Consider the following 57,671-nt stretch of genomic DNA (forward strand, 5'->3'; position numbering starts at 1 on the left):
AACTCAATAAGCGCACAGGAGAGGCAACTCTCCTGTCTGTGAGGTGATTATGGATATCATCAGAAAATGGTTAGACAGAACCATTGAATGTTTTTGCTGTGGGATCACCACCATTATGGTGGTGGTGGCCTGCTGGCAAGTAATTAGTCGATATGTGTTTAATTCGCCAAGCACGTTTTCCGAAGAATTTCTTCGCTTTTCTTTGGTATGGCTTTCCGTTATCGGATTAGCCTATGTGGCTGGACGTAAAGAACATATCGCCTTAACGCTATTTTTGGATAAGTGTCCCAAGCAGCTCAAAACCTACTGGAACATTTTAATTCAAATCGTCTTTATCTTTTTTGCTGGCTACATATTGATTGTTGGCGGTTGGCGAGTCTCGCACAACGCCATGATGCAAATTTCGCCAGTTCTACAAATCTCAATGGGCAAAGTTTACTACGCTCTGCCATTGTCCGGCGTCATTACTATTGTTTATTCACTCATGAACATCGTTGATATGATCAAAGAAATTCGCCAACAGCGGGCAACCCAAGATCATCAGCCTCATGTTGCGGGAGGTCGTTATGATTGATCCTATTTTGGCGTCCAGCCTATTGGTTGGGTTATTTGTAGTGTTGCTGGTGTTAGGGACACCAATTGGGCTGTGCATCGTGATCTCTTCAGGTGCCACCATTATGTTGGTTTTACCACCTGATATTGCCATGTTTACCACTGCGCAAAAGATGTTCTCCAGTTTAGATAGCTTCGCCTTACTGGCCGTACCGTTTTTTATTCTCTCAGGAGTGATAATGAACAACGGTGGTATCGCCACTCGGTTAGTCAATTTTGCCAAACTCTTTACCGGACGAATTCCCGGTTCGCTCTCATACACCAATATCGCCGGTAACATGATGTTTGGCGCCGTCTCTGGCTCTGCCATTGCCGCCTCCACTTCCATTGGTGGGGTGATGATTCCGATGAGTGCCAAAGAGGGCTACAACCGAAATTTCGCCTCAGCGGTGAACATCGCGTCAGCCCCCACCGGTATGTTAATACCACCGACAACAGCGTTTATTTTGTATGCCTTAGCCAGCGGTGGTACATCCATTGCAGCCCTATTTGCAGGTGGTTTTGTCGCCGGCAGCTTATGGGGGATAGGCTGCATGTTGGTCACCTATGTGGTGGCAAAACGTAACAACTACACCCACTTCTTTGCGGTGCAAAAAGGCATGGCTTGGAAGGTCACACGGGATGCCATTCCAAGCTTATTGTTGGTGATTATCATTGTAGGCGGGATTGTTCAGGGTATTTTTACCGCCATAGAAGCCTCTGCCGTCGCGGTGGTCTATACCGCTTACCTGACCTTGGTTCTGTACAAAACCCTAAAATGGAAAGACGTACCCAATATTTTGATCCAAACCGTGGTGATGACCGGCGTGATCATGTTCTTGCTCGCCACTTCATCCGCGATGTCATTTGCGATGTCAATGACGGGGATTCCAACGGCGCTCAGTAACATGATATTGGGGATTTCCAGCAACCCTGCCGTCATTATGTTGATCATTACCATGTTTTTATTGGTTGTTGGTGCCTTTATGGATATTGGCCCAGCCATCTTAATCTTTACGCCTATTTTGCTCCCAATCGTCGAAAAGCTGGGAGTTGACCCTGTCCATTTCGGTATTTTGCTGGTCTACAACCTTGCGATTGGCACCATCACACCACCGGTAGGAAGCGGCTTATACGTCGGTGCAAGTGTGGGTAAAGTGAAAGTAGAAAACCTGATTAAACCATTAGCGCCATTCTATGCATCAATTATAGTCGTACTGCTATTTATTACTTATGTACCTGAATTAACTTTATTTTTACCAAGACTTCTTGGTGTTATGTAATTTACTTGTGAGGATATTATGACCATATTCCCTGTAAAACAGAGTCCATTACTCCGCCGTGTAGAGCGGACACATGCTCGCCAAGAGGTAGTGGATAAAATTGAATCCTTGATCAATAACTTGATTAATATTCAAGACAAAACTGGAGAGTTTCTACTTCATCTCGATGACGGTCGAACCATCGATACCAAAGGCTGGGCTGGATGGGAATGGACCCATGGCATTGGTTTGTATGGGATTTATCGCTATTACCAACTCACCAATGATATCGGCGCTCTTAATATTATTGATGAGTGGTTTGAAGACCGTTTTTCTGAAGAACAAGCCACCAAAAACGTGAACACTGTCTGTCCATTTCTCACCTTGGCTTATCGCTACGAGGACACAAACGATCGAACTCTGCGTCCTTATCTTGAAGCATGGGCAGACTATGTCATGTACCAAATGCCAAGAACCCAAAGTGGCGGCATTCAACACATTGTTTATAACAGTGAAAACCACCAACAGCTTTGGGATGACACCTTAATGATGAGCGTTCTGCCGCTTACCAAAATAGGCCAAATATTCGATAAACCGGAATATGTTGAAGAAGCCAAATATCAGTTTTTAACCCATATCGAATACTTAATGGATCGTGAAACTGGGGTGTGGTTTCATGGTTGGACATTCGAAGGTAACCATAATTTTGCCAATGCACGTTGGGCGCGAGGTAACAGTTGGGTCACTATCGCCATTCCTGATTTTCTTGAACTGCTTAACTTGCCAGAACACGATGCCTATCGCCGCCACTTATTGCACATATTAAATCGTCAAGTGGAAGCATTAGCAGAATACCAACAAGACAGCGGATTGTGGTGCACTTTATTAGATGATTCAGATTCCTATGTTGAAGCTTCGGCTACTGCTGGTTTTGCCTACGGTATTTTAAAGGCAGTACGGTTGCGCTATATCGATGAAAAATACGCCGCCATGGCTTATAAAGCTGTTGATGCATTAATCAGTGATTTTATTAATCCATCAGGAGAGTTGATTAATGTGTCCTTTGGCACAGCGATGGGCAAAGACTTAACTTATTATCGTCAAATCCCTTTAACTTCGATGCCTTATGGTCAAGCCATGGCTATATTGTGTTTGTCTGAATATTTGCGCACCTATATTTAATTTAGGTCGCTAATGAAACGTAGAGTAATCGTAAGGAAATAGGAAAGATAACTTAATGACTGAGCGACAGCCATTTTGAACTTGAGGGGCTACTAGGTCTGATCATATCAAATTGCACATAAACCTTTGGTTTTCAATTTGATATACCCTACATATATCAGCCCTTTTTACAAACCTCGAAAACAGCTTGGCCCCTAAGGGATAATTTACTTATCCCTTTTTTTTATGCCTTAATTATTTGACCACAGCGCATAAAATTTTCTCATTTTCAATACTAAATAAATCACTTCCCCACATTGCTCTCAGTAGTTAATAAATAAACTTAAACAAGATCACAATGAAAGGATCGACTTCGTTAATTAATGATGATTCTCGATCGCAATCACTATATTTACACCCCAAATTTAATAGATTTTAAAATACAAATTCAACAGGTTTAAAATAATGTTTCATTTGAGTAGTGAGGAATTTTTTTTAAGTTCCGATGCCACCGTTTGTACCGAAGTTAGGAGTCCTCAGCCCAATTACCCTGAGCACTCCCATGACTTTCATGAACTGATCATCGTCAGCAAAGGGGCGGGACAGCATGTGCTTAATGATCATGTGACAAACCTTGCGCAAAACTACATTTGTTACATTTCACCTAAAGATCGTCACCTGTTCGATCAAGTGGAAGATCTGTATCTCACCAATATCCTCTATCGAAAAAACTTGCTGAGTTACTCTCCACTACTAAAGCAGTTGCTACCTCATGGACCAAACGACTCCCCTAGCTGGTATATTTCGACCGAAACCATGCGCCGAGTACAACCTTTACTCAAACAACTTGATAACGAGTGTCGAAGACCAACCATCGATGCCAAAGTGATGACTGAAGTGTTGTTTCAACAACTTGTTGTTGAACTTGCTCGAGGCCGACTAACAGCTCGCTCTAATAACGAAACCGACAACAAAATCTTAAATGTGATTGATTGGATTCAAAATAATTATGCGCAAGACATGAGCGTAGGCGAGATTGCTGAACAATTTCACCTCTCATCTCGCACCCTGAGCAGGCATATCAAACAAGTGACCAATCTCTCTTTCAATAATTATGTACATCGTGTACGAATCAATCATGCAATGAACTTACTGAGCTACTCTGACAAGTCAGTCACAGACATCGCCTTTGAAGTAGGTTACAAAGACAGTAACTACTTTAGTACCAAGTTTAAGCGCTTCACTAAGCAAACCCCTTCTGATTTTCGTTAACCGCCAAAGAGTCTGTCCGAGCGCAAGCGCTCTTTTCTTCGATCTAAAGATCTAACTCACAAAATAAATGAACCAATGTTTTATTTTTATTGTGTATTTTTTTTATTAGCGTAATAATCGCGCTTAGAGAGAATTAAGGAGAACTGCCATGAAAGCAAATCGCGTTGCCATTATTGGTGAATGCATGGTTGAACTGCAGAAATCTGGCGATACCGTTAAACAAAGTTTTGGTGGTGATACCCTCAATACCGCAGTGTATCTATCACGTTTAACGACCCAGCACGGGATAGAAACTGCCTACATCACCGGCCTAGGTAAAGACCCGTTCAGTCGTGAGATGCTTAAAGCATGGCAAGACGAAAACATTAACACCGACTTAGTTCAGATTTCAGACACCAAACTGCCGGGTATATACGCCATAGAAACCGCTGCTGATGGCGAACGCAGTTTTTACTATTGGCGTAACGACGCCGCTGCCAAGTTCTGGCTACACGATATTGAAATTCTGCCACTTGCCAACGAGCTATCTCAATTTCAATGGATTTATCTAAGCGGCATTAGCTTAGCTATTTTGCCTGAAGAGTGTCGTGAAAAACTGTTCGATGCCTTGCTGCTTTGCCATCAAGATGGTGTCAAAATTGCGTTCGATAATAACTACCGCCCAAAACTGTGGGATAGTGCCGATATCGCTCGTGACACTTACTTGAAATTTATGTCTCTGACCGACATGGCCTTTTTGACCTTCGACGATGAAGTCATGCTTTACGGGGACACACACGTTAACCAAGCCATCGAACGCGCTGAACGTTGCGGCATAAAAGAAATCGTCGTCAAACGTGGCGCAGAGCCTTCCCTTATTGTCGATGCAGGCCAACGTGAAGAAGTAGCAGCAACAAAAGTAGCGAAAGTGGTCGACACCACAGCCGCTGGCGATTCATTTAGTGCTGGCTATTTAGCAAAACGTTTAACTGGCGGTACTCCACAGGACTCAGCTCAACTTGGCCATAAAGTTGCCGGTACCGTGATACAACATCGGGGCGCAATCATTCCGCTCGATGCTATGCCTCATCTTTAAAGGATATTGAATTATGAAATGTTTTAATGAACAACTAAGCAATATTAAAGTTGTGCCTGTTATAGCGATTAAAGACGCAAGCAAAGCCGTTAAGTTAGCGCAAGTACTGAGCGAAAATGGTCTACCATGTGCAGAAGTCACTTTCCGTACCGATGCTGCTGTTGAAGCCATCAAACACATACGTGAAGCTTATCCAAACATGCTGATTGGTGCGGGTACTGTTCTAACTCCACAACAAGTCGACCAAGCGATTGATGCTGGTGTTGACTTCATCGTTAGCCCAGGCTTTAACCCAACAACGGTGAAATATTGCCAACAGCGCGACATCACTATTATCCCTGGTATAAACAGCCCAAGCCTTGTGGAACAAGCGATGGAAATGGGACTAAAAACGTTGAAGTTTTTCCCAGCAGAACCATCTGGCGGCGTAAGCATGCTAAAAGCAATGAGCGCTGTTTACCCAGTAAAATTTATGCCAACCGGTGGCGTAAATCCTAACAACGTAAAAGATTATTTAGCATTACCTGCTGTTATCGCCTGTGGCGGTACTTGGATGGTGCCTAATGACCTAATTGACAACGAGAAGTGGGACGAACTTGCTGCTCTTGTTAAACAAGTCGCCGAGGTGATCGCGTAGGGCGAACACTTTGACGAAAGTCGAAACGAAGATCTTTTGTTCTTATTAAACACTTCATCATGAGTGTTCTTAGCCCGTATAATCCGCGATATACGGGCTTTTTTTTATAAGGACAGGCACCATAAACTTCCATTCTGCGGACTCTGTCTTACAGGGGCTGACGCTTTGTGTCTTACAAGGACTGTGTCTTACAAGGACAGACGCTTCAATTCTCAAACCGTATAGCACTTTCTTACAAGGACAGGCACTTCAATTTGCACGCCGACACTCCCTTGCGTGGCACTTACAGGGACAGGCACGTTAATTTAAACAATTAAGAAATTATTTACAGTCTGATACAATGCCTTCCATATACCACTAAAGTAGAATATGAGCCGTGAGAGTATCAAAAGTAGTCAGCATTTCCATCGCCATATCGATGCTACTGATGTCATTGTCAACTAATGCAGCCCAAGCAGAAAAAGTAACAGCAAACTTTCAGCGAGTTCTGATGACCCCTCTGGTTGCAGCGTTTGTCAAAGCCGATTGCAATTTTCAGTCGTTGGATAAGAATTCTAATCCGGTGATCACTAAAAAATGCGTCAAAGATGTTATTGCTATTCGAGATAAGCTGGTTACCCCAAAGGCGAAGTGATACATGTTTTTTCGCTAAACATCATTATAAGGACAGGCAAGCCAAGATTAGGCCGTAGCACTGACCTCATATTGTTTTCCTAAATGGATACGACTCTACTGTAAGGACAGACACGCCAATTTCTTGAACTGTCTCGCACCACTGCCTCACCCTACTCGCCATCTCTGTTTAATATTTGCACACTCAAAATCAACGTATATTGATGAGTATGCAGACCATGACTATCGCTAGACGCCAACAAGTCGACCTTGCTATCACGCCCTATTATCACTGTGTTTCCCGCTGCGTACGCCGCTCTTTTCTCTGTGGACGTGACCCATTAACGAGCCGTTCCTATGAGCATCGCCGCACTTGGCTTGAAAAACGAATCCACAAACTCGCGACTATCTACTGCATCGATATTTGTGCTTACGCAGTGATGAGCAATCACTATCATCTCGTTGTTCATATCAACAAAGACAAAGCACTCGCGCTATCAGATAAAGAGGTCATCGAACGTTGGTCGCAAGAGCATAAGATCGACCCATTTATCGCTCAATTTGAAAACCTACAACAGCCGAATCACCTTGCTTTAGAGCAGTATCATAAACTCATAGAGAAATGGCGTGAGCGTCTATATTCCCTTAGTTGGATGATGAAAGAACTCAATATGAGTATTGCTTTTTTAGCCAATAAAGAAGACGAATGTACGGGTCACTTTTGGGAGGGCCGATATAAATCTCAAGCACTACTTGATGAGAAAGCACTATTGGCAGCAATGACTTACGTTGATTTAAATCCCGTGCGAGCAAGAATTGTCGAAACCCCAGAAGATGCAGACCATACATCATTAAAACTGCGTATTAACGCTTTAAAACAGAATCAAGCAACACCTGAAGTTCTCTACCCTTTTGTTGGTGTGCAAAAAAACGTTCAAGGCTTACCCTTTCGCTTAAAAGACTATTTAGAATGGGTTGATTGGATGGGGAAACAGACTGCTTTTCAATCCGCTGAACAAGAGTCCCCCAGAATTCTGGAGAGATTAGGCATCGACGATAGTCATTTTGTCTCTACCTGTACTCAGATAGAAAAACGGGGCTGCCTCTGGATTGGCACGCAAAGTACCTTACATACCGCAAAGGTAAGTTTAAATAAGCAGCGAATCCAAGGTGTTATCGTTTAAAGCTAACGATAAGGCATCATTGAATGCAATGCATCTTCTACTAATTGATCAGATAGATTATTGCCATTTCCAGCAAGGTTAATATCAAACTCTGCAAGCCCAATACTTATTGAAACAGGCTGGTCACCAAATTCGATATGATCTTTGATTTGATGATGAACTCTATCGGCGACCATTTTCGATGATTGCTGAGAGCAATTGTACAATAGCAATGCAAATTTATCTTTATCAAAATGTGATAATACATCACTGTCACGCGTGACTTTCTTTAGCAGCTCAGCACTCTTTCTAACGAGGTGTTCCATTTCGGCATGATCCATCTCATCACAATGGTCAAGGCTTATCATCGCAATGCAGACTGGCATTTTTTGGCGAATCGAAATACGTAGCAAAGCATCAGATACCTGAACAAACAGATGTCGGTTGTATAAGTCGGTCAATGGGTCATAAATATCAGAGAGCGCAGAGTGAGTACTGTTAACCAATACTGATTCATTAATAGACATACCTAAATTACTCCCATGCATATTACCGACTAAAGCATAGTAGAAAAACGAAAAAGCTTTCGCTTAAGTTCTTGTCGTCTATAAATTACAGTGATGTTTCAGGCTATTTCTTAAATATCGTGCGGTATATCGATAACTGAACAAAATAAAAAGCAGCTCACCGAAGCGAGCTGCTTTGCTTTTTTACCAATCATAATGCGGCTTAAGAATGCCTGTCCTTCTAAGAAAAGCACTTAAACTACAAATAACAATGCCTGTCCTTGTAACTCTGGCGACTTACCGGGTTGTTGTAGTGTCTGTCCCGATAAGGTTAGCCAGCGGTTTGAGTTGTGGTTGAGTTTGGATATCTTGTAAGACCGTATGAGCAACCACATTGGCGCCTCGCAGTTGGAAATGCGTGGTGTCAGGTTTGGTCAAACTTCCAGAGCGTCCCGCATAATAAGGGTATTTATCTGGGTTAATTGCAAGCCACAGCGCCTTCCAATCGCCAGATTGATCGGCAAAATCGATCATCTGTTTCTGAATATCAATCAAAGGCACGCCATGTTTCTCAGCGGTTTGTTTGACCGTATCGGTATAACTACCGACAAAAGCAAAACCATTGCGCGAGTTTTGTTTGGTCATGTGTTGAACAGGATTCAGCGGTAATCCCTTTTTATTTGCCCGAGGCAGCGAGGTCAAAAATACCGGATGCATTTGATGCTCTTTAGCAAACGCAAGGTATTTCTCCAAGTTCACTTGTAACGACATCTCAGGGTGCCCTGCTGGATATTGAGGTTCTCCTTTCGCATTATTAGGATAGGTACACAAGTTTGCTACGTCGATTGGGCCTCGGCCAGCTTTTGAACCATCGCATTTTTCATCATTATGGCTGAACTGAATAAACAGATAATCACCCGGTTTCACGCTAGGTTCCAAAAAGCTTAGCCAACGGCCATTAATGTAATCGCGAGAACTTCTGCCAGACCGAGCAGCATTCACAACCATCACATTTGGGTTGTTGTTGAGTAACGCGTTAAACGCCTGTCCCCATCCAGTGCGAGGGAACACGTCGGGTTCATAGTATGAGGCGGTTGAATCACCAACGATAAAAATACGTGTTTTTGCATTAGCCAAACGTTGCTCGGTAGTGGTTAACTGATCACGATTTAAATAGTAAATAGGATTTTTATCCAAGCTAATGAGTGGCTTAAATGCCAGATCAGTTAGAGTGGTTCCTTTAGCAAGACCTGTTTTCGTATCGTAACCGCGATTATGCAGAACTTGTTCAGATAAGGCAGCCATCACTGGATGATATTGGGCGGAATAACTCACAGGGTCTAAAGTTTCATCGCCTTTAATCCCATAATGGCTCACTAAACTCCGAAAAGCTTGATCGAAATGTTGGTTTGCCGTTACCCATTCTTGATGAGATAAAGCTGGAAGCTGTTTAGCCACCGTCAGTTCTTGTGGACCAAGCAAGCCTTCGTTCTGCGCTAACACCGACACAATAAGGTCAGAAAATGGGTTTACGTTCCCCAAGGTAACGCCATCGTTATTCACATCAGCCACTACCGCAGCCGCACAAATAGAACGTTTAGATGAGCTCGTTAGACAAGATTGACCACTGTGGTCATCCACACTCACCAATAAAGGAGCGGTCATTCCCGCGATATTAGCTTGGTATAACCCATTGCTATCCGTTTCTGTTTGCACCACCTTACCCAAGCTGTCTTTAATGGTGACTTGAGCAGGAAATGCCATTGTGTTGTGCAACACTTCGCCTTTCAGTACACTCTTCGCGGCTAACGAAATCACCGGTTTCCAACCACTTAGCACCGCTTGATCGGTGTATCCAGCGGCCTGCTCTTGGGTTAATCGCGGACGTTCAGCGCTGATTTTAGCCCCTTGTCCTTGGCTACCAAATTCCCAAAAACGTGAATCTTTCGGATAGAACCAAACTGTTTGTTTGTCTTTATCATGCCCACTCATTTTGTCCCAACCGTAAATATGGTCGTCCATCGTACAATTGATGAACGTTGAGTTGCCAATCGCATTTGGATCAGCATAACGACCATCGGCAAAAGTGGTGGTTGGGTGCCATGGTCGTCCTAATCCATAGCTGTTCGCAGGAACCCCTTTTTCTTTCTTCAAATTGCAATTTTTAAACACCAAACCGTATGGATTTTTGATGTTAGTTGCTGGTGCAGTAATGTAGCCCATTGGCTCGCCAGGCGCGGCATCGGCACGGTTACGAGCAACAATATCGCTGTTTTTGATTAATGCAGTTCCCAAACCAAAAATGAAGTCGATATTGCCGGAAATACGAGATTCATCAAAGAAGCTACGTCCAGCCCGCACATACAAGGTATCTTGGTAACTCACTAGATTAACATCTTTAAACTCGGCCCGATCGCCATGGTTAGAAACCAGTAAAGCAACCGCTTGAGGACTTTTTATCTTACTTGGATCAGAGTCTTTTTTTGCTTGGTTAGCAGGATAATCAAAGCTGTTCTTGATGGTCAAAGACCGTGCTTGGAAACCATCCGCATCCACGCTCACCGTACGGCTACCAAAAGTACCAAATTTCTTTCCATTGGGTTTCAATGTCCCATTGGCCGTTGCCGCTTGGATAATGGTGTGGTCTCTATCTTGGCCAATCAAATAGACGTTGGGACGCGTGATATCCAATTTTTCTTGATACACACCATTGCGAATATAGATGACATAAGGAGAATCGCCGGTTGGTGCATGATCAATCGCATTTTGGATTGAGGCATAATCACCAGAACCATCTGCTGCGACAACCACATCGTATAAAGGCACTGCGAATGCAGAGGAAAAACAGAGCATGGCAGCTGCGCCAATCCCTAAAGTTACCCGATTTAATTTCATTCTAGATGTCCTTGTAAAGAGTGCGTTTTAACTAGGCCAACTCTGGCCGCGCTTCATCGTATTCAACGAAAATAAGCAACCTGACTTTGCAATTGATGCGCTTCTTGCAGTAATGACTGAGCACTTTGCACCGTTTGCTGACTGGTTTTCTGATTTTTTAAGTTGAGATCGTTAATATCACTGGCGTTAGCAGCGACTAATTGAGAGACATTGGCTTGCTCTTCCACCGTTGTCGCAATAGCTTGAGTTTGGTCGGTAATGGTGTTGACCTGAGAGGCGATCGCTGCAAGCGTTTCGCCAGCCTGTTGGGACTGACGATAAACATCATCCGCTTGTTGTTGACTTTGCTGAGTGAGTTTGACCGTCTTTTGAGTCGACTGCCGCAACGTCGTAATAATGTCTTCAACACTTTTCACTGATGTTTGGGTGCGGTGTGCCAAAGTACGAACTTCATCGGCGACGACAGCAAATCCTCGGCCTTGCTCTCCCGCCCGAGCCGCCTCTATTGCGGCGTTTAGTGCTAATAAATTCGTTTGTTCAGCAATTTCGTTAATCATGGTGGTGACCTGTTGAATTTGTTCACTGTTGCTATCCACCACGGTAATTGACTGATGAGTTTGCTCCAATTGATGATGCAAATGCTCCATAGCAATAGAAACAGAACCGACCAATTGACTGCCTGAGCCGATATCTTGGTTCGCCTGCACAACACTGGCTACAATGGTATCCACCTGTTGGGCTACGGAATCAGCCGAGGTCGCCATTTCTTCGATCGCCGTTACCACATGCTCGACCTGTTGTTGTTGCTCTTGAGATTGCTGTAAGTTGCGTTGGGCATCAGTGGCCACATCGGTTGATTGGTTTTCAACAGTGACGCTCGATTGGCGAATTTGTCCAACCAGGTCAGCAAGACGTCCTGCCATTTGGCTAACACTGTTTAAAAGCTGGGTCATTTCATTGTTACCCGCGTCCGCATCTTGTGGGATAGACAGGCAGACCTCTCCTTGTTCTAACCGATGCATATATTGGGTTACTGCACGAAGTGGACCGAGCAAACGTTGAATTAGCCAAGTCATAACAGCGTAAGTTGCGATCCCAACAGTTACCGCTACACCAATAATCAACAGTAGCAAGTCACGACTCTGCTCCGTGACTTCATTAACCCAAGTGCCACCCACCAATAGCCAATTCCACCCTTTTACTGCGGTGTAAATTACCAATCGTTGTTGAACATCTTGTCCTTGTGGCGCATCAATCGTGAGTAAGCCGCGGGAAGCATTAGTTAAGGATGCAAACGGTTGATTACCGTGACCATCCACAAAGTTAAAGAAGGTCGAAGAATCACCTAATGAGCCTAATAGCAAATTACCTAGGGTATCTTGATGGCGATCCACCACTAAGGTGTCACCGGTTTTCCCCCAATGAATTTCTTTTAATGAAGAGAGTATTTGTTGCGTTGCCTTTTCGACAGAGAGCGCGACAGAGAGCACTGCAGCGGGCTGTTTTGCGCGGTCAAATAAAGGCTGGTAGTACACTAAAAAGGCTTGCCCTGCGCGATTTTCCTGATCGACAAAAGGCTTACCTGCCATGAGATTCGAATAACCTGAGAAATCACGGCTAAGGATCGGTTGGTCTACATCGGTACTGCCGTTTTGCGCGGATGAACCCGCAATGGCTACCCATTGCTTATCAGATAGAGAATAGAGCTGCCCAATCGCGCCAGTATCGGCAGTAAAAGTATCGAAAATATCGTGGTTGTTCACCAGAGGCAGCCCATATTGTTCAATATTGCGAATTGAATGCCCTGCATAATCAACCGACTCAGTGCTAACTTCTAAACCACCTAAGTAGCCGTTTTGCAGAGTAGAGTTAAGTACTTTGGTTGTGGAAACGTACGCGTCATATTGGCCCGCCACCGTCGTAGCTATGGCGTCCAATTTGGACTGTTGTTCTTGATAGGTTTGGGTTAACAACGCTTGCTGAGCATTGTGGAAGACTAAAGAAGCGATCACCGCAAAAGCGATCGTCAAACAGCACAACATACCCAGCTTCAGTTGCAAACCGACACTACGTTTACGGAAGAAATGTTTCATATGTTTGACCTCAGTGAAATGGCCGAATTCACCATGGATATGTCATCGGTAATGAAAGAAACTTGACGGAATCGGACTCCAATTGCTCAGGAGTCCGAACCGTTCAGTTTTGGATAACTAACTCAGTTTATTGAAAAACAAAGGCACGGATGTCGGCCACGGCTTCAGCGCCAGGGTTAGCTGATTTAGGATTTACACGAGCTGCTTTTTTCAAAGATTCAACCCATGGACCTTTTACAGCATTACCTTGCGCATCCACAGTCACACCATTTTTAATAAAGCGGTTGTTACTCAAACTAGACCCATTCACCACATCACTGTACTTACTGGTGACAAAGAAGCGATATGATTGGTCGTTATCAAACGTACCTTGCTTCACGTTGCCAGCGTATGGGCTCTTACGGAACAAGAAGTTAAAGCGTTTGTTATCGATAGACACGTTGTTTTCTAGCACTAAAGCACCAGGGTTAAAGTTATCGGTAAAACCATCCATATTGTTGTGGAACGATAGGCTGTTTTTCACAACATGAGGAACGGGTAAACCTTCACCACCCAATTTGAAACCATTACCACGAGTTCCACCTTTGGCTTTCACTTTCATGGTTTCGCCGTTCATATAAGCAACAGAGTTAAGAATGGTTACCGCACCATTTGGACCATCTTCAACTTTATTGAATAAATCGAATCCGTCGTCCACATTGTGGTGTGAAATACAACGAACCAAAGTATTGCCATCACCAACACGCATTTTCACAGCAAAGCCATCAGCATTGATCTGCGCTTTATCGATGTTGTTGTAACTTTCGCTGTCACTAACCGTGTTGTAACTTGCCCATAAAGCGCGACCGACTTTCTTACTCGATGATATTTGGAAACCAGTATCTGGAGAATTGTGAGTCTTCATATGGTCAAAGTTATTGTGGCTACCACTGACGATCGTGCGTGCACCATCCACTTCTATATGCGAGACATTCCAATAATTCGCATCATGCAGATACGTGCCAGTTAAGCGCACATGTTTACCAGCCGCTTTTAGCGTTTTCATCTTATCAGCGGTACCACTAGCCGAAACCGGAATGGTTAATTCAGGGTAGTCACCATCGGCGAGCAAAATCGTACCACCTGGTGGCAAAAGATTGACCGCTTGTTGCAAAGTGAGAGCCCCATTGGTGCCTTTAGGATTCACTTTGATCGTCAGAGGATCCGCTTGTTGCACCTTAGCCACAGAATAGTGATAGCTCATCGTCTTCAAGTCAGGGCCTTCAATTGGCGTGAAGGAAACATCAAATTTTGTCTGAGCTTGCTTTAGGCTAGTGTTGTAATCAAACATTTCACCAGCAGTCACCAGCTTGTCTTTCACTAACCATTGGCCATCTTGTTGCACGCCAAATTTACCGGTGTAGTTTGCGCGAGCTTGTAAAGTATAATCTGCAATGGGTGACTGATCAGGAGAAGCTTGTTGAAGGACAGGCGCCACCAATTTAGCGTGGTAACGTGGAGCATCCACCGTATTGGCTTTACTTAAATCCAATTTCACATTGGTGACGGTGATTTTTGCGTTACGCGAAGCAAAGAAACCTACATATTGATGTTTAGGATCTTGCATCTGTACGATGTTGGCATTGGCCCCCTTCACAGGAATCGTTTTGGTTTGGATGCCATCACTGTAACTCACTTCATAGCCGGTATCGGTGCGAGTTAAGGTCATGTGGTAACTTTTACCTTCTCCAAAAGGAATGCCTTTCACATATTCATGATGGCTCATCCGGTTACCCGCCGTACCCCAAGGGTGGTAGATCCCTTCACGATAATCACCATCGATATTGACTAAGCCATTTTTGACTTTCTTTTTGTTCGCACGAATTAGGTTCATCACCATGTTCGATGAAGCAGGAAACTCTTCAAGTCCCTCCGGTTGAGGATTCATACGCGCCTTACCCAGCACATCACGCACCATGAGGCCAGCGCCTTCTTGACGGTTTGGTGTAGACCCAGTTTCAGGCCCGAGTTGATCCATGGTGATATCCGCAGACAGAGTAAAGTTCACATCTGTTGGCAATTCGGTGTAGTAAAAAGTACCACCATCATGAGAGTTGGCTAACTTACCACCGCGACTCTCGATGGTAAAACGAGACGCCACAGGACCGGGCTGAACCAATTTACCATCGACAGTAACCTGGTTTGTACCTACCTTTTCAGGAAGAATAGTCGAACCGAAGTTAAGATCAGTTGATTGACCAAAGGTAATTGCTTGCCAAGTTAATGAATCACTGTGAGAAATCACTTGATCGGCTTGAGATGCGCACCCACCCAACGCCAGAATGGAAGCGATAGATAACGCGATAGGAGTTCTTTTCATATTTCAAATTCCTTGAACAAAAAAAGGCTTATTTCGACGGCAGTCTCAAAATAAGCCTTCAGTGGACGAAACTAGACATCTTTTATTTAGTAACTGTATTTCACACCGATACGTACACGAGGACGCCATTTGTCATTTTGAGCACTTCCGTCGTAAACATAATCACCTGATTTGTATGGTACAAAACCAATTTCTGTGAATGGATGCCAACCGCCTTCAAAACCAGTATATTCACCTTTAAAGTTCACTTCAGAGAACCAGTTTTGGTGATCTTTCCAACGTGGACCAGATGAATCAGGGTTGAAGGTATAATCAACGCTTCCGCCCAATTTCCAGTTTTCTAGGCCGCCATAACTTGCTTCAAATGTCCAACGGTTGTAGTGCGAGTTATTCGCATTCACTTTGTTCTCGTAGTGATAACGATGACGGAATGAGACAGACCAATCTGGGTTTACTTTGTAACCCAAGGTCAAGTTAAATTGATGCCCCACTTTGTCGGAACCTGATTCCCATTTGTATTGAGGTTTTAAGCTCCAAGCATCATTTAACTTATATAGATAACTCACATTAGCTTGTTGGCCGTTGCCCTTTTGCTCACCCAACGCATCTTCGTTGTCACTTTTCCATTTCGCTTCAACTTCAAACCCGACACCATTTTTGAAACGGTGGCTAACGGCAACACGATCTGCTTGTTTGGCAGATTGGCCATCGTAGCGAGGAGTGGTTTCATGACGGATGTTAATGGTGGTTGCATGGGCAGCAACACTTGTCATAGCCAGTAGGATAGCTGAGGTTAAGATTTTAGCTTTCATATTGAAACACCGTTTTGTTTTATTAGATTCACGAGACACAAGCTAACTCTAACCAAAAAGAGAAGAAAGTTGCCAAACAACAATTTGTGATCTAAGAAACGATGTTTCATTTATATTTTTATTTTTGTGTGATCTAAATAAAACAACAAACCAAATATAAATAAAAAGAAAATAAAATACTTAATTAAGTTTTTCATAAATGAAATACGGTATATCATATAATTCATATCGCAAAATAAATCACCCCTTCAAACACATAAATTAAATATAATAAAAACAGCTAGTTATGTTTTAAAAATCATAAAGTTTTAACTTGATCACTTAACTTTTAGAGAAAGTTTGACGTAAGTCAATGTAAACAAAACTTCTTTAAACGCCTAAATTTTCGCGTTTCAAAAATAATGAAAACCCAAAAAGAAACGATGTTTCATATTTTTATTTAAAATATTTTAAAAATGAGTTTTCAGATCACAATTATTGTAAATTGAAGTGGAAATAAACTTTTATCGTACGTTTAATGGTCAGCAGAAACCAGAGAGAGGCGAGGACTAGTGTATTCAACTCTCTGGTACTTAACCTTAACTATGAGGACGAGAAAATGTATGAAAGTCGTAAGCTTGGACTGGCATACCTATCACCCTATATTCTCGGGTTGATAGTGTTTACTGCCTTTCCATTTGTTTCGTCATTTTTGATGAGCTTCACCGATTACGATTTGATGACCGCACCGAAATTTGTGGGACTCGAAAACTATCGGTACATGCTCACTGAAGATGACCTATTCTGGAAGTCAATGGGCGTTACGTTCGCGTACGTTTTCTTGACCATCCCAGTTAAGCTGGCTTTTGCGTTATTTATTGCGTTCATTCTGAACTTCAAATTAAAAGGAATTGGCTTCTTCCGTACCGCCTACTACATTCCTTCTATTTTGGGGAGCAGTATTGCAATCGCAGTGTTATGGCGTGCCTTGTTTGCCATCGACGGCGTACTAAACGGGTTGCTAGGGTTTATTGGTATTGACCCTATCAACTGGTTAGGTGAGCCCTCTTTTGCCCTATTTTCCATCACTTTATTGCGTGCTTGGCAGTTTGGTTCTGCGATGGTGATCTTCTTGGCTGCGTTGCAAAACGTTCCTCAATCTCAATATGAGGCAGCCATGATTGACGGTGCAAGCAAATGGCAGATGTTCATGAAAGTGACTGTACCTCTGATTACACCGGTGATTTTCTTCAACTTCATCATGCAAACCACTCAAGCGTTCCAAGAATTTACCGCGCCTTACGTTGTCACTGGCGGCGGCCCAATGAAATCGACCTACTTGATCTCGCTGTACATTTACGAAACCGCCTTCAAGTTCTTCGACATGGGTTACGGTAGTGCATTGGCTTGGGCATTGTTCATCGTCGTTGCAATCTTCACCGCTATCACCTTCCGTTCATCTAAGTACTGGGTGTTCTATTCAGGTGATAAAGGAGGTAAATAACATGGCTTCTACATTAACTGTCAATAATACGGCCTCGAATAAAGAGAGCCGCTTAGAGAACGACCGCACCATTCGTCGTGAAAAGATCAATGCCTTTATTCGCTATACTGTGTTGATCATCGTGGGTGTCACCATGCTCTACCCACTGTTTTGGATGTTCTCTGCATCCATGAAACCGAACCACGAGATTTTCTCTTCCTTAAGTCTAATTCCCCATGAATGGAGCTTAGAAGGGTTTATCAATGGTTGGAAAACCGGTACTGAGTTTACTTTTGGTCACTACATCATTAACACCTTTGCTTATGTGTTACCGAAAGTTCTGTTTACCGTTATATCGTCAACTATTGTGGCATTTGCGTTCGCGCGTTTCGAGATTCCTTGGAAAGGTTTCTGGTTTGCCACATTGATCGCAACCATCTTGTTACCTCAGTCAGTATTGTTGATTCCTCAATACTTGATGTTCCGCGAGATGAATTTACTTGATAGTTACCTACCACTGTATTTGCCATTGGCATTTGCAACACAAGGCTTCTTTGTGTTCATGCTGGTTCAGTTCTTACGTGGTGTACCAACGGATATGGAAGAAGCAGCAATGATCGATGGCTGTAACTCATTCCAAGTACTTTGGTATGTTGTGGTTCCTGTTATTCGCCCAGCCATCATTTCTGTTGCTCTGTTCCAATTTATGTGGTCAGTCAACGACTTCCTTGGTCCATTGATTTACGTCTCAAGTGTAGAGAAATACCCAATCGCTCTCGCACTGAAAATGTCTATCGACGTCACCGAAGGTGCAAAATGGAATGAGATTTTGGCAATGGCGTCCATCTCTATTATTCCGTCCATCGTGGTCTTCTTCATGTCACAAAAATACTTTGTTGAAGGCGTTAGTAACAGCGGTATTAAAGGTTAATTTCTCGGAGTAACAACAATGGCTGAAGTAAAATTTAAACATCTGGAAAAAGTGTACTCAAACGGTTTCCATGCGGTACACGGGATTGATTTGACGATTAACGATGGCGAATTCCTGGTTATCGTAGGCCCATCTGGCTGCGCTAAATCAACTACTTTACGTATGTTAGCTGGCTTAGAGAGCATTACCGGTGGTGAAGTAACCATTGGTGGCAAAGTGGTGAACAACCTAGCGCCTAAAGATCGTGGTATTGCCATGGTTTTCCAAAACTATGCGCTATATCCCCACATGACAGTAGAAGAAAACTTAGCATTTGGTTTGAAGCTACAAAAATTGCCTAAAAATGAGATCCACCAGCGCGTACATGAAGCAGCAAGAATCTTGGAGATTGAAGATCTGCTCGATCGCTTGCCTCGTCAACTTTCTGGTGGTCAAGCGCAACGCGTCGCGGTTGGACGTGCCATCGTGAAAAAACCCGATGTGTTCCTGTTCGATGAACCGTTATCTAACTTGGACGCAAAATTGCGCGCTTCAATGCGAGTCCGTATCTCTGATTTGCACAAGCACCTTAAATCAGAAAACCGTCCAGCAACTGCCGTTTACGTGACCCACGACCAAACAGAAGCGATGACCATGGGCGACCGAATCTGTGTGATGAAGCTTGGCGAAATTATGCAGGTGGATACACCAGAAAACCTCTACAACGCCCCAGTCAATATGTTTGTTGCTGGTTTTATCGGTGCTCCAGAAATGAACCTAGTGGACGTATCGCTTAAAGAGCACGAAGGGAAATTAGTGGTCAATATGGATGGCCAACACTTGGTCATTCCGGAAGAAAAAGCAGCATTAATTCGTTCACATCAAGCGAACAAAACCGTGCTCGGCATTCGTCCAGACAATATCACTCTTGCTCTGACTGATGAAGCTCTGGCTCATGAACAGATCATAGTGGGCGATGTGATTCGCATGGAAAACATGGGCCACGAAGTATTCGTCTACTTCCGTATCGGGAATGACGAATTTACATCGCGTGTACCAATTGATGATGTAAAAGCCAAACTCGATATGAAATTACAAAAAGGGGTGAAATTCATTTTTGATATGAACAAAGCCCATGTCTTTGATAAAGAAACAGAAATGAACATCTCTCTGAAAAAATAAAACGCGCTTGGAGACGCTATTATGATGAAACGTACCTTACTTGCTACCTTAACAGCTCTGGCTTTAGGTTCTATCGCCAGCAGTGCTTACGCTCAAACTGAACTGCGCATGTCTTGGTGGGGTGGTAACTCCCGCCACCAAGCTACCTTAAAAGCGCTGGAAAAATTTCACGAAAAATACCCAGACATTGTCGTCAAGGGTGAATACACAGGTTGGGATGGTCACCTTTCTCGTCTGACTACTCAGATCGCTGGTAACACCGAACCTGACGTAATGCAAACCAACTGGAACTGGCTGCCTATTTTCTCTCGTGACGGCGAGGGCTTTTACGACATGTTCCAAGAAAAAGATGCTCTGCAAGTGAACCAGTTCCCTTCTCAAGCAATTAAAATGACCACTATTAGTGGCAAGTTGGAAGGGCTACCTGTGAGTATGACTTCACGTGTCTTTTACTACAACAAAGACACTTGGGAAAAAGCAGGCGTCGCTTACCCAACAAACTGGGACGACCTGATGAAGTCAGGTAAAGCGTTCGAGAAAAAACTAGGCGAAGATTACTACCCGTTAGTTATCGAAGCGCGTGATATTTTCGCGATGAACCGCTCTTACTACATTCAAAAATTTGGCAAAGACATCATTAACCATGATACCAACATGTTGAATTTTGATAAGAAAGAGATGACTGATTTCTTCCAAATGTACGTTGACCAAGTGAAGAACCATGTCTTCCCTTCAACCAAAGAATACTCTTCATACGGTAAAGGTAACTTGTATGAAATGCGCCCTTGGATTGATGGACGTTTCGGTGGCCTCTACATGTGGGATACAGCAGTACCAAAATACTCAGATAACCTACAACCACCAATGTCTTTGGAATTAGGTCCATACCCAATGGCACCTGGCGCGAAAGACGCAGGTCTATTGGCTCGTCCTTCAATGATGTTCTCTATTGGTCGTAACACTAAACACCCAGAAGAGGCAGCAAAACTGGTTAACTTCCTGCTAAACGATCCTGATGGCGTTAAAGCACTGGGTCTTGCTCGTGGTATTCCGATGAGTAAAAAAGGCTTGGGTATTTTGCAATCGAGTGGTGAGATTGATAAGCACAGCTTGTCATACGAAGGGTATGAACAAGCACAAAACCTACCTCAAGTTATCACTCCAACCACTTACACAGATAACGCTCAGTTGATGGAATTGTTCCAAGAAGAGATGGAACACCTCGACTATGGTCAATCTACGCCAGCGGAATCTGCTAAAAACTTCTTACGTCGCGGTAACCGCGTTTTAGCGAGAATCGCTAAGTAATATGTCTATCCACCGCCGATACAGTGTATCGGCGGTTTTTTGTTGATTTATCTAATTATACCCAAATGACCTCAAGATGCAGGATTCAGAGCTTCATCAACGAGCACAGGTCAAGCTCAATGACGGAAGGAATGGTCATTCCCTTTCATCGCCATTGGGCGCAGAAATGGGCTTGTTGATGCAGAATTTAGAGGTTCATCAGATAAATATACATCGAGGTTTTGTTATGTCATCACGCCATTCTAATCTGCCCTTGTTGGAAAATTATTACCAACGCGTTCTAAAACTGGCACGATCTTCTCAATCTCCACTATTGGCAGATGGTTTAGATTGGTTAACCAAACAACCGGTTCAGTGGACTTATCCAGACGGTCACCAAGTTCCCATGAGTAACTTTGCTAGTCAGCAGAACTTTCTGCGCGGCTTAGTGGCACTTTCAACAATCACTGAAAATCCTAGCTACCAAACGCAAGCAGATGAGATCACGGCATATTTTCTCACTCATTACAGCGATGAAAAAAGTGGATTATTGCATTGGGGCGGGCACCGTTTTGTCCATTTAAACAACGGCAATATTGAAGGGCCAGCCTCTAAAGAGTGCGTTCATGAGCTCAAACACCATTTTCCGTTTTACGACCAACTGCATCGCATCGATAGTTCACTTACTGAGCGCTTTCTTAGTGGCTTTTGGGCAGCGCACGTGCTCGATTGGAACTGCTTAGACCTCAGTCGCCACGGTCAATACGGTGAGGAAGTAAAGGCAAATCCCTTTGATACTCATCAACCTCATCCCGTAGTGGATCCGACACGCTGGCCTGAGCTGCCGGAAACCATTGGTCTTACCTTTGTAAACGCATCAACCGATCTTATATACGCGGCATGTCATTATTATCGCTACACTGGTGATAAGCAGGCTCTGGCGTGGGCGAAACATCTCTATCATCAATTTGTATTGGCGCGACCAGCGGCAACAGGCATGCCGGTTTATCAATTCTCTTCTCCTAAACAGCGTGAGCCGATTCCAGAAGACGATAACCTGACGTTTTCTTGGTTTGGTGACCGAGCCAAGCGTCAATTTGGCCCTGAATTTGGCGATATTGCACGGGAAGCAAATGTGCTATTTCGTGATAGCTGGCCAGTCGTCGTTGACAACCCGCTTGCGATTTTAGAGTGCGCCCGCATTGCCAAAGATCCTGAATTAGCTCAATGGGCAATCGACGGAATTACCGCCTATTTTGCACACGCTTGGGATGAAGAACATAACGAAATCATTCCGATGTGGAACACGGGCCTAGATATGACCGGATATCAATTTCAGCGCGACGGTTACTACGGCAAAAAAGGCACCGTTTTGCAACGTACGCCAACCGACCCTGCTTATTTGTTGACATTGGTGCGAGCAAGTCATCAAAGCGATGATCCCAAACTACGTCAACTGACCAGCGCCATGTTCCGTCGCTTTGGGCTGGGTGAACTGGACCCGCAAACATTAAGCGTCACCAATGTCGCTCACGACACAACCATTGCCTCGGCTTATTTGTTGCTCGCACTGATTGAGCTAGCACTTGCCAATCAGGATCAACAATTATTGTGTCTATGCGATCGAATTGGAGACAATTTAATCAAAGCGCATTATCATGACGGCGCGTTCCGCCCAAGTGCCTCACATCGATTCGTTCGCCTGGATGATCCTGTCCCCTACGCCCTGTTAGCACTGGAAGCAGCCCATCTTCACTGTTATTCACAATTACCGGTGGCGATATCCAAAGGCGGCTATTTACATGGTGAAGTGCAAATTCATCATGAGATAAAAACAGTTTACGACTACGATGTTATTTATAACCGAACCGATAGCGAACCAGCCTAACCTATGAAGTACCTCTTTGCTCTTCACATCTAGCTAAGGGCTTCATCAGACAGATCATTTTCGCAAATTCGTTAGGTCTGATGGAGGTACTTTGTTTAAATTTCCACGTTTTGGTAAGCCAGCCCATTCGTCCGCCACTGCATCCAAAGCAGCGCTGGTTCACGCCGTAGTGACTCGCTGGCAAGAGCGCCCAAGGCTACGCCACCGTTCCAAAGTGCTGCTGTGTCGTAGCATTATTCCTTTTACATGGCCTATTGTTATTGAACTTACTTGCGTAGTGCTGATGAGCATCATCAGCACTGTTTTAGTGAGTCACATTGGCGCAGCAGAAACCGCAGCAGTAGGAATTAGCGATAGCGTTACTTATCTCATTATCTCTTTACTAACGGCTACGGAATTAGGTGGGTCAGTGTTAATTGCTCAAGCTTTTGGCCGCCGAAAACGTGAAAAGGCATTAGATATAGCGATTCAGGCAATGAACCTCAACGTGGTGATCAGTATTACGACCTGTGTGTTCATTTTTCTGTTTATTAGCCCAATCCTCAATATCATTGCCATGGGCGCTGATCATCATGTTATCGAACTCTCTGCCCTCTATTTAAAAACCATCGCATTCAGTTATCCAGCATTGGCAATCGTGCTTGCTGGCAGTGGGGTGTTACGTGCCGTAGGTAACTCCCGTTCACCCGCCATGAGCAACATTTTGATGAATATTCTCAACATACTCTTTAGTTATCCGCTTATCTACGGCATTCCATACTGGGGTTGGGAGGGGCTCGGCCTCTTTGGCGCTGGTATTGGGGTAACTGCGGCGCGTTGGGTCGGAGCGATGATGATACTCGCCGTGCTGGCACACAACAGTATTTTGCGTGTCAAACTGAGTGATTATCGCCAATCATTTCAACACGCAACCTTATGGGAGATCCTAGGTATTGGGATTCCGGCCAGTGTTGAATCGCTCATGTTCAATGTGGGCAAACTCATCACCCAAATTATGGTAGCAGGCATGGGTACCGTAGTCATGGCCGGAAATGTCATTACCTTTTCCATACTATTGTTCGTTAATATTCCAGGAAATGCCCTAGCCATGGCTGGTACGGTGTTAATCGGTAAACGCTTAGGACAAGATAAAACTCGTCTCGCGAAATTGGAAATGCGGCTCATTTTATGGACAGCAACCTGCTTACTTGTCACCCTAGCCATCATCTCTATCCCCTTTGCGCGGCAAATCGCCCAAATTTATACCAGTGATCCTAGGGTCATCGATGTGGTTGCCAACTTGATTTATCTTAATGCCATCATGATGCCAGTGTGGGCAGCCTCCTTTGTATTACCTTCTACCTTTAAAGGCGCCAAAGATGTGCGTTATAGCATGTGGACCGCCATCGCTAGCATGTGGGGTTGTCGGATTGTATTTGGCTATGTACTTGGCATCCATTTCAACATGAACGTATACGGCATCTGGCTCGGAATGTTTGCCGATTGGTGGTTGAGAGCTGCACTGTATGCATATCGGATGATAACTGATAAATGGCTAACTATTTACCAGAAAAATAAATTGCTAGAGGAATCACGTTAAACGGCATCGTCCATTTCTCCCTCAACTATTCTCAGGCACAATAAATTTTGTGTCTGAGGACAAATACGTTGAATATACCCAAGTAACCTCAAGATGCGGTTTCAGCGAGAATGTATTCGCTCATAGGCAAGGCACCGATTTGAATACATAGTGATTCTACGTAGAAAATCGGTAACGCAGCATAGGAGCGAATACAACTCGCCCCTTGGAAGCTCATCAACAAGCCCATTTCTGCGCCCAATGACGTTGAAAGGGAATATTCCTTCCGTCATTGAGCTTGACCTGTGCTCGTTGATGAAGCTCTGAAGTCTGCATCTTGAGGTCATTTGGGTATAAACCCTTTCTTTTTATTGTAAATTCAGCGTTATGCAGCATATTTACAACAAAATACCAACCATTTTTTAACCATCAACTCCTCATCACAACAAACCTGCACATAGGTATCTTAAACAACGCCTAGATCGCGTTTTCTCGTCTAAAAGACAACAACAAGTTTCGTGAAAGTAATCACATTCCGATAGAAAAAATAAAAAATGAACCGTTGTTTCGATTTGTATCACAGATAAGCACGTTTCATAAAAATATACTTCCATTCAAATAAATTAAAACACTGTTTCGAGGTTTGGGTATGGAATATGATTATTTAGTCATTGTCGGCTATTTTTGCCTGATGGTGGCAATCAGTATGCTTTTCAAAAAGATGGCCAGTAAAAGCACCAGTGATTACTTCCGCGGGGGCGGTAAAATGCTGTGGTGGATGGTAGGTGCTACTGCATTTATGACACAGTTTTCTGCATGGACATTCACTGGCGCAGCAGGTAAAGCGTTCAGCTCTGGTTTTGAAATTTTAGGTGTATTTATCGGCAACATGGTGGCGTACGCCGCAGCCTATTTCTACTTTGCTCGCCGCTATCGTAATATGCGGGTTGATACTCCTACCGAAGCCGTACGTCGTCGTTTTGGTCATGGCAACGAACAGTTTTTTACTTGGGTAATTATCCCGCTCAGTATTTTAAATGCCGGCGTGTGGTTGAATGGCTTAGGGGTATTCGCCTCTGCTGTATTTGGTACCGACATCAACCTTACTATCTGGATCACAGGTATTGCAGTATTGCTAGTGTCACTCATTAGTGGGGCATGGGGTGTCGTTGCATCTGACTTTATTCAGTCTCTCGTTGTCGCGGTTATTTCTATCGCTTGTGCAGGTGTGGCGCTATTTGTGATTGGCGGTCCTGGTGAAATCGTCACTAAATTCCCTGGTGGTTTCTTCGTTGGTCCAGACATGAACTACCCACTGCTTATCGTTGGTTCATTCCTGTTTTTCATCGTTAAACAGTTGCAAAGTATCAACAACATGCAGGAATCCTATCGTTTCCTAAACGCAAAAGATTCCAAAAATGCATCAAAAGCAGCACTGCTTGCTTTAGGTATGATGTTCATCGGTGCCATGATTTGGTTCATCCCACCTTGGGCACTACGTATTATGGATCCTAATGCCGCAGCAGCTTACGCAAGTCTAGGTAAAAAAGCAGGTGATGCAGTTTACTTGGTGTTCGCTCGTGATTACATGCCTACAGGCACCGTTGGCCTACTAATGGCAGGCCTATTTGCCGCAACCATGTCTTCAATGGACTCAGCTCTAAACCGTAACTCAGGTATCTTTGTTCGTAGTTTTTATGCACCGATTGTACGCCGTGGTAAAGCAACAGATAAAGAACAGCTTCGCATGGGGATGTTCGCTAGTATCATCAATGGTTTCTTAGTTATTCTGTGTGCTCAGTTCTACGTATCACTACGCGGATTAAGCTTGTTCGATTTGATGATGCAGGTTGCCACTCTACTGCAATCACCAATTTTGGTACCACTATTCTTGGCTATCTTGATTCGCAAAACGCCAAAATGGGCACCATGGGCAACAGTGGTATTCGGTCTATGTGTATCGCTAATGGTGGTTAACGTTTGGACTCCAGAAGTTGTTGGTGGCTGGTTTGGCATGGAACATCTTACTGGCCGTGAATCTAGCGACATGAAGATCATGATCACTATTGCCGCTCACTTGATTTTGACCATCGGTTTCTTCCTATGCACCACTTTGTTCTACAAAGAAGAAAACGACCCATACAAAGAGCAGACTGCAGAGTTCTTTAAAGACCTCAATACTGAATGTATTGAAGAAGAAGGACAAGATGTGGTCGACCGTCAACAACGCAATAAACTTGGCACCTTGGTTATGTACATGGCAGGTGGTTTGGTTCTGATGGTGTTGATTCCTAACCCAATGTGGGGCCGCCTACTCTTCTTAGGCTGTTCAGCTGCGATATTCTTGGTTGGCTTTGCCTTGCGACGCAGTGCTAATGTCGGTCTAGTCAATCAAAAAGTGGTGACAAATTAATGTAATTCTATGTGTCGCGCTCGATCCTCCCCCTCAGGAGCGTGGCACATTTTCCAAAATTTTACCGAATATGATGAGAGTGAGCTTACAAGCTTACTCATTGAAAGGAGACAGATTATGGCTAAAGGCGACGTAGTACAGTTGCATTTTGAAAGTTTCACCGACAGTGATACTCAAGTAAAAGTAACTCGTTTAACCCCTACCGATGTTATTTGTCACCGTAATTATTTCTACCAAAAATGTTTCACCCAAGATGGTACTAAATTGCTGTTTGCCGGCGATTTTGATGGCAACCGTAACTACTATTTGCTCGATTTAAAAACACAACAGGCTCGTCAACTTACTGAAGGTAAAGGTGATAACACCTTCGGTGGTTTCCTCTCTACTGACGAACAGTCTCTGTTTTATGTAAAAAATGAATTAAACCTAATGAAGGTCGACCTTAACAGTCTTGAAGAGAAGGTCATCTACACGGTTGATGAACAATGGAAAGGTTACGGCACTTGGGTTGCTAACTCAGAATGTACCAAGTTAGTTGGCATTGAAATTTTGAAAAGCTGCTGGAAACCTTTGACCGACTGGAAAAAATTCCACGAATTTTTCTACACCAATCCAACATGTCGTTTGATCAAAGTCGATATTAACAGTGGTGAATTAGCAGTCATTCATCAAGCCGACACATGGCTCGGCCACCCAATTTATCGCCCATTTGACGACTCAACCATCGGCTTTTGCCATGAAGGCCCACATGATCTTGTTGATGCACGTATGTGGTTGGTTAATGAAGATGGCAGCAATGTGCGCAAAGTAAAAACCCATGCACCGGGTGAATCTTGTACTCATGAGTTTTGGGTGCCAGATGGTAGCGCAATGGCGTATGTTTCTTATTTCAAAGGTCAAGCTGGACGCGTTATTTATAAAGCGAATCCAGACACTCTAGAAAATGAAAAAGTGATGGAAATGCCACCTTGTTCTCACCTAATGAGTAACTACGATGGCACATTGATGGTTGGCGACGGTTGTGACACACCAGTCGATGTAGCTGATGATGCAAGCTACAGTATTGAAAACGACCCATTCTTGTACGTGCTCAATACTAAGAATAAAACTTTTGCCAAATTAGCAAAACACAACACTTCTTGGGAAGTGCTTGATGGTGACCGTCAAATCACTCACCCACACCCATCATTCACTCCGGATGATCACGGTGTCTTATTCACTAGCGACTTTGAAGGTGTCCCAGCACTTTATATTGCTGAGGTTCCTGCAGAACTCCGATAGTACTGTTCAGTCTATCATTTCGCCCTTAGTTACCCCACTAAGGGCGCTTTTTTATCTGCCGTCATTTTATTTTTTCTGTAAATATACCCAAGTAACCTCAAGATGCTGTTTCAGCGAGAATGTATTCGCTCATAGGCAAGGCACCGATTTGAATACATAGTTATTCTACGTAGAAAATCGGTAACGCAGCATAGGAGCGAATACAACTCGCCCTTTGGGAGCTCATCAACAAGCCCATTTCTGCGCCCAATGACGTTGAAAGGGAATAACTATTCCTGCCGTCATTGAGCTTGAGCTGTGCTCGTTGATGAAGCTCTGAAGTCTGCATCTTGAGGTCATTTGGGTATAGATACGCTTTATCGTGATCCTATTTTAATAAATAGACGTCTTTTCAACTCATTGCGTTTAATACATCAAACTCAATTAATTAAGTGCGATACAGAACTTTAACCACGTGCCAGCCAAATTTGGTTTTCACCAATTGAGGGGTCAAAAGCGGCCCACTAAAACACGCCTTATCAAATGGAGGCACCATTTGGCCACGGCGAAACTCCCCTAAATCACCACCGCGTTTACCCGATGGACACTGGGAGTATTTTTTAGCCAAAACTTGAAATTTTGCGCCTTTTTTCAATTGGTTGATGATATCTTCGGCCTGTTCTTTATGCTTAACCAAGATATGCACCGCTGCCGCTGTAGATGCCATGTTTGCTCTCATCTGTGTAAAAAAGTGGCCTAGTTTACCCAAACCGTACAGGGAATGCACCTAACGAGGATCACTCAGCCCAAATTAACCATTGTTAGTATTTCCTTAACGAGATCAATAAAATCGTCAATAAAGAAAGTTAATTCCCCTTCAACCATTGCTGTAATATGGAATTCAGTTAATATAGTTCATAATATGTATACCACTTTAAGTAATGTTATCGACTATGGCTAAAACGATCAGTAAGGCAAACCAATCGCAAGGTATGCTGATGTTCACTCTGAACATGCAAAAGCAGCTATTTGCGATCGGCACCCTGAAGGTAAGGGAAATTATTCCTTACATGCCAATGACCCAAATTCCTTATTCACATCACAATGTGGTCGGAACGGTGACTTTCCGAGATATGACAGTACCGGTCATTGATATGGCTGCTGCCATTGGATTTCGTCGCATCGACCCGAGTGAATATAAAGACTGCTACCTCATTGTTACAGACTGTCTGCGCACAGTAGTGGCATTTATGGTGCGTAGTATCGAAAAAATTATTGAGTGTAACTGGCGTTCTATTGAAGCAGCGCCCGCAACTACCGGTAAAAACGTGTTTGTTACCGGCATCACTCATTTTGAAGAACATATTGTTCAGCTTCTTGACGTCGAACTTTTGTTATCCAAAATCTATCCGCAGTATGAATCCACTAAGGTGCCTATGTTAACTGACGTGGAACGTGAACGTCTTAAAGCACTGAATATCATGCTCGTGGATGACTCATCGATCGCACGTAAGCAGCTGGCTGATGCATTAGACCGTATCAATATCGGCTATCAAGTATGTAACAACGGTGCGGAAGCCCTCGAAATGATGCGTGAAGCAGCGAGCCAAGGCAAAGCCATTGATCTTCTGGTGAGCGATATTGAGATGCCTGGATTAGACGGCTACGAGCTGGCCTTCGAAGTCCAAAGTGCCAATGAGCTGCACCATGCTTACATCATTTTGCATACTTCGCTTTCCAGCGAGATCTGTGTTGATCGCGCCCATCAGGTAGGTGCAAACGAAGCACTCGAAAAATTCAACGCTACAGAGCTTATTGAGGCCATGTTACGCGGAGCGAAGAAAATCGAAAGTAGCCAATTGAGTGAAGCGGTAGCCTAATTATTTTTCGCCACCGTCTGCCACTCTTGAATATTACTGACCATTTTATATAGCCAAGTAACTTCATTTGGGTACAAAATAAAAGCCTTACTTTACAGTAAGGCTTTTTTTGTGAACTTTGAAACGCGCTTAGTTAGCTTCGAATTTATTCAACCATGTGGAGAGTTCACTATCAATGTTCACTAGCTGCGCTTGGGAAAAGCAATCCATCAAGTTGGCTTGTTGTTGTACGTAAGCATCGATGACTCCATTGATTATCTCTAAGCCAGCATCAGTTAACACCACTTCAACGCTGCGCCTATCCGTCTCACTATGCTGACGGATTATGAACTGCTTACCTTCAAGTTTATCCAAACGATTGGTCATAGCTCCTGATGTCAGCATCATTGAATTAAGCAAATCTGAAGGTGTCATTCGATACGGTGCTCCAGAGCGTCGCAACGTCATTAACACATCGAACTCCCCCATCAGCAACCCATGTTCTTTTAGCCATTGAGCTATGTGGGTTTCTAAGTGTTTAGTTAAGCGAATTAATCGCCCTAAAATTCCCATCGGTAATGTATTTAAGTCGGGAAATTCTTCGGCCCATTGGCGGCGAATAATGTCTATTGCATCCATATCATTGCTACTCTGTTGTCGTTCCCATGCCATAATACTTTAACATTAAGATACTTTACAAAACTCTTTTGCTTAGTTATCTTTACGGAAACTAACTTAACATAAAGATACTTAACATGAATATTTTGCTCGCCATGATACCAGCATTCTTTTGGGGCACCACTTATGCGGTAACACAATTCACCCTGCCTGAATGGCCACCGCTGCTGTTAGGTATCCTTCGAGCACTGCCTGCCGGAATAATTTTGTGGCTTATAAAACCGTCGATGCCAAACAAACAAGACTGGCGTCCTTTATTCACGGTTGGAACAATCAATATTGGTGCGTTTTTTTGCTTAATTTTTCTTATGGCGCATACATTACCATCGGCAATATCTGGCGTTGGCATGATTTCAGTTCCGGTGTTTGCCATGCTGTTTCAATGGGTGGTATTTAAGCAGAGACCAACCATAGTTAGAGCCCTCTGCGGAGCTGGTTTGATCTTTCTTGCATGGCAATTATTTAACCCGAGTCACTTGAGCCTCAATCCGACTGGAATGCTGGCTATGCTTTGTGCAATTTTGTGTATGATTACTGGCTCCACTTACACACAAAAACTAGGAAAAACCCTCCACTGGTGGACCACGCTAACCTGGCAACTCATTTTAGGCGGAATCGTTTTAGTCCCAATAACAGCAATACATGCTTTTATTAATCCATCTGAGTATCTCAACCCGTTAAGTCATATTGAGCTCACACATGTGGGAGGGATAGTTTGGGTGTGCCTTTTGAACACAGCCTTTGCTTATGGTCTATACGTATGGTTGCTACAACGTATGACCGTGGTGGATTTTACCTTTGGTGGAATTGCCAACCCAATCGCTGGAATTAGTTTTGGTTTCCTGTTACTTGGTGAAACATTTACTTCATACCAATATCTACTGATGGTGGGCATGATTGTGATGTCACTGGCCCCACAATGCATATACCCAAGTAACCTCAAGATGCTGTTTCAGCGAGAATGTATTCGCTCATAGGCAAGGCACCGATTTGAATACCTAGTTATTCTACGTAGAAAATCGGTAACGCAGCATAGGAACGAATACAACTCGCCCCTTGGGAGCTCATCAACAAGCCCATTTCTGCGCCCAATGACGTTGAAAGGGAATGACCATTCCTTCCGTCATTGAGCTTGACCTGTGCTCGTTGATGAAGCTCTGAAGTCTGCATCTTGAGGTCATTTGGGTATATTCAATGTACAAAAGCACGAAAGGCTTCTTCCTTGCCATTAAAAAGCAAATATCAAAACTCATAATTGTTCTATCCGTGCGAAATTTTCTTCAGCTGTCGCTAATATTTGCCCCTGAAGTTCAGGGGTAAATCGCTCCCAAACTCGATACATCATTTTCATTCGATGATTAGAGGAAAATCGTTCTCGATGGCGATATAAGAATGCCCAATACCACGCATTAAGAGGACAGGCATCAGAACCCACTTTCTCTTTCACTTGATATGGGCACTCTTTGCAATAATCACTCATCTTATTGATATAAGAGCCACTCGCAATATAAGGCTTAGTTGCGATTAACCCATCATCGGCAAACAAAGCCATACCACGAGTGTTGGGTAGCTCAACCCACTCTAAGGCATCGACATAAATACCCAGATACCAATCATCCACTTCATCTGGGCTGCATCCGGTCAACAACGCGAAGTTGCCAGTAATCATCAATCGTTGAATGTGATGCGCATAAGCGTAATCAAGTGATTGAGTAATCGCGGCACCGATACAGCGCATATGAGTCTTTCCATGCCAAAAATAGCTCGGCAATTTACGCTGGGCATCCAAGGCGTTTTTTTCCCTAAAGTCGGGCATATTGGCCCAGTACATACCGCGAACATATTCACGCCAGCCGAGAATTTGTCGAACAAATCCTTCCACTTGAGCTAACGTAACACTCTGGGTATGTTGACTGTAATAAGAGACGACGGCATCAATGACCTCCTTGGGACTAAGCAGTTTCACATTCAACACAAAAGAGAGTCGGCTGTGATAAAGGGACCATTGATGGGGAGAGTTGGCCGTCATGGCATCTTGAAAGCGGCCAAAGTTTACCAAACAGTGTTGGCAAAAATAGGCCAGCAGATTGAGTGCCTGCGCCCGGTTGATAGGCCACAATAAGGTTGACGTAGCAGTGCCGAAAGTCACAACAGAATGTCGGGTTAACCTCTGTAAGATTGCCTCGACCGAGTTAGTAAAGCAAAGTGGCGCTGGAATATCCGCTAAATCTGCCTTTTTCAACGCGTTGCGATTATCTTGATCGAAATTCCACTGTCCTCCAATAGGCTCGCCACCGGATGTCATCAAAATCTGGTGACGCTTGCGCATGCGCCGATAAAAATGTTCCATCAGAACCGACTTTCCTGTTGGAAAATCGGCTGCTAACTCATCGAAAGGCACCATAAAATGTTGAGAATCGTATTCTGTTTTCGTAACACCACTGGCGTGCCACTCTCGTAACTGCTGTAACAATCGATATTCGTCGGGAGTTTGATAAGCAAATTGAGAGATGTTGAACTGGGTGAGCAGAGACTCCAGCAAGTGCGGCAAGTCTCGATACGCTTGAGTATCATCTAGCGTGAGATACAGCACCTGATGGCCAGCTTCCTTTAACTCATGAGCAAACGACTCCATCGCCGCAAAAAAAGCACACACTTTCTGTACATGATGCTTAACATAGTCTGTCTCTTGTCTTAATTCTGCTAGCACATAAATGACGTTCGGGTCGACCTGTGTAAACCAATGATGTTCGCTATTCAGCTGATCACCGAGAATTAAGCGTAATGTGGTGTATTTCATACCATCCTCATTCCTTTAATGCGTGATTTTTACGCGGTCAATGTATGAAAGATCAATCTTGATGCAGAAAGCTTACACCAGCCTGTTATACTATGGATATCTTCCACGGTTTCCGTTTTCGGCCTGATAGTGTGCGGAGACCTTTAGCGAACAGTGACTCATGACCGACGAATTCAAAAAATCCACGGATAACCTAAAAAAAGCCGTGCCTTTAATGATGAAAAACATAGTGGCAACCACACCTGCCAACTACGCACTTTGGTACACTTATGTTGATAACGCCATTCCTGAAATGAATGCTCAAATCGACAACATCGTCAAACAAAATGGTGTTTGCCCTCCTTCCGCTAACGAGCAAATGTATCAGCAGTACATTGCAAGTAAAGCAGAAACCAGCATCAACGATCTCAAATCCAATTTGGAAGTATTAGTTGGCGAAATAACCAGTTCAATGAATGACACCTTAACCGACACCTCAGGCTTTTCATCATTAATAGATAAGAGTTTTAGTGACTTAGAAAGAGTCGAACGCGATAATCTTTCCATTGAAGAGGTCATGACCATCATCAGAAAACTGATTGTTGATTCACGTCAGATTCGCCATTCAACATCGTTTCTACATAATCAGCTCAATACCGCGACAGAAGAAATTACGCGTTTGAAAGATCAACTGGCTGAAGTACAAAAAGACGCACTATTCGATAGTTTAACCACCCTTTACAACCGTCGAGCGTTTGATCGTGACATTCAAACCTTATTTGAAATTGATCAACCTATGTGCTTGATCGTCGCCGATATTGACCATTTCAAAACATTAAACGATAGCTATGGCCATCTGTTTGGTGATAGCGTGATTCGAGCAATTGGTAAGCGCTTACAGTCATCATGTCGTGACGGAATTAATGCCTATCGCTTTGGTGGTGAAGAATTTATTTTGTTGGTTCCTCAGAAAAGTTTGCGTATTGCACGTCAATTTGCGGAAAGCCAGCGCCGCTCGCTAGAAAAACTGAATATTAAGGATCGCCGCACAGGCCAACAAGTCAGCAATATTACCGCGTCTTTTGGTGTTGCTGAACGCCTGCCACAAGATACGCCCACCTCACTACTCGAACGGGCCGACAAGATGCTGTATGAAGCGAAACACTTAGGGCGTAACCGAGTGATGCCGTTATAGAAAACACAACGCCCTGACTATGTCAGGGCGTTGTACCTTATGGAGTTCATTGCGCTTAAAGTTCGTAACAGTACGTTAAAAAGTACTCTTCACCACATTTACCGCGATACTCTTTATCTTCCGAACACGCTTGAGGACGTCCCTGCTCATCACCTTTCACTAGGCTAATCCAATGACGCATGCCAGATGTCTCATTAAACATGGTATTGGTTTCAAGCTGAATATCATCAATGGAAACTAATTGCACTTTTCCCGTTCCTTGATGACGCGCAATCAGAAGCTCTACATGACTCCCAGCCCCATCACGAAACAAAATAGACGTAGGACACTCTTTTTCACCGATAAACGCAGCAAACTGCTGGTTGTTGCTTAAACCACTGTGCGTACCGTCTTTGAAGTAGGCAAGAACATGATGATAGTCGATTTGGTAACTGGTCACATCCTGATGAGAACCTTGTTCCAGCGGGAAGAGACGATCTAAAAGCTGCTTGGCTTTGATCTGTTTCTCATCTTGCTGCCCAGCACTGATGTTTTCTACCGCAAACACATGCTCTGCAATAAACGGCGTTGAGTGGTGGGATGTTTTTTTGTCAAAAGTCAGCATGTTCATCTTTCGTTCCCTCTAGGATGTTTCACGTATTTGTTCTGTTTTATTGATGCCTTTCACTGTTCAAAGCGATTAACTGAATTTCAATCGGTTTTGTGACTCGGCCTACTTGGAAGAGTAATAGATTTATCACTACAATTTCACAACAAAAATTTTACACTGTGAATTTTACAAATGGCCGTGTCAAAAAGTCTTATTCGACAGTCCCATTTTTTGGGAACTAAAGTACGTAATTTGCGCAAACGTAACCATCTCACCATGGAAGATCTCTCTGCCCGTTGCATTCGGATCAACCCAGAGAATGCACCTTCTGTTTCCTACTTATCCATGATTGAACGTGGTAAACGGGTGCCAAGTGCCGAGATGCTGGAAGTGATCGCTGAAGTATTTCAAAAGCCACTAACTTGGTTTTTGGATGACGAACCCGATCAGGATGAACTCACCCCGGATAAAGGCAATCGCGGTGGTATCAGTGGTATGGCGCTGGAACCCAGCTTTCTGTTCTCGCGGGATATTTTGCAAATAGCGATTCCAGAAATGTTGTCACAAACGGGGATCACAGGTCGCCAATTCGCCCATTTACTTATCCGGGCTCATCAAGAAAGTTTGCAGAATCATTTTCCCGATTTAGAGCGCGCAGCCGAAGATATTGGGAAAAAACGACTTAATCTAGATGTTCAAGACCTACTCGACTTAGCCAATCAGGTAGGGCTCACGGTTCACTGGATAAAACGCACACCCAAGCAGGTAGTGGATGAGATGGGCATCAGTGCCAAACAGTTGGTCACCTCGTTTTTTGAACCGCCTGGTCATGTTTATCTCAATGAGATGTTAAAAGACTACCCCACTCGGCTAAAATACGACCTAGCCGTCTACATCGGTCATAACATACTACATACCAAAGACGGTTTAAAAAGTGTCTTAACCGTTGGCCACACGAATCGTTGGGAAGAGGAAACGACTCCAGCCGGTTCATCTGAATTGAACTCACAAGACATTTTACAAGCTTGGCGAGATTTCGAATCGAGCTTTTTTGCTGGCGCGCTATTATGCCCTAAGGTGCCATTTCGCCAATTACTGGACCGTAATGGATACGAGATAGATGTGCATAAAAAGGCCGGAGTTTCTCCATCGGTGGCCATGCGCCGCATGACGGTCGTTTCTCCCTACCCACACTGGCACTATTTCGATGCGTATGGTGAAGGAAAACTGAAAGCCGTCTACCGTGGTAACGGCATTCCACTACCATGGGGTAATATGCGCACCGTTAACGACCCTTGCCAACACTGGGCAGTCTTCCGTCGCTTAGCCCACCCACAGTCAGGAAGCTCAGCGCAGATTTCAATTCTTCACGTTGGTAATGAACCACGCATCTATTGCTGTGAATCGGTGAATATGACTGATGCTGCTGGCAATAATCGTGTGTTATGTGCCGGTATCGATCTCAACCCAGCCATTGAGGCTCAGGGCGGAGATGCCATCACTATCGCTGAGCAATTGAAAGCCTCATGTGTTAACCAAGGCGGCTCCACTGCAATTCCTCTACCGATAAAGCGCGATCTTAAAACCATTGCAAAGATACTGAATATCAATTGGATTGAGCGAGGAATTGAAACCGAAGCGCATTTGATTTGTTCACGAGGTGCGGTGTGCCCAAGAAATCCGAGCTGCTATTCAAACTGCCAAGATTCCAAATCAGAATGAGCTAAGAGGCAATCGTATAGCTGGTATAGGTAACGAAAAGAGAAATAGTACAGAGACGTAATAAACGAGCGGGCTATGGTTTTAAACAGACTATGGTTTTAAACAGGCTACGGTATTAAATAGCCTCTTTTTGTTGCTCATAGGCCAACAGATGCTGGGCTTCTCAACATACAGACAAAAAAAAGCCAATCACAATTAAAGTGGTTGGCTGTAGATATTTGTGAACAAATTTGGTCCACTAACAACGTCAGTTGGCTAGGTGACCCTCGGCTTAAGAAGGGTCACTGTCATATATGCAGGTAGCGTGCCAACTTTTAAAATGGCATATTTTATGGTTTTTATAACACTAAATAGGTAATTTCTGCTGATAAAATACGCATCAGGTGGAGTATTGCATTTGCAAAATGCGAATTCAGTTTCAAAACGCAAAGCATTTTTGCGCAACACATCAAATTTTCAATACAACATTCCCTAAGCGTTGCTTTGTGATTAAGTTGCTTTGTAATTAAAGTAATACCAATCACATCGACATCGCTTAACAGATTCATCTGGAGACGCCTATGGACCAACTTTCGCTTTTTGACCCAAACGCTCCTGCTTGGCAAGACGTTCTTAACGGTAAACTATTATGGGATCCCAGTTTCCTTACACCAGGCGAAGCCAATGTGTTGTTGAATCAGCTCATGAGTAATGTACCTTGGAAACAGGAATCAATTACTTTGTTTGGCAAATCCGTTAAGCAACCTCGTCTACAAACTTGGTATGGTGATAAGGGATATCACTATTCGGGGCTGACACTTCCCCCGACACCTTGGTTACCAGCTCTCCTCCCAATTAAACAAGCCTGCGAAGTCATTGCTGAGCAAGAATTTAATTCTGTTTTAATTAATTTGTATCGCGATGGGCAAGATTCGATGGGTTGGCATCAAGACAACGAAACGGAACTGGGTAAAAATCCGGTTATTGCTTCTCTATCGTTAGGAGAGTCACGTCGTTTTTTGTTAAGACATTTACATTGTAAATCTAAGTTGGAATACGAACTCAATTCCGGATCACTTTTGATCATGGGCGGCGAGTTACAACACTTTTGGCAACACTGTGTTCCCAAAACAGCGAGACCTAAAGAGCCTCGCATTAATCTGACGTTTCGTTACGTCAAGGGATGAGGAGCGACTCATCAAGCATGGCGCAGTCGCATCGCTTGCAGCGATTGAACTAACTTAGGTCCAAACCCAACAAACACCGTTGAGGCAACAATGAGTGTCAATCCAAGACGCTGCGCATTCGAATACTGAACATCGAAGAACAGCGTTTGCCACAATGCAGAGAACATCAAATTGGTAAAGATTAATGGTGCCAATTGCGAACCAGACTCCGCGATTCGATACGCTTTAGCTCGAAACAGTTGGGTATTGATGACAAGAAGGGCGATGGCAAACACTGCAATTCCCATCAAGACATCGTGACCCGTTAAGCTACCTGCTGGGGAAAACGAAAAAGGGGATGTCATGAGGAAAGGGGTTAGCGCTAGTGCTGCCATCACAAAACTCCACGCGTTCAGCTCCGTATTGCGCATATCACTTTTAGTCACACGATAAAGGCAAAGTTGCGAGCCGGCATTAAAGAGCCCCGCAAGAACGCCAATAGCCAATTCTGGACGCCAATGAATGCCAGACACATCACCAGCCAGTAACATTACCCCACTAAAGGTAATCACTAGACTGATTAAAGTAATGACTTTGAGCTGAACATGAAAAAACAGTTTTTCTAACAAAGGAATGAAAAGTGGTCCAGTACTAAACAAGACGACACTTTCCACCAAACTTAAGGTCTGCAGTGAGTAAATAAAACAGAGCTGACACCCTGCCATACATAGGGAGCGTAAAAAGAGCGCTTTACGCATGGCTTTCACCGGTAGACGGAAACGCGTCACCATCATCACAACCATCAGCAATACCCCAGGCAGAGCAAAACGCAAGAAAGCCAATTGCTGCGTTGCAAAGCTGTCTGAAAGGTATTTGGTCATTAACCCAGATAAAGACAAACTTAATGTTGAGCAAAGCATGAACGCGATGGCAAAAACTTGTGTTGGCATGGTGACTCCTTATTTCATGTCACCGATTATAAGAAGTGCTATGCTAGAAAAATAACGAGTAATATTAAACGGTCTTGTAAGAAAAACTTACCAATGCGCAAACTACTTCCTCTAAAATCTTTGTACACTTTTGTGGCGGTTGCCGAAACAGGCAGCATGACTGAAGCGGCAAAAGTACTTAATGTCAGTCATTCAGCCGTTAGCCAGGCGATCAAATCCATTGAAACACAGTTAGACCAACCGCTGTTCAACAGAATTGGGCGTAATGTAGAGTTAAACCATGCGGGTTATCGATACTACAAAAAAATTGGCCCATCGTTAGAGCATATTGTTGAAGCGACAGAGTCGATGTTACGCAAGCCAACCAATCACCGTTTAACTCTAAATATGATTACATCATTAGCGTTACATTGGTGGATTCCACGCGTACCAAAATTTCAACAAATCGCGCCATCACTTGATATCCGTATCTCAAATTTATCGGGACCTTTTTCCCTAGAAGCTGAGGGGGTAGATGTGGCACTGATTCATGGTATTAAGGATGAATGGCAAGATTATTACTGTGAAGAATTAGGCGATGATCAACTCGTGCTTGTGTGTCATCCAGAACTGGTACCAACTGGTGACCCTATCGATTTAGCTAACATCATTCTTCAGCACCCCATCATTATGGCAACCAGCTCAAGGCGAATTAACGACTGGAAGGTATGGTGCCAAGCTCACCAATTACCTCAGCCCCAACGGCAAAATAATTTATCATTCACCTCGTCAGCACAAGCAGTGCAAGCGGCTTACCGTAAACTGGGACTATTTGTTACCCATAAGATTTTTGTAAAAGAGAGCTTAGAGCAGGGCTTATTGGTTACGTTAGGCCAAGAAGTTCCACACCCAACTCAACGCTTTTTCTTTGCTTGCTCAGTCGACAAGCTCAAACAGGAAAGCGTGTTAACGCTGCGTCATTGGCTGAGAGCTGAATTTAACACTCCAACCTCATTAGGGCTTGAGCATGTAAACAAAACCAATACAAAGCAAGCAGAACACACTAAACCACAATAAGAAACGTTTTAATGGAGAAGCGGGATTGCGTGCACGCCGAGCACGACGTAAAGCAATAAGTTTGGCGCGACGCAGCAAGCTAAGGCGTTTAAGCCGCTTCTCCTCCAGCATATTCAACTCATGCTGTAGCTCCTGTTTTCGCTCGGCCTCGTTCGCCTTTTCGGTGTAACGGTGCAGTTGCTCCTTAGTGAAGTCTTCACTCGGATCATAACCATGGGGCGGTGGCGTTTTGTCATGAATGATTGGCATTTGGACCTCCCACTCTCTGGGACACAGTTTAAGTATATACACTGTTACGACAAACAATCTGGAAGCAGCCCCCGATAGTGACTTGGGTATAACACCTAAATATACCCAAATGACCTTCAGAGCTTCATCAACGAGCACAGGTCAAGCTCAATGACGGCAGGAATAAAACCTCCTCTTTGTCATCCTTGGCAAAGAGGAGCAGCTTGTCAGCAACTGCCTAACTATCAGAGCCAGAGCATAATTAGAAACAGCTATCTAGTTCGAATTTTTCGAATATGTTTCTCAATTCGCCCCCCTCATCATTTCCATAAGCCAACTCTAAAATAGTCGAAAATCCATTAGGAGAGTTTGTTATGACCACATTACGAGAGATACGCCAATTGATTCCTGCCCAACCAACATCGGATGGAGACGGAGTGAAAATTCGCCGTATTGCTGGATTCAATAACGCTGCTCTATCTCCATTTTTAATGGTAGATGAATTGAAATCAGATCAACGCGCTGACTATGTTGGTGGTTTTCCTCCCCACCCTCACCGTGGTATCGAAACCTTAACCTATATGATTCAAGGTCACTTTCAGCATCGAGACCATATGGGAAACATAGGCGAATTACGTAGCGGTGGCGCTCAGTGGATGGCTGCAGGCCGTGGTGTGATTCACAGCGAAATGCCAATTATGCAAGATGGCCAGTTGCTTGGTTTCCAAATTTGGATCAATCAGCCAGCAAAAGACAAAATGATTCCTGCTCGTTATCACGACTATCAGCCAGAAACGATCACAGAACTTCGTGATGAATCAATCGGTTTGGTTCGTGTTTTGGCGGGAAATTTAAATCTCAAAGAACAGACATTAACTGGGCCGCTCACTCAAACAGGCGTACCAGCCATGGTCGCCGATTGGCGTTCAACGGCAGGTCAAGAAATAGAAATCACCACACGTTCAACTGATAACACCATGGTTTATGTCTACCAAGGCAACATCGAAATACGAGATAAAGCGGTAAGGCAAGGTGAAATGGCCGTCATGACGAAAGGTGAATTACTGCAATTGGTCGCAAACGATAGTAGTGGTGTACTGATTTTTAACGGTCAGCCGATCAACGAACCTGTTGTGCATTATGGTCCATTTGTGATGAATAGCGTACAAGAGATCGAACAAGCGATTAACGACTTCAACAATGGCGTCTTTGAAACCTATTAGGGTTTACAGCATTTGGGTATAGGACCCATTCACTGCTTTTTCTGGCCTTGGTCGGATTTGAAACGTAAAACATCCATGCCATTTGTTTGTTTCAACCACACCGCATTGCGGTGTGGATTTTTTTAATGTGATAAATCTTAAAGGTATTCACACAAATAAGCAGTGTTAACACTCACTGTAAGCTCAAAAGATGAGTTACCCGCGACTTCAAATAAGTCACCATTGTTAAAAGTGTGCCACACTGTTTCGCCTTCGCGCTTTACCACTATCTGACCATTGACCACCGTCATTCGTTCAGGAGCACCAGTTGAAAAAGTGTATTCACCAGCAAGCATCACACCCACTGTAACGGCATTACCTTCCTGTTCAAAACCCAGTGATTTAACGGTACCATCAAAATAGCTATTTTCCTCGATCATTTGTTTTCTTCCTTGTTTGCAATTGAATAAATCACATGCGTGAAACCATTTCAACTCAGCAAAATGGTCAACTCAGTCAAAAGAGTGACCTAAGCCCACAAAAAGGCGTAGCAAGTCACAGCATATAATACTAACTGGCTAATTTCTCTACTCTATCCCCAAATTGGTCGCAAGACTTCGTCATACTCTCTATACTGACCATAAGTGGTTCAAAAGTAACCACTCAATATGCCATTGTGCGAATAGCAACACATGATAAATGAGCTATCGGTCTAGTTTTTGCACTTTACATTTGATTAAAAAACACCCTTTCCTCACTCTTGCGTCACATCGTGTCACCCGAGGCACTGTGTCACAATAACGAGGGGAGAACATTGAATGTCAGTATCAAGTAACCGCAATCAAACCTTGAGAGCCGTTCGTATGAGCAACATATTGCTAAATGAGAAAATTTTTAAAGCTGTGTTTTTCTCTATTTCCTTCGTTATTTTGGTGGTCTCCGGCGTTTATGGCTACGATGCTTATAAAGCCTACATAAATCCAAGTAACGTGTATGGTAAGTGGATCGAAGTTGGTACTCCAACATACCAAACAGATATTTTGCGATTGTCAGAAAAAGGCGTTTATCGCAACAATCACCTGATAAGCACCACTTTTGAGTTCAATGGCAGTACCGTTTCTATTTCTACTGGTGATGGTGTCACTAAATACGAACTCACCGGTGGCGAAACGGCACCACAATTAAAACGAGTTAAACCGAGTTTACCTTCTCAGACCTTGGTTAAACATGGTTATGAACACAAAGTTGAAGCAACAGCAGCCTCTAACGGCTCACAGGACCGACGTCTAATGCTGTCGGAACACTTCAAAGAAGGCAAGTAATTAGCCAGTTAACACGTTATCCTCTGGATATTTCAATAAGGTTGGCTCAGGACGAGCCAACATATAGGCCAAAGTCAAAGGTCCTAAACGTCCCACTATCATCACCACAATAATAATACACTTTCCAGGTTCACTTAATTGAGCCGTTAACCCAGCGGTAAGCCCTACCGTCGCAAACGCCGAAATGGTTTCAAACACCACCTGAGCGAACGTCGCTTGTTCCGTTATCATCAACAAAAACATCGCTAGGGTCAAAATAGCACCACTCACAACAATGATTGCCAGTGCCTTAGTGACCGTAGGCCAACTGACCGTACGGCGAAACATAACTACGTGAGGTTTTTGGCGTAAAAAGCTCCATGTAGCAACCAATGCCACCATAAAGGTGGATACTTTTATCCCGCCGCCAGTCGATGTTGAGCCTGCACCTATCAGCATCAATAAAATCATAATCAGTAATGCTGGCTGGGTAAATGCACCAATATCAACACTGTTAAAACCGGCAGTACGCGCGCTTGCTGATTGGAAAAAAGCCGCCAGCCATTGAGATGAAGTAGAAAGAGGGGCTAAGGTTTGGGGGTTATGACGTTCGAGAAGATAGAACAGTAATGTACCGACCGCGAGTAACGTGGGTGTCGCCGTCAGCATAATTTTGCTGTGGAGATGTAATCGATGCCAGCCTTTTATACCATTTGCCCACACATCACCAATCACGGTAAAACCAAGCCCACCAAGAATAAACAATCCCGATAACGTAATGATAACAAGAGGATCGCCCACATAACCAGTTAAGCTATTTGAAAATAGGGAAAAACCAGCATTGTTAAATGCCGACACTGCATGAAACAGAGCCAAAAACAGCCCTTCTCCCCACCCTAATTGGGGAACCCATCGCCAAGCAAGCAGCGCCATTCCCAACAATTCAGTGAGCAAAGCAAAGGTCATGATTTTCTTAACCAATGATCTCAGATTGATCCCGCGCTCTTGGCCCAATGCTTCTTTTGCTAACGCTTGCTGTTGCAAGCTTAACCTTACGCCAAATAGATACAACAGAACGGCCGAAAGCGTCATCTGCCCTAAACCACCTACTTGCATTAAAAGCAGCAGCAATACTTGTCCAGCGCGAGTAAAATGTTGTCCGGTATCAACCACACCAAGCCCTGTAACACTGATGGCCGACGTTGCCGTGAACAGAGCATCAATAAGACTTAATCCATTGACAGAAAAGATAGGTAAAGTCAGTAAAAATGCTGCTGGTAACAGCACCAAAAGAAAAGTGATAAAGATAACTCGAGGTTCATTACCCTTATTATTGTGTTTCTTGTTCTGATAATTGAAGAACCGACCACCTTGTGGTTGATACATCATAGTGATTTTAGCCCCTTGGTCAGAGTCAACTGAGGACCAACCACAATGAGCATGTCACCAATTTCTAATTCAATGTCCAGATCTGGTGTCGGATGAACATGCGCTCCGCGCTTAAAACCTAAAATAAGCACACCCTCTCGCTCAGCAAAGGGCAAATCCGCAATCTTTTTCCCCATCAGTTTTGAGCCAATCACGATTTCAGTCATGGCGAGTCCACTGCCTAACTCTTGAAATTCCAACACACGCTTGTCCAGCATTTTGCGGGCAACACGGACTCCCATATCACGCTCAGGCATGATGATATGGTCGGCGCCAATTTTCTGTAAGATCTTTACATGTGCTTTATCATTGGCTTTAACCCAAACCGACTTAGCCCCTAAATCTTTAATGACAAGCGTGGCTAACATTGAAGAATTCACATTTTCACCAATCGAAACCATCACCATATCGTATTCATTTAATTTAAGCTCAGCGACGGTTTCTTCACTGGTACAATTAGCAACGATTGCCTGCGTAGCAATGTTGGCTGCCACTTTTACTTTTTCTTCATCAACATCGATAGCAAGTACCTGCGCACCTGAATCGACTAATTCCTGACATACAGATAGACCAAAACGACCTAACCCAACCACCGCGAACTGTTTATCTCTAAATTTCATACTAAGCCTTAATATTGTTATTGTGTCTGTTATTTTCTACGTAGAATAACTAGGTATTCAAATCGGTGCCTTGCCTATGAGCGAATACATTCTCGCTGAAACAGCATATTGAGGTATATTAAGCCGAACAAATTCCCATATGTCTATATTATCGTCATGCGTTACCGTTGAATAACACCACTCCTCCAACTAATTCGCCCCCGTTAAACAAGGGTGGTTATTGGTGGTTAACAACACTGATTTCTGTTACTTTTGAACTGCATAATTGATACACAGTAATAGGATATATGAACGAATTTATTCAACTGCTAAAAGACTCACCCTACCTTAAAGATTGGGATAACAGCGTTGTTTTGATTACATTAGCAAGCTTGGTCGCTTGGGGGTTATGGCGCTTCACTTACACCAAATTACTCTCTCTGTCTGAACGTACCAGTTTTCACTGGGATGACTTGCTATTACACGCATTAAAAACACCAGTGAGTACATTAATCTGGTGCTGGCCAGCCACTATTTCTGTGGGCCTATTGCTTGAAGATAACTTTAAAACACAGTTTAACTGGCTTGCCCAGCTTAAATTATTAATGGTGATTTCGATCTGTGTTTGGATCTTGATTCGTCTCGTTACCGAAATTGAGCGCCAATTTCTTAAAGACAAAAAACGTGACGAAACCACAGTGCAAGCGGTGGCGAAAGTAGCTCGAACCTTCTTTGTTGTTATTGGCCTACTTTCCTTTATGCAAGCATTCGGTTTAAGCCTTTCTGGTTTACTAACCTTCGGTGGTGTCGGTGGTTTGATTGTGGGTCTTGCGGCAAAAGACCTGTTATCTAACTTCTTTGGCGGCATGATGATCTATTTTGACCGCCCATTCAAAGTCGGGGAATGGATTCGCTCTCCAGACCGCCAAATCGAAGGCACTGTCGAGCGTATCGGATGGCGTATGACCATCATCCGTACTTTCGATAAACGACCACTTTACGTACCAAACTCCGTATTCAGCAACATCATTGTTGAAAACCCATCACGCATGCTTAATCGACGAATTAATGAAACCATTGGTTTACGGTATGAAGATAGCACCAAAATGGATACCATTATTGCGCAGGTGAAAGAGATGCTGGAAAATCACCCGGAAATTGATAATCACCAGACATTAATTGTTAACTTCAATGCGTTTGGTCCATCTTCGCTCGATTTCTTTATTTATACATTCACTAAAACCGTTAACTGGATTCGATATCATGAGGTAAAACAAGACGTTTTACTGAAGATTGTCGAGATCATCCGTAACAATGATGCAGACATCGCGTTCCCAACTCGGACATTGTTCATCGAACCGACTCAAACGGATGCGATATTATCTCAAGCAGCACAACCGGCTGCAAAGTAACGGCCATGAATAAAAAGCCCTCCACACAATGTGGAGGGCTTTTTTGCAGGCAGTGTTGAAAGATAAATCGTTATTCAGCCAATTCCAGTGCAGTATTAATGTAGATATCACGCAGTTTTAGCGCCAATGGACCTGGCTTGCCGTTACCAATCGCTTTGTCGTCGATGGCGACCACTGGCCAGATAAAGGTAGTGGCAGAGCTGATGAACGCCTCTTTAGCAGCATAGGCCTCTTCGATGGTGAAGTAGCGCTCTTCAATTTTAAAATCAAAATCATTCGCCAACTTCATCAATGAAGCACGAGTAATGCCGTGCAAAATATCATTGCTAAGAGGTCGTGTAACAATGGTGTTATCTTCGGTAACGATGTACGCGTTGCTTGAACCACCTTCCGTCACAAAGCCATCTTCAATCAACCAAACATCGTCGGCATTGGCTGCATGAGCCATATGTTTAGCCAGACACGCAGGGAGAAGTTGTGTGGTTTTAATGTCACGACGACGCCAGCGAATATCATCAATGGAGATAACGCGAATACCTGTTTCCGTTTTCGCACTTTTAATCAATGAGCGGGCTTGCGTGAACAGAACTAAGGTAGGCTCTATACTGTCACTAAACGAGAAATCACGGTCCCCTTCATCACCACGAGTCAATTGCAGATAAATTCCCCCTTCAACTAACGCGTTTTTTTCAACCAAGGTCTTTTGAATGGCGGTTAACTCTCCACCGGTGACTGGAAGTTTAAGTCCAAGTTCTTTACATGAGCGTTCTAAACGCGCTAAGTGACCAGCATTATCAATCAATTTTCCGTCAAGAACGGCTGTCACTTCATAAACAGCGTCAGCAAACAGAAAGCCACGGTCAAAGATCGAAATCTTTGCTTCGGATTCGGCGATGTACTCACCATTTAAATAAACTGTACGTTCCATCGTTTTTTCTCCTAGCCCCACAACGTTGTTGCAAAAGGCATCATCGTATTTTGTTCAAATTCAAATCCATCATCGATATCCGCGCTTAACAGCAAAGGACCATCAAGATCAACCACCTCAACGCCTTGAGCGGCAACAAACGCGGGTGCCATGCTTAATGATGAAGACAACATGCAACCGACCATGATATGTAACCCAGCTTGTTGCGCCTCACTCTTAAGCGCTAAAGCCTCAGTTAACCCACCGGTTTTATCCGTTTTGATATTGATCATGTCATAGCGGCCAATCACCTTGGTGAGGCTGGCACGATCATGACAAGATTCGTCAGCACAGATAGGAATAGGTCGTTCTAAATGATCAAGCGCATCATCCCCATCGGCAGGGAAAGGTTGTTCGATCATAGCAACATCAAGTTTGACTAGCTCAGGAATCAGTTTGACATAAACGTCTTCAGACCAAGCTTCATTAGCATCCAAAATGATTTTCGCATTGGGCGCGCCGCGTCGTACCGCTTGCACTCGCTCTAAATCCTCAGGACCACCCAACTTCAATTTAAGTAATGGACGAAATGCATTTTCAATGGCAGATTGTTCCATCTTCTGCGGGGTATCTAAAGACAAGGTAAATGCCGTCGTCAGTGACGTTGGCTGCACCGCAACCTTATCCCAAATAGACTGACCAGAAGCCTTACATTCAAGATCCCACATGGCACAATCCACGGCATTACGCGCAGCCCCCGAAGGCAGAGCATCTTGCAATGCATCACGAGTCAAACCTTGTTCAAGCGCGGGAATAACCGACTCAATTTGGGTCATAACACTCGCAATCGATTCTCCATAGCGAGCGTAAGGAACACACTCGCCACGTCCACGATATCCACCCTGCTCAAGATGAACAATGATGGTTTCAGCCTTGGTCTTTGAACCGCGGGAGATAGTAAAACTCCCACGGATTGGCCAAGTCTCAGTAGTGACAGTGACCTTCATTACAACTCCAATAAACGATCAACGATGCGAGCCACACCTTGGCGGAATGGGTCAACAACAGGTAAGCCAAGTTCTGATTCGACTTTATCCATGTATTCCAAAGCCGCTTTTTCTTCAAGCGCAGAGGTGTTAATTGATACCCCAACAAACTGCACTTTGGGATTGGTCAAACTTGCTGTGGCGATGTTGCGTTCCATACACTCTTTCAAACCTGGTAGAGCATAATCTGGTAAACCACGCATATGGGTACGAGTAGGCTCATGACAAAGAACCAATGCATCCGCTTGAGCGCCATGAATTAGGCCTGTAGTAACACCTGCAAATGAAGCATGGAACAGAGAACCTTGACCTTCAATCACATCCCAGTGACCATCACCGTTCGCTGGAGAAATAGTTTCTATTGCACCAGAGATAAAATCAGCGACCACGGCATCCGCACTTACGCCAGCACCAGAGATCAAAATACCTGTTTGACCGGTTGCGCGAAAATCGGCATCAACACCACGATCTTTCAGCTCTTTTTCAATCGCTAAAGAGGTGTACATTTTACCTACCGAGCAGTCAGTACCAACCGTTAACACACGCTTACCTGAGCGTTTTTTACCACTAGCAACTGGGTATGTTTGAGTTGGGAAACGAACATCATAGAGTTTGCAACCATTACGAGCGGCACTTTCGACTAACTCCGGAATATCGTTTAAACGATTATGTAAACCAGCGGCAATATCCATACCCGCATCAAGCGCTTCTAATAAAACACTGACCCATTCTTTAGAAATAATGCCACCACGGTTTGCCACACCAATAACTAACGTTTTCGCGCCTGCTTTTGCAGCGGCATCAATACTGATATCGTCTAAACCGATATCGGCATTACAACCTTCTAAACGAAATTGGCCCATGCACGCTTCTGGACGCCACGTTTTTATTCCTTGAGCCACTTTAGCGGCTAATGAATCGGCTGCGTCGCCTAAAAATAGCAAATAAGGTTGTTTAAGTTCCATCTTTCTCTCTCCATCGAGCAATCAGTCATTGTACTGGTGATTAATGTTGCATTTCATTCAGTTCTATAGTGCAAAATACATGACAATAAATTTGTGTAAATGATGAAATTAAGTCAATAAAATCAAAACATAGTGAATAACCATGCAATAAACCCACTTAAATTTACATATTTATGTAGTTTTACAATCAGATCACATTTTTATTAGATATGCTAAAAAATAAACAAACCTCAGATGATAATAAAAGATTTGACACTTATATTTAGAATATCCCGTTAGAATCTAACCATATTTAATTTTATATAATTTTGTTCTATCACCTTAGATATAGTCATTTAATCCAAACTTAATTTTGCCAAAATTAATATAAAAAATCTGAAATAGATCACATAATAATTTAATTAGAGAAAAAGAACCGTATTATCAAACCACTATTTTATGCACCAATTTAGTTAATCATGCAGATATTTAGCCCCAAAACAGTGCAATAATGAATAAAAACACACTTTCCCACTCAAACAAGAGGCGAGTATTGACCCTATTATTTGTGCGTAAATAAGCCTTTAACATTTAGATAAATTAGCAGGTTAAAATTTTGTTTTTTATTTTCATTTAAGATTTTTATAAAAACAAAGCTCGTTTTCTATTGGTTATTTAACAGATTATATCACCAGCATATCGTTCTATTTTTTAGGGTAATTCTGACGTCTACGCTAGGTTGGTAACAAATGTTAATCTTTGGTCTATATATTGCTAACGAATATACCCAAATGACCTCAAGAGGCAGACTTCAGAGCTTCATCAACGAGCACAGATCAAGCTCAATGATGGAAGGAATGGTCATTCCCTTTCAACGTCATTGGGCGCAGAAATGGGCTTATTGAGGTTACTTGGGTATAGAAGAAAAATCTAAACACACTCCTATTGACTGGAAAATCGTGTAATGACATTTAGCGATAATTAAGGAATGCATTCAGTACATAAGGGACCAATTGAGAGAGACAAGGATGGAACTGATTCAAGAGATATTAGGGAAAATTAATGGCTTAGTATGGGGTGTTCCTATGTTAGTCATGATCTTAGGTGTCGGCATTTTTCTAAACCTAGGATTGAAGTTTATGCCGCTATTTAACATTGGTCGAGCTTTCAAACTGATGTGGAGTGGACGCCAACCCAGTGAGAAAGGGAAAGGGGAAATCCCTCCTTTTCAAGCATTGATGACCGCACTTTCTGCTACCGTTGGTACGGGCAATATTGCCGGCGTAGCCACCGCTGTGTTCATTGGTGGTCCTGGCGCACTTTTCTGGATGTGGATGACCGCCTTACTCGGTATGGCAACCAAATTTGCTGAAGCGGTACTTGCAGTCCACTTTCGTGAAAAGGACAAAAATGGGGCCTATGTGGGTGGCCCAATGTACTACATCAAAAATGGCATGGGAGCCAAATGGAAATGGCTGGGTAGCCTATTTGCCCTATTTGGTACTGTCGCCTGTTTTGGTATTGGTAATGGTGTACAAATCAACTCTATTGCTCAAGTGTTGGATACAACATTTTCTATTTCACCACTGGTGGTCGGAATTGTGGTCATGGTACTTGCAGGCGCAGTGCTGCTTGGGGGCATTAAACGTATCGGCGCCTTTGCCGGAGCCTTGGTTCCTTTTATGGCGGTCGCATACATCCTCTGTGGTTTGGTCATTTTAATCTCAAATGCTAACGCTATTTTGCCGGCCATTGGTACGGTATTGGAAGAAGCGTTCAGCCCATCTTCTGCTCAAGGTGGTTTCGCGGGTGCAACCGTATGGATGGCAATTCGTTACGGCGTGGCTCGCGGTGTGTTTTCTAACGAAGCTGGCTTAGGTTCTGCTCCTATTGCTCATGCTAGTGCTCATACTGATGACCCCGTTCGTCAAGGCCTGATTGCTATGTTGGGTACGTTTATTGACACCATTTTGATTTGCTCAATTACTGGATTAGTTATCATCATCACCGGTCAATGGACTACTGGTGAGTCAGGTGCAGCGTTAACCTCTGCTGCTTTTGATCACGTTCTGCCCGGTATTGGCGGTTATTTAGTGGCAATATCTCTGGCCATTTTTGCCTTCACTACCATCGTCGGTTGGTCAGTTTATGGGGAGCGCTGTGCAACCTATCTATTCGGCCACAAAGCAGTTCTGCCATTTCGCATTATTTTTGTTCTCGCTCTGCCAGTCGGCGCAACCATGTCACTCGACTTTGTTTGGCTACTTGGCGACACCCTTAACGCAATGATGGCGATTCCAAACTTAATTGCACTAGCAGTACTTAGCCCGGTGGTGATTAAACTGACAAAAGGCTATTTTGCTTCCGAACGCCAAGCGGAAGCGATCACTATGGAAAATAACTAAGTAAGTTGAATCCTCCTCATCAATGGGGAGGGTTAACTTCGATAAAAAATCAGGAAAGATTATGATTACAGCACAAGCCGTCATTGACTTAACCGCCTTGCAAAAAAACTACGACCATTTAAAAAATAGGTTAGAAAATCAGAAACTTATCGCAGTAGTAAAAGGGGATGCGTATGGCCACAATTCTGTCGAAGTAGCCAAAGCACTCCCTCAAGCAGACATGTTTGCCGTGTCGAGAATTGAGGAAGCGGTAGAACTGCGTGAAGCTGGAATTTCTCAACCCATCCTCCTTTTGGAAGGATGTTTCTGCAAAGAAGATCTTGAAACTGCGGCCGAATTGGAGTTACATACAGCAATCCACTGTCAGGAAACGCTACGCGATCTTGAAGATGCCCAGTTAACCAAACCCATTTCAGTTTGGTTAAAAGTCGACACTGGGATGCACCGTATTGGTGTCCAACCTCACGAAGTTTCAGACTACGTTAGTAAAATTGAACGAACTGGAAAAATTGCCGGAAACGTTGGGTTTATGAGTCACTTTAGTTGCGCGGATGATCTCGATTCCCCCGCAACTTTGCAACAAATAGCCCTCTTTAAAAAGGCAACAAGCCAATATGCTGGTCCGAAATCCTTAGCTAATTCCGCCGGAATTCTTTTCTGGCATGATGCTTATTTTGAAGTATGCCGTGGCGGGATAGCCATCTATGGCGTTTCACCCTGTGAAGGTAAAACTGGACGCCAGCACGGTTTACAACCAGTAATGACATTGAAGTCCAAGCTTATCGCGGTAAGACAACACCAAGCGAATCAACCTGTTGGTTACAGCCAAACTTGGACTGCTCAACACGACACTATCATCGGTGTTATCGCGCTGGGCTATGGTGACGGATTTCCGCGCACCGCTCCACAGGGAACCCCTGTGTACGTAAATGGACGTATCGTACCTATCTCAGGCCGAGTGTCCATGGATATGATAACCGTTGACTTAGGTCCTAATGCCCAGGACAAAGTGGGAGATGACGTGGAGTTTTGGGGTAATAACTTACCAGTAGAAACTGTTGCAGCTCATATCGGAACCATTCCTTATGAACTCATGATCAAGTTAACCAAACGAGTAAATAAACGGTTTATTCGTTAACCTCAACTCTTCTAGGGAAAAATACTGGCTATTTTTCCCTATCTCTATGCTTACGTGCATCGTCATACACGCCACTCTCAAACTGCCTGTCTTCTTCCCAGAAACGAATAGACAGCTTTGCCCTCTGAATCCGACCTTATGTTCGCTAGATAAATGAGCGACCAGAGACCTTAGGAACAGCTTTTGTTCTCCCTGATCGCTTGAACATTGCACGAAAATGGAGAGATCACAGATGATACTATCTAACCCCATTGATCAGCATGGATTACAGTCCTTGTTTGAGGACTTACTCAAAGACACTGATATTGAAATCAATGGTTCTCGTCCTTGGGACGTCAAAGTCTTAGATAACGCTTTTTACAGCCGAGTATTTAGGCAAGGTTCACTAGGATTAGGCGAAAGTTACATGGACGGCATGTGGGAATGCGAGCAGATTGATGAATTAATCAATCGCGTATTACGTCACGATTTAGAGGCTCATCTTGATAACAAAGCCAAATTTAAAATAGGCCTCAATGTTGCAGGTGCCAAACTTAGAGATTTTGTTAATCCCCAGAGCATCAACCGCGCCAAAGAAGATGTATCATCTCACTACGATTTAGGGAACGACCTGTTTCAAAAAATGCTTGATAAACGCATGACTTATACCTGTGGCTACTGGCACCATGTTGAAACCCTTGACGAAGCTCAAGAAGCAAAACTAGACCTTATCTGCCGCAAAGCCGGTTTAAAACCGGGGATGCGTGTACTGGATATCGGCTGTGGCTGGGGTAGTTTCATGAACTACGCCGCTGAAAAATATGGCGTGATTTGTGATGGTATTACCCTATCTCATGAGCAAGCTGCGTTAGGTCAGCAAATTGCCGATGACAAACGTCTACCCGTGTCCTTTGTTTTGCAGGACTATCGCGAATATCAACCTAAAGAGAAATACGACCGTATCATCTCCGTCGGTATGATTGAGCATGTTGGCCCAAGTAATTACGACGAATATTTTCGCTGTGCCAAACGCATGTTGAAAGATGATGGCCTGTTTGTGTTACACACTATTGGCGGAAAAGAATCTGCAGATAAAACAGATCCTTGGATTGATAAATACATCTTCCCTAACGGTGTGTGTCCTTCATTTGTTCAATTAGCCCAAGCGGTAGAAAACAAATTCGTGATTGAAGATGTGCACAATATCGGTGAAAGCTACGATAAAACCTTGGTAGCGTGGTGTGAAAACTTTGATAAGGCATGGCCAGAGTTAGCTGAAAAATACGGTGAACGTTTTAGAAGAATGTGGCGTTACTACCTATTGAGCTGTGCCGGTGCGTTTCGCGCTCGTAACATCAATGTGTGGCAGTTTGTTCTCAGTCACGAAAACCTCAGCCAGCCGACTTACGTTCGCCAAATCTAGTTCAGATAATCGCGTTCGTATAATAAAGAAACGATAAGGCCCTGTGAAGTGAGCCTTATCGTTATCAAGCCATTGAAAAACTCTGAACTCTTCAATATGTTAAGCTGACGCAGGGTTATCACGCACCATTGAATCCGGTTGGTGCTCGGCAAGCCAATACAACCCCATCATGACCATGCTCATAATAAAACACAAACCAAATAGAACCACCGAACCGCCCCAAGCAATCAACACACCACCGACCACAGGCGCTACAGCAAAGCCTAATGAATAGAGTGCTGCGGCACCAAAATAGCTACCACGTAAGTGAGGCGGAGCTAAGCGGTCAATCTGCACCCCAAGAGTTGGAAAAGTAATCACTTCCCCCAAAGCCAAAATAAACGCAGCGAGATACCAACCTTCAGGCCACTCAGGAGAGGCAAACAAAAACACGATTTGTGAGAGTGCCACCAAACTCATTCCAACTCGAGTCCGCATAAACAAAGACGTTCGCTCCATGAGCTTTAGCATGGGAAATTGAAAAATAATCACAGTGACAGTGTTAACCAACACCAAACCAGATACCCAAGTCGCAGCCTCATCAAACCCAGAGCGCACAATGATTTGCGGTAATGAACTTTCGATCTGACCATAGATAAACATCAGTAAGAAGTTCGCCACCAGCATTTTTATAAACAAATTGTCTTTTGAGATAACTCGTAACGTCTGAGCAAAGTTGGGAAGCTCGGAGTCACTTGTTTGAGAAACACGCCCAGAAGGTAAAAACACCGTCAGTACAACACAGTAAATCAAGTAGCTTGCCCCAGTGGCCAAAAACAGCACCTGTGGATGAGCTAACGCTAACCCGATTCCCATCAAAGGTCCAATCGCCCCACCAAAGTTGATCAAGAAATAGCGTAAGTTCAGCGCTAATTCGCGATCCTTTTTATTTTCTAAACTGTCGCCGATAACCGACTTGGCTGGCGCTTCAATCATCGGGCGCATTAAACCCGTACCAATCACGAGCAAGGTGAATTGCCACAGCTGATTGGCCAAACCGATACCACCAAAGGAGAAAATGGCAATCAATGCACCTACCACCATCACGACCTTGCGACCGAAACGATCGGAAAGATACCCCGCATAGAGACCGGTAAATGATCCAACGGTGGCAGAAAGCGCTAACGTCGCCCCGATAAATACCGCCCCAGCTTGATAGTCTTGATACAAAAACACAATTAAAAATGGCCACGCCATAAAATAGGTGGTTCTAACTAACAAAGTGCCAAGCAACACCGTCCAAACAGGACTGGTAAAACGCCGCACGCGATCCCAGCGAAATAGGGATTCGTCATGTTCCATCACAACTCCGAGAAAACCATTACGGTAACAAAATGAAAAAGAAAGAGGACAGTCACTATATCGTAATGCCCTAGGCAAAGATAGGCAGACTTCTGGCCCTAATTTGGCCTTTTTTGGCCGAAAAAAAACCTGAGTAGCGTTACTACTCAGGTTTTTCATTGGGTTGATATCGTTACTTACGTAATGCGTTCAATTTAGCCTGAGCCAAACCAAAAATGGTGTCGACAGGATAGCTACCATCTTGAGTCGCCACTCCCGCCTGCTTGCCAGTGAAAATTTCAATCGCCTCAGTAACATGGTCGATTGCCCAGATGTGGAACTCGCCTTTCTCAACGGCTTTGACAATATCAGAACGCAACATCAAGTTATGCACGTTCGAACGAGGAATGATCACCCCTTGTTTATCGTGTCGACCTTTGATCTGGCAGACATTGAAGAAACCTTCAATCTTCTCGTTTAAGCCACCAATCGGCTGTGACTCGCCAAATTGGTTCATGGAACCGGTAATCGCAATATCTTGGCGGTTCGGGTGTTTGGAGAACGCAGAAACGATGGCACAAAATTCCGCCATACTCGCACTGTCGCCATCCACACCACCATAATTTTGTTCAAACGTAATAGTGGTAGTGAGCGGCACGCGCGCGGTGCGGCCAAAGACAGAGTTCAAATAAGCTGAAAGAATCATCACCCCTTTCGAGTGAATACTACCGCCCAAATCCACACTGCGCTCGATATCAATGATATCCCCATCACCGTAAGAGGTGGTCGCGGTGATGCGGTTAGGCGCACCAAACGAATAGTCGTTAGTCGCCAAAACCGATAAAGCGTTGACCTGTCCCACCGCTTCGCCTTCAGTACGTATTAATGTGGTTCCATTTGAAAAGGTTTCCATTACGCTTTCTTGCAAACGGTTCACTCGTAGCTCTTGGTTGTGTAATGCTTCATCGACATGGCTTTGACGAATCATATTGGAGTTAGCTTGCTTAGCCACATAATTTGCTTCTCGAAGCAAATTAGCGATGTGCGCGGCATGCAGCGACAGCTTCATTTGGCTACCGGTAATGCGCGAGCTGTGCTCTATAATACGCGCAATCGCCTTACGGTCGCAGTGCAACAAACCGTTGTCGTGCACCATACTTGAAATCAAGCGAGCATAGTGCAGCTCAGAATCTGGCGTCCGCTTCATTTCATCTTCAAAATCCGCCGTAACTCGGAATAGCTCGCCAAATTCAGGGTCGTAATGGGTCAACAGCTCGTAAGTGCGGTAATCACCAAACAGGATGATTTTGACATCGAGTGGTATCGGTTCGGGATCCAGCGACACAGTTCCTGTTAACGTCACCTCTTTTTCTAAGGACGTAAAACTCAGTTGGCGTGAGCGCAGTGCTCGTTTCAAACCGTCCCACACATAAGGCTGCTCTAATACTTTTACCGCATCCATCAACAGCACGCCGCCATTGGCTTTGTGCAAGCTACCTGCACGAATCAACGAGAAGTCGGTAAATACCGTACCTTTATAGGTAGCTGTTTCAATATAACCAAATAAAGAGTGATAGTTCGGGTTTTCTTCCACCACGATAGGCAGATCATCCGAAGGACGACTCACCAACACATTCACTTTATAACGGCGGGGTAAGCGCTTATCTAATGCGGCGGTCGACACTTCGGCCTGCTCACCATCTTCTTCCAAGAAGATATCCACGTTTTCGACAATATCTTTCTGTAAGTCAGTAAGATACGTTTTTATCTCAGGGTATTTACTGTAGTTCTTTTTCAATTGTTTAATAAAATGACCAATGACTCCCATGGTCACTTCATCATTCAGTTTTTTGATCTTCTCGCTATACCCCTCTTCCCATTCGGTCAGTTGGCGCACCATATTTCGCAGGGCAACTTCGAGTTCATCAATCGTATCGCTAAAGTACTCTTGATCCTTTTTACTCAGCG

Annotated in this window: 51 protein-coding genes (2 of these 51 only partly in view); 29 read left to right on the forward strand and 22 right to left on the reverse strand. The window is 43.9% G+C overall.

What is annotated here, in order from left to right:
* The 9 genes from JCM16456_RS22250 to JCM16456_RS22290 form a co-directional block, all read left to right on the forward strand.
* Window positions 1–10: the end of a TRAP transporter substrate-binding protein gene (locus JCM16456_RS22250; RefSeq protein ID WP_068718608.1), read on the forward strand. It extends 974 nt beyond the left edge of the window; 10 of the gene's 984 nt are visible here — the last part of the coding sequence; its start codon lies beyond the left edge, outside the window; its stop codon occupies window positions 8–10.
* A gap of 39 nt (window positions 11–49) precedes the next feature.
* Window positions 50–574 (forward strand): TRAP transporter small permease, encoded by a 525-nt coding sequence (locus JCM16456_RS22255; protein WP_068718610.1) that lies wholly within the window; start codon window positions 50–52, stop codon window positions 572–574.
* Window positions 567–1,874: a TRAP transporter large permease gene (locus tag JCM16456_RS22260; protein ID WP_068718612.1), complete on the forward strand. Its 1,308-nt coding sequence runs from the start codon at window positions 567–569 to the stop codon at window positions 1,872–1,874. The genes JCM16456_RS22255 and JCM16456_RS22260 overlap by 8 nt, the downstream gene beginning before the upstream one ends.
* 18 nt (window positions 1,875–1,892) lie before the next feature.
* Window positions 1,893–3,035 (forward strand): beta-galactosidase BglB, encoded by a 1,143-nt coding sequence (bglB, locus tag JCM16456_RS22265; protein ID WP_068718614.1) that lies wholly within the window; start codon window positions 1,893–1,895, stop codon window positions 3,033–3,035.
* A gap of 444 nt (window positions 3,036–3,479) precedes the next feature.
* A complete protein-coding gene (locus JCM16456_RS22270; RefSeq protein WP_068718616.1) occupies window positions 3,480–4,286 on the forward strand; it encodes a helix-turn-helix domain-containing protein in 807 nt (268 codons plus the stop codon).
* A 148-nt stretch (window positions 4,287–4,434) separates the two neighbouring features.
* Window positions 4,435–5,361, forward strand: a complete 927-nt coding sequence (gene kdgK, locus JCM16456_RS22275) for a 2-dehydro-3-deoxygluconokinase (RefSeq protein ID WP_068718619.1) — start codon at window positions 4,435–4,437, stop codon at window positions 5,359–5,361.
* A 13-nt stretch (window positions 5,362–5,374) separates the two neighbouring features.
* The gene (locus JCM16456_RS22280; RefSeq protein WP_068718621.1) at window positions 5,375–5,998 is read left to right on the forward strand and encodes a bifunctional 4-hydroxy-2-oxoglutarate aldolase/2-dehydro-3-deoxy-phosphogluconate aldolase; all 624 of its coding nucleotides are present in this window, start codon (window positions 5,375–5,377) and stop codon (window positions 5,996–5,998) included.
* Between the two features lie 427 nt (window positions 5,999–6,425).
* Window positions 6,426–6,632, forward strand: coding sequence for a hypothetical protein (locus tag JCM16456_RS22285; protein WP_068718623.1), 207 nt, complete (start codon window positions 6,426–6,428; stop codon window positions 6,630–6,632).
* A 208-nt stretch (window positions 6,633–6,840) separates the two neighbouring features.
* On the forward strand, window positions 6,841–7,794 hold the full coding sequence (locus JCM16456_RS22290) for a transposase (protein WP_331710535.1): 954 nt from the start codon (window positions 6,841–6,843) through the stop codon (window positions 7,792–7,794).
* Between the two features lie 2 nt (window positions 7,795–7,796).
* On the opposite strand, the gene JCM16456_RS22295 is transcribed toward JCM16456_RS22290, so the two are convergent.
* From JCM16456_RS22295 to JCM16456_RS22315, 5 genes are all read right to left on the reverse strand, one after another.
* Window positions 7,797–8,300, reverse strand: coding sequence for a GGDEF domain-containing protein (locus JCM16456_RS22295; RefSeq protein WP_068718625.1), 504 nt, complete (start codon window positions 8,298–8,300; stop codon window positions 7,797–7,799).
* A 276-nt stretch (window positions 8,301–8,576) separates the two neighbouring features.
* Window positions 8,577–11,174: a pectinesterase family protein gene (locus tag JCM16456_RS22300; protein ID WP_082712417.1), complete on the reverse strand. Its 2,598-nt coding sequence runs from the start codon at window positions 11,172–11,174 to the stop codon at window positions 8,577–8,579.
* Window positions 11,175–11,236: 62 nt separating this feature from the next.
* Entirely contained in the window at window positions 11,237–13,267 is a 2,031-nt protein-coding gene (locus JCM16456_RS22305; protein ID WP_068718628.1) for a methyl-accepting chemotaxis protein, read from the reverse strand.
* A gap of 127 nt (window positions 13,268–13,394) precedes the next feature.
* Window positions 13,395–15,626 carry a right-handed parallel beta-helix repeat-containing protein gene (locus JCM16456_RS22310; protein ID WP_068718630.1) on the reverse strand — a complete coding sequence of 744 codons (2,232 nt, stop codon included), beginning with the start codon at window positions 15,624–15,626 and terminating at the stop codon, window positions 13,395–13,397.
* An 86-nt stretch (window positions 15,627–15,712) separates the two neighbouring features.
* Window positions 15,713–16,438 (reverse strand): oligogalacturonate-specific porin KdgM family protein, encoded by a 726-nt coding sequence (locus JCM16456_RS22315; RefSeq protein ID WP_068718632.1) that lies wholly within the window; start codon window positions 16,436–16,438, stop codon window positions 15,713–15,715.
* A gap of 598 nt (window positions 16,439–17,036) precedes the next feature.
* On the opposite strand from JCM16456_RS22315, the gene JCM16456_RS22320 reads away from it, so the two are divergent.
* The 6 genes from JCM16456_RS22320 to JCM16456_RS22345 all read left to right on the forward strand — a co-directional run bounded on the left by JCM16456_RS22320 (window position 17,037) and on the right by JCM16456_RS22345 (window position 24,746).
* Window positions 17,037–17,921, forward strand: coding sequence for a carbohydrate ABC transporter permease (locus tag JCM16456_RS22320; protein ID WP_068718634.1), 885 nt, complete (start codon window positions 17,037–17,039; stop codon window positions 17,919–17,921).
* A gap of 1 nt (window position 17,922) precedes the next feature.
* Entirely contained in the window at window positions 17,923–18,831 is a 909-nt protein-coding gene (locus JCM16456_RS22325; RefSeq protein WP_068718636.1) for a carbohydrate ABC transporter permease, read from the forward strand.
* Between the two features lie 18 nt (window positions 18,832–18,849).
* A complete protein-coding gene (locus tag JCM16456_RS22330) occupies window positions 18,850–19,992 on the forward strand; it encodes an ABC transporter ATP-binding protein (protein ID WP_068718638.1) in 1,143 nt (380 codons plus the stop codon).
* Between the two features lie 21 nt (window positions 19,993–20,013).
* Window positions 20,014–21,300, forward strand: coding sequence for an ABC transporter substrate-binding protein (locus tag JCM16456_RS22335; protein ID WP_231894462.1), 1,287 nt, complete (start codon window positions 20,014–20,016; stop codon window positions 21,298–21,300).
* A gap of 76 nt (window positions 21,301–21,376) precedes the next feature.
* Window positions 21,377–23,167 (forward strand): pectate lyase, encoded by a 1,791-nt coding sequence (locus JCM16456_RS22340; protein ID WP_231894463.1) that lies wholly within the window; start codon window positions 21,377–21,379, stop codon window positions 23,165–23,167.
* A 91-nt stretch (window positions 23,168–23,258) separates the two neighbouring features.
* Window positions 23,259–24,746: an EmmdR/YeeO family multidrug/toxin efflux MATE transporter gene (locus tag JCM16456_RS22345; protein ID WP_231894464.1), complete on the forward strand. Its 1,488-nt coding sequence runs from the start codon at window positions 23,259–23,261 to the stop codon at window positions 24,744–24,746.
* An 88-nt stretch (window positions 24,747–24,834) separates the two neighbouring features.
* On the opposite strand, the gene JCM16456_RS23955 is transcribed toward JCM16456_RS22345, so the two are convergent.
* Complete coding sequence (locus tag JCM16456_RS23955) at window positions 24,835–24,975, reverse strand: hypothetical protein (protein ID WP_156430628.1); 141 nt, start codon at window positions 24,973–24,975, stop codon at window positions 24,835–24,837.
* 399 nt (window positions 24,976–25,374) lie between these two features.
* On the opposite strand from JCM16456_RS23955, the gene JCM16456_RS22350 reads away from it, so the two are divergent.
* Window positions 25,375–27,138 carry a sodium:solute symporter family transporter gene (locus JCM16456_RS22350; RefSeq protein ID WP_068718640.1) on the forward strand — a complete coding sequence of 588 codons (1,764 nt, stop codon included), beginning with the start codon at window positions 25,375–25,377 and terminating at the stop codon, window positions 27,136–27,138.
* A 117-nt stretch (window positions 27,139–27,255) separates the two neighbouring features.
* Entirely contained in the window at window positions 27,256–28,419 is a 1,164-nt protein-coding gene (locus tag JCM16456_RS22355) for an oligogalacturonate lyase family protein (RefSeq protein ID WP_068718642.1), read from the forward strand.
* 160 nt (window positions 28,420–28,579) lie between these two features.
* Here JCM16456_RS22355 and JCM16456_RS23960 read toward each other — a convergent pair whose 3' ends face one another.
* Together JCM16456_RS23960 and ppiC are read right to left on the reverse strand one after the other, a co-directional pair.
* A complete protein-coding gene (locus JCM16456_RS23960) occupies window positions 28,580–28,747 on the reverse strand; it encodes a hypothetical protein (RefSeq protein WP_156430629.1) in 168 nt (55 codons plus the stop codon).
* Between the two features lie 99 nt (window positions 28,748–28,846).
* Entirely contained in the window at window positions 28,847–29,125 is a 279-nt protein-coding gene (gene ppiC / locus JCM16456_RS22360; protein WP_068718644.1) for a peptidylprolyl isomerase PpiC, read from the reverse strand.
* 226 nt (window positions 29,126–29,351) lie between these two features.
* Here ppiC and JCM16456_RS22365 point away from each other — a divergent pair, with 226 nt between their 5' ends.
* Window positions 29,352–30,278 (forward strand): chemotaxis protein, encoded by a 927-nt coding sequence (locus JCM16456_RS22365; protein WP_068718646.1) that lies wholly within the window; start codon window positions 29,352–29,354, stop codon window positions 30,276–30,278.
* Between the two features lie 129 nt (window positions 30,279–30,407).
* Here JCM16456_RS22365 and JCM16456_RS22370 read toward each other — a convergent pair whose 3' ends face one another.
* The gene (locus JCM16456_RS22370; protein WP_068719135.1) at window positions 30,408–30,896 is read right to left on the reverse strand and encodes a MarR family winged helix-turn-helix transcriptional regulator; all 489 of its coding nucleotides are present in this window, start codon (window positions 30,894–30,896) and stop codon (window positions 30,408–30,410) included.
* Between the two features lie 116 nt (window positions 30,897–31,012).
* On the opposite strand from JCM16456_RS22370, the gene JCM16456_RS22375 reads away from it, so the two are divergent.
* The gene (locus JCM16456_RS22375; protein ID WP_068718648.1) at window positions 31,013–31,912 is read left to right on the forward strand and encodes a DMT family transporter; all 900 of its coding nucleotides are present in this window, start codon (window positions 31,013–31,015) and stop codon (window positions 31,910–31,912) included.
* 25 nt (window positions 31,913–31,937) lie between these two features.
* On the opposite strand, the gene JCM16456_RS23965 is transcribed toward JCM16456_RS22375, so the two are convergent.
* The gene (locus JCM16456_RS23965) at window positions 31,938–32,105 is read right to left on the reverse strand and encodes a hypothetical protein (RefSeq protein ID WP_156430422.1); all 168 of its coding nucleotides are present in this window, start codon (window positions 32,103–32,105) and stop codon (window positions 31,938–31,940) included.
* Between the two features lie 79 nt (window positions 32,106–32,184).
* Window positions 32,185–33,735: a cryptochrome/photolyase family protein gene (locus tag JCM16456_RS22380; RefSeq protein WP_068718650.1), complete on the reverse strand. Its 1,551-nt coding sequence runs from the start codon at window positions 33,733–33,735 to the stop codon at window positions 32,185–32,187.
* Between the two features lie 160 nt (window positions 33,736–33,895).
* Here JCM16456_RS22380 and JCM16456_RS22385 point away from each other — a divergent pair, with 160 nt between their 5' ends.
* Entirely contained in the window at window positions 33,896–34,909 is a 1,014-nt protein-coding gene (locus JCM16456_RS22385) for a GGDEF domain-containing protein (protein ID WP_068718652.1), read from the forward strand.
* A gap of 55 nt (window positions 34,910–34,964) precedes the next feature.
* On the opposite strand, the gene JCM16456_RS22390 is transcribed toward JCM16456_RS22385, so the two are convergent.
* Window positions 34,965–35,519, reverse strand: a complete 555-nt coding sequence (locus JCM16456_RS22390) for an aldolase/citrate lyase/malate synthase family protein (RefSeq protein WP_068718654.1) — start codon at window positions 35,517–35,519, stop codon at window positions 34,965–34,967.
* A gap of 171 nt (window positions 35,520–35,690) precedes the next feature.
* Here JCM16456_RS22390 and JCM16456_RS22395 point away from each other — a divergent pair, with 171 nt between their 5' ends.
* Together JCM16456_RS22395 and JCM16456_RS22405 are read left to right on the forward strand one after the other, a co-directional pair.
* Complete coding sequence (locus JCM16456_RS22395; protein ID WP_068718656.1) at window positions 35,691–37,220, forward strand: DUF3612 domain-containing protein; 1,530 nt, start codon at window positions 35,691–35,693, stop codon at window positions 37,218–37,220.
* A gap of 560 nt (window positions 37,221–37,780) precedes the next feature.
* Window positions 37,781–38,386: an alpha-ketoglutarate-dependent dioxygenase AlkB family protein gene (locus tag JCM16456_RS22405; protein ID WP_068718660.1), complete on the forward strand. Its 606-nt coding sequence runs from the start codon at window positions 37,781–37,783 to the stop codon at window positions 38,384–38,386.
* An 11-nt stretch (window positions 38,387–38,397) separates the two neighbouring features.
* On the opposite strand, the gene JCM16456_RS22410 is transcribed toward JCM16456_RS22405, so the two are convergent.
* Window positions 38,398–39,315 carry a DMT family transporter gene (locus JCM16456_RS22410; protein WP_068718661.1) on the reverse strand — a complete coding sequence of 306 codons (918 nt, stop codon included), beginning with the start codon at window positions 39,313–39,315 and terminating at the stop codon, window positions 38,398–38,400.
* 93 nt (window positions 39,316–39,408) lie between these two features.
* Here JCM16456_RS22410 and JCM16456_RS22415 point away from each other — a divergent pair, with 93 nt between their 5' ends.
* Window positions 39,409–40,371, forward strand: coding sequence for a LysR substrate-binding domain-containing protein (locus JCM16456_RS22415; RefSeq protein ID WP_068718663.1), 963 nt, complete (start codon window positions 39,409–39,411; stop codon window positions 40,369–40,371).
* On the opposite strand, the gene JCM16456_RS23970 is transcribed toward JCM16456_RS22415, so the two are convergent.
* Window positions 40,309–40,620, reverse strand: a complete 312-nt coding sequence (locus JCM16456_RS23970; protein ID WP_156430630.1) for a hypothetical protein — start codon at window positions 40,618–40,620, stop codon at window positions 40,309–40,311. The two genes, JCM16456_RS22415 and JCM16456_RS23970, sit on opposite strands and share 63 nt — an antisense overlap.
* 353 nt (window positions 40,621–40,973) lie before the next feature.
* Here JCM16456_RS23970 and JCM16456_RS22420 point away from each other — a divergent pair, with 353 nt between their 5' ends.
* Window positions 40,974–41,822, forward strand: coding sequence for a pirin family protein (locus tag JCM16456_RS22420; protein ID WP_068718665.1), 849 nt, complete (start codon window positions 40,974–40,976; stop codon window positions 41,820–41,822).
* 137 nt (window positions 41,823–41,959) lie between these two features.
* Here JCM16456_RS22420 and ppnP read toward each other — a convergent pair whose 3' ends face one another.
* Window positions 41,960–42,241, reverse strand: a complete 282-nt coding sequence (ppnP, locus tag JCM16456_RS22425) for a pyrimidine/purine nucleoside phosphorylase (protein ID WP_068718666.1) — start codon at window positions 42,239–42,241, stop codon at window positions 41,960–41,962.
* A 378-nt stretch (window positions 42,242–42,619) separates the two neighbouring features.
* Here ppnP and JCM16456_RS22430 point away from each other — a divergent pair, with 378 nt between their 5' ends.
* A complete protein-coding gene (locus JCM16456_RS22430; protein WP_082712419.1) occupies window positions 42,620–43,123 on the forward strand; it encodes a DUF2850 domain-containing protein in 504 nt (167 codons plus the stop codon).
* Here the strand turns inward: JCM16456_RS22430 and JCM16456_RS22435 are convergent, their stop codons facing one another.
* Window positions 43,124–44,491, reverse strand: coding sequence for a TrkH family potassium uptake protein (locus tag JCM16456_RS22435; protein WP_068718668.1), 1,368 nt, complete (start codon window positions 44,489–44,491; stop codon window positions 43,124–43,126).
* A complete protein-coding gene (locus tag JCM16456_RS22440) occupies window positions 44,488–45,150 on the reverse strand; it encodes a potassium channel family protein (RefSeq protein WP_068718670.1) in 663 nt (220 codons plus the stop codon). The genes JCM16456_RS22435 and JCM16456_RS22440 overlap by 4 nt, the downstream gene beginning before the upstream one ends.
* A 287-nt stretch (window positions 45,151–45,437) precedes the next feature.
* Between JCM16456_RS22440 and JCM16456_RS22445 the strand changes: the two genes are divergently transcribed.
* Window positions 45,438–46,541 (forward strand): mechanosensitive ion channel family protein, encoded by a 1,104-nt coding sequence (locus JCM16456_RS22445; RefSeq protein ID WP_068718672.1) that lies wholly within the window; start codon window positions 45,438–45,440, stop codon window positions 46,539–46,541.
* Window positions 46,542–46,611: 70 nt separating this feature from the next.
* On the opposite strand, the gene JCM16456_RS22450 is transcribed toward JCM16456_RS22445, so the two are convergent.
* Genes JCM16456_RS22450 through dgcN form a run of 3 tightly spaced genes read right to left on the reverse strand, consistent with a single transcriptional unit; the run spans window position 46,612 to window position 49,459 of the window.
* A complete protein-coding gene (locus JCM16456_RS22450; protein WP_068718674.1) occupies window positions 46,612–47,469 on the reverse strand; it encodes a D-amino-acid transaminase in 858 nt (285 codons plus the stop codon).
* An 11-nt stretch (window positions 47,470–47,480) separates the two neighbouring features.
* Window positions 47,481–48,455, reverse strand: coding sequence for an N-acetyl-D-Glu racemase DgcA (gene dgcA / locus JCM16456_RS22455; RefSeq protein WP_068718676.1), 975 nt, complete (start codon window positions 48,453–48,455; stop codon window positions 47,481–47,483).
* Window positions 48,455–49,459 carry an N-acetyltransferase DgcN gene (gene dgcN / locus JCM16456_RS22460; RefSeq protein ID WP_068718678.1) on the reverse strand — a complete coding sequence of 335 codons (1,005 nt, stop codon included), beginning with the start codon at window positions 49,457–49,459 and terminating at the stop codon, window positions 48,455–48,457. The genes dgcA and dgcN overlap by 1 nt, the downstream gene beginning before the upstream one ends.
* 1,007 nt (window positions 49,460–50,466) lie before the next feature.
* On the opposite strand from dgcN, the gene JCM16456_RS22465 reads away from it, so the two are divergent.
* The 3 genes from JCM16456_RS22465 to cfa all read left to right on the forward strand — a co-directional run bounded on the left by JCM16456_RS22465 (window position 50,467) and on the right by cfa (window position 54,383).
* Window positions 50,467–51,843 (forward strand): alanine/glycine:cation symporter family protein, encoded by a 1,377-nt coding sequence (locus tag JCM16456_RS22465; protein WP_068718680.1) that lies wholly within the window; start codon window positions 50,467–50,469, stop codon window positions 51,841–51,843.
* A gap of 61 nt (window positions 51,844–51,904) precedes the next feature.
* The gene (gene alr, locus JCM16456_RS22470; RefSeq protein WP_068718681.1) at window positions 51,905–52,981 is read left to right on the forward strand and encodes an alanine racemase; all 1,077 of its coding nucleotides are present in this window, start codon (window positions 51,905–51,907) and stop codon (window positions 52,979–52,981) included.
* Window positions 52,982–53,213: 232 nt separating this feature from the next.
* Window positions 53,214–54,383 (forward strand): cyclopropane fatty acyl phospholipid synthase, encoded by a 1,170-nt coding sequence (cfa, locus tag JCM16456_RS22475; RefSeq protein WP_068718684.1) that lies wholly within the window; start codon window positions 53,214–53,216, stop codon window positions 54,381–54,383.
* A 99-nt stretch (window positions 54,384–54,482) separates the two neighbouring features.
* Here cfa and JCM16456_RS22480 read toward each other — a convergent pair whose 3' ends face one another.
* Both JCM16456_RS22480 and JCM16456_RS22485 read right to left on the reverse strand, forming a co-directional pair.
* A complete protein-coding gene (locus tag JCM16456_RS22480; RefSeq protein ID WP_068718685.1) occupies window positions 54,483–55,724 on the reverse strand; it encodes an MDR family MFS transporter in 1,242 nt (413 codons plus the stop codon).
* A gap of 172 nt (window positions 55,725–55,896) precedes the next feature.
* A protein-coding gene (locus JCM16456_RS22485) for a Lon protease family protein (RefSeq protein ID WP_068718687.1) crosses the window boundary here: on the reverse strand, window positions 55,897–57,671 show its 3' portion. It continues 586 nt past the right edge of the window; 1,775 of the gene's 2,361 nt are visible here — the last part of the coding sequence; its start codon lies beyond the right edge, outside the window; the stop codon is at window positions 55,897–55,899.

The sequence above is a fragment of the Vibrio tritonius genome (assembly GCF_001547935.1).
GTDB classification, from domain to species: domain Bacteria; phylum Pseudomonadota; class Gammaproteobacteria; order Enterobacterales; family Vibrionaceae; genus Vibrio; species Vibrio tritonius.

Excerpts from the sequence above, each read along its gene's own strand:
- JCM16456_RS22450 (WP_068718674.1), bottom strand. The coding sequence starts at position 47,469 with ATGGAACGTACAGTTTATTTAAATGGTGAGTACATCGCCGAATCCGAA.
- JCM16456_RS22375 (WP_068718648.1), top strand. The coding sequence starts at position 31,013 with ATGAATATTTTGCTCGCCATGATACCAGCATTCTTTTGGGGCACCACT.
- JCM16456_RS22285 (WP_068718623.1), top strand. The coding sequence starts at position 6,426 with ATGTCATTGTCAACTAATGCAGCCCAAGCAGAAAAAGTAACAGCAAAC.
- JCM16456_RS22260 (WP_068718612.1), top strand. The coding sequence starts at position 567 with ATGATTGATCCTATTTTGGCGTCCAGCCTATTGGTTGGGTTATTTGTA.
- JCM16456_RS22335 (WP_231894462.1), top strand. The coding sequence starts at position 20,014 with ATGATGAAACGTACCTTACTTGCTACCTTAACAGCTCTGGCTTTAGGT.
- JCM16456_RS22305 (WP_068718628.1), bottom strand. The coding sequence starts at position 13,267 with ATGAAACATTTCTTCCGTAAACGTAGTGTCGGTTTGCAACTGAAGCTG.
- JCM16456_RS22430 (WP_082712419.1), top strand. The coding sequence starts at position 42,620 with ATGTCAGTATCAAGTAACCGCAATCAAACCTTGAGAGCCGTTCGTATG.
- JCM16456_RS22290 (WP_331710535.1), top strand. The coding sequence starts at position 6,841 with ATGCAGACCATGACTATCGCTAGACGCCAACAAGTCGACCTTGCTATC.
- JCM16456_RS22300 (WP_082712417.1), bottom strand. The coding sequence starts at position 11,174 with ATGAAATTAAATCGGGTAACTTTAGGGATTGGCGCAGCTGCCATGCTC.
- JCM16456_RS22315 (WP_068718632.1), bottom strand. The coding sequence starts at position 16,438 with ATGAAAGCTAAAATCTTAACCTCAGCTATCCTACTGGCTATGACAAGT.
- JCM16456_RS22340 (WP_231894463.1), top strand. The coding sequence starts at position 21,377 with ATGCAGGATTCAGAGCTTCATCAACGAGCACAGGTCAAGCTCAATGAC.
- JCM16456_RS22365 (WP_068718646.1), top strand. The coding sequence starts at position 29,352 with ATGGCTAAAACGATCAGTAAGGCAAACCAATCGCAAGGTATGCTGATG.
- JCM16456_RS22255 (WP_068718610.1), top strand. The coding sequence starts at position 50 with ATGGATATCATCAGAAAATGGTTAGACAGAACCATTGAATGTTTTTGC.
- JCM16456_RS22270 (WP_068718616.1), top strand. The coding sequence starts at position 3,480 with ATGTTTCATTTGAGTAGTGAGGAATTTTTTTTAAGTTCCGATGCCACC.
- dgcA (WP_068718676.1), bottom strand. The coding sequence starts at position 48,455 with ATGAAGGTCACTGTCACTACTGAGACTTGGCCAATCCGTGGGAGTTTT.
- JCM16456_RS22395 (WP_068718656.1), top strand. The coding sequence starts at position 35,691 with ATGGCCGTGTCAAAAAGTCTTATTCGACAGTCCCATTTTTTGGGAACT.
- JCM16456_RS22380 (WP_068718650.1), bottom strand. The coding sequence starts at position 33,735 with ATGAAATACACCACATTACGCTTAATTCTCGGTGATCAGCTGAATAGC.
- JCM16456_RS23960 (WP_156430629.1), bottom strand. The coding sequence starts at position 28,747 with ATGCAGACTTCAGAGCTTCATCAACGAGCACAGCTCAAGCTCAATGAC.
- JCM16456_RS22440 (WP_068718670.1), bottom strand. The coding sequence starts at position 45,150 with ATGAAATTTAGAGATAAACAGTTCGCGGTGGTTGGGTTAGGTCGTTTT.
- JCM16456_RS22310 (WP_068718630.1), bottom strand. The coding sequence starts at position 15,626 with ATGAAAAGAACTCCTATCGCGTTATCTATCGCTTCCATTCTGGCGTTG.
- bglB (WP_068718614.1), top strand. The coding sequence starts at position 1,893 with ATGACCATATTCCCTGTAAAACAGAGTCCATTACTCCGCCGTGTAGAG.
- JCM16456_RS22435 (WP_068718668.1), bottom strand. The coding sequence starts at position 44,491 with ATGATGTATCAACCACAAGGTGGTCGGTTCTTCAATTATCAGAACAAG.
- JCM16456_RS23955 (WP_156430628.1), bottom strand. The coding sequence starts at position 24,975 with ATGGGCTTGTTGATGAGCTTCCAAGGGGCGAGTTGTATTCGCTCCTAT.
- JCM16456_RS22465 (WP_068718680.1), top strand. The coding sequence starts at position 50,467 with ATGGAACTGATTCAAGAGATATTAGGGAAAATTAATGGCTTAGTATGG.
- JCM16456_RS22320 (WP_068718634.1), top strand. The coding sequence starts at position 17,037 with ATGTATGAAAGTCGTAAGCTTGGACTGGCATACCTATCACCCTATATT.
- JCM16456_RS22280 (WP_068718621.1), top strand. The coding sequence starts at position 5,375 with ATGAAATGTTTTAATGAACAACTAAGCAATATTAAAGTTGTGCCTGTT.
- JCM16456_RS22405 (WP_068718660.1), top strand. The coding sequence starts at position 37,781 with ATGGACCAACTTTCGCTTTTTGACCCAAACGCTCCTGCTTGGCAAGAC.
- JCM16456_RS22420 (WP_068718665.1), top strand. The coding sequence starts at position 40,974 with ATGACCACATTACGAGAGATACGCCAATTGATTCCTGCCCAACCAACA.
- JCM16456_RS23970 (WP_156430630.1), bottom strand. The coding sequence starts at position 40,620 with ATGCCAATCATTCATGACAAAACGCCACCGCCCCATGGTTATGATCCG.
- JCM16456_RS22330 (WP_068718638.1), top strand. The coding sequence starts at position 18,850 with ATGGCTGAAGTAAAATTTAAACATCTGGAAAAAGTGTACTCAAACGGT.
- JCM16456_RS22415 (WP_068718663.1), top strand. The coding sequence starts at position 39,409 with ATGCGCAAACTACTTCCTCTAAAATCTTTGTACACTTTTGTGGCGGTT.
- ppiC (WP_068718644.1), bottom strand. The coding sequence starts at position 29,125 with ATGGCATCTACAGCGGCAGCGGTGCATATCTTGGTTAAGCATAAAGAA.
- JCM16456_RS22480 (WP_068718685.1), bottom strand. The coding sequence starts at position 55,724 with ATGGAACATGACGAATCCCTATTTCGCTGGGATCGCGTGCGGCGTTTT.
- JCM16456_RS22295 (WP_068718625.1), bottom strand. The coding sequence starts at position 8,300 with ATGTCTATTAATGAATCAGTATTGGTTAACAGTACTCACTCTGCGCTC.
- dgcN (WP_068718678.1), bottom strand. The coding sequence starts at position 49,459 with ATGGAACTTAAACAACCTTATTTGCTATTTTTAGGCGACGCAGCCGAT.
- JCM16456_RS22385 (WP_068718652.1), top strand. The coding sequence starts at position 33,896 with ATGACCGACGAATTCAAAAAATCCACGGATAACCTAAAAAAAGCCGTG.
- JCM16456_RS22390 (WP_068718654.1), bottom strand. The coding sequence starts at position 35,519 with ATGAACATGCTGACTTTTGACAAAAAAACATCCCACCACTCAACGCCG.
- JCM16456_RS22350 (WP_068718640.1), top strand. The coding sequence starts at position 25,375 with ATGGAATATGATTATTTAGTCATTGTCGGCTATTTTTGCCTGATGGTG.
- JCM16456_RS22370 (WP_068719135.1), bottom strand. The coding sequence starts at position 30,896 with ATGGATGCAATAGACATTATTCGCCGCCAATGGGCCGAAGAATTTCCC.
- JCM16456_RS23965 (WP_156430422.1), bottom strand. The coding sequence starts at position 32,105 with ATGCAGACTTCAGAGCTTCATCAACGAGCACAGGTCAAGCTCAATGAC.
- kdgK (WP_068718619.1), top strand. The coding sequence starts at position 4,435 with ATGAAAGCAAATCGCGTTGCCATTATTGGTGAATGCATGGTTGAACTG.
- JCM16456_RS22355 (WP_068718642.1), top strand. The coding sequence starts at position 27,256 with ATGGCTAAAGGCGACGTAGTACAGTTGCATTTTGAAAGTTTCACCGAC.
- cfa (WP_068718684.1), top strand. The coding sequence starts at position 53,214 with ATGATACTATCTAACCCCATTGATCAGCATGGATTACAGTCCTTGTTT.
- alr (WP_068718681.1), top strand. The coding sequence starts at position 51,905 with ATGATTACAGCACAAGCCGTCATTGACTTAACCGCCTTGCAAAAAAAC.
- ppnP (WP_068718666.1), bottom strand. The coding sequence starts at position 42,241 with ATGATCGAGGAAAATAGCTATTTTGATGGTACCGTTAAATCACTGGGT.
- JCM16456_RS22410 (WP_068718661.1), bottom strand. The coding sequence starts at position 39,315 with ATGCCAACACAAGTTTTTGCCATCGCGTTCATGCTTTGCTCAACATTA.
- JCM16456_RS22325 (WP_068718636.1), top strand. The coding sequence starts at position 17,923 with ATGGCTTCTACATTAACTGTCAATAATACGGCCTCGAATAAAGAGAGC.
- JCM16456_RS22445 (WP_068718672.1), top strand. The coding sequence starts at position 45,438 with ATGAACGAATTTATTCAACTGCTAAAAGACTCACCCTACCTTAAAGAT.